This window comes from Micromonospora sp. NPDC005324, assembly GCF_040607155.1.
GTDB classification, from domain to species: Bacteria; Actinomycetota; Actinomycetes; order Mycobacteriales; family Micromonosporaceae; genus Micromonospora; species Micromonospora trifolii.
Genome location: NZ_JBEXGE010000011.1, coordinates 1 through 57,259 on the forward strand (window position 1 = coordinate 1; position 57,259 = coordinate 57,259).

Consider the following 57,259-nt stretch of genomic DNA (forward strand, 5'->3'; position numbering starts at 1 on the left):
ATGATGATCGGCTACACCGTACCGGAGATCCGAAGACTGCTCACCGCACTTACAGTGCGATCAACCCACCCACCCGAGCACGTCTGGGCCTGGTCCCGATGGCGCCGACGACGCCAACACCAAGCCCGAACCTGCCACTACCGACGACACGGCTACCCCTGACCAACTGCCGTTGCAGTACTAAGGGCGTAACCTTCTGCTGGTCGACCACAGCCAGATGGTCGTGAACTCATTTGTAGATGCGATGATCGTAGTTCACGTCAACAAGACCTGGCCGTTGGTCCAGGAAGGCCGCATGACCCAGGACGACGCCGTGCTGGGGTTCTGGCCGATCGCGGACGAGAAGCTGAAGTTCTGCGATGTTCTCGCGGCCGTCTTCGAGAACAAAGTGGTGGCGACGTACGACATCACCGGGCACAGCAGAGGTGCCGACAAGAAGGTCACCTTCGCCGGGTCGCCCTCGACCACCTGGGCGCACCTGATCGACCAGCCCACCCCTGCCGCCCCGTGGGGGCGGCAGGGGGACGCCTGGCCGGTGAAGTACGTCGAGACCGCCGTAGTCGCCGGCGGCGACGTGCCGGTCGAGAAGACCGACTCGGGCAGCCGCGCCGTGCTCGACGACGTGGTGATGATCCTGGGCGAGGACCAGCACATCACGGTGGTGGTCCCCGCCGGCCGATCGATCACGATCCAGACGGCCAAGGCTGCCTGAGCGGATTCGCTCTCACCCGAGGAGGGCTCTTCGAGGCCGGAGAGCCCTCCTGCGTATCGAGACATCTACACGGACGGGTTGTACCCGACGTTGCTCAGGGCTTGCTCCAGCGCAGGGTAGCTGTAGTAGTCACTGGTCCCTTCGATCGCTCGGACATTGGTCAGGAACTCGCCGAACACCGGGGCCCGCGTCGGGCCGAGGTGCGTGGTTCCTTGGAGCAGGTGGACCGCGAGAGTGGTCATCTCGGAGGCTCGACGGCACTGCTCGTTGCTGGACCAGGCGACCAGCACGGTGCGCAGCGTCTCGAGGGTCAGGAACGGGGCATGCTGGACGAGAACCCGGCCAGCCTGTTCGCCGAAGCGAAAGCTCGCCGCCTCCTGGACGAGCTGGATCACCGCAGGTAAGAAGTATGGGTCAGGTCGCGCTCCAGCCACGAACAGGCGCTGCGTCCACGAGAGCATCGCGAACTGGTTCTCCAACATCGGCAGCCGCTCGCGTGCGAACGGGCTGCGAACCAATGCGATAGCCGCAGTGATCTCGGCCGGGAGCGGTTCCCATTCCGAGAGAGTGACCGGCACGCGTATCAGGCCCTGCAAGCGGGTGACCAGGGCTTGGTCCACACTACTCCAGAAGAAGTCCTGGTCCCCGAGCCGTACGAGTGCCCGCAGCTGCGTGGCGCCGTCGAGCACCTGGAATCGTTCACTCTGGCCGGCGACCGCCGTACGGACCAGTTCCCGGTCGCGTTGCGCGAAGGCGAGCAACGCCACGGCCATCCGATCGGCGTGCTCGACGGCAGCCATCAGGCCAGCGGGATCGAGTTCGAGTAGCGCGTGCTTGGCGGCGAAGGTGACGATCGTGGAACGGGTCGCGGTGCGGACGCGGTCGAAAAAGGTGGCCTGAATGTGTGGAAGCGTCGACACGAACAACGGGTCGCAGATGTAGGTGGAGAACTCCTCGATTACCTTGCGGCCCTGGGTCGGAGGGTGGGTGAGTAGCGTGGTCAACGCGACGGCTAGGTGGCCGCGGGCGACTTCCGGGCGGGGCTCGTAGACGTCGCCGAGGGCACGCAGCGACGGGTGTACACACAGATTGCGGTCCTCGCGGATGCGCTCCAGTTCCCGCACGCCGATCGAGTCAATCAGCTCGAACTCACTGGCCTTATCCAGCAGCGTCGCCTCAAGCGCCTGCATGGCCCGCACGCCATCCTTGCTCAACCCCTTGCTCTGGGCCTCGGTCAAGGTCGTGCGGAAAGGCACCGCTTGGTTATCGCCGTCGTCGGCCATCCGCACGAGCTTGGTAATGATATCGGCGGTGACCGCCGTCCAAGTCGAGGCGATACATGCACGGATGGCGCCCGCGTTGTAGCAACGCCACGCCTCCTCGGCTAGCGGCCGGACGTCCGGGCTCCACACCTGCCTGATCAAGATCTCCACATCGGTCACGCACACCATCTTTGTCTGCCGGCCCACCCGGGCCGGCAGACCCCATCTGAAGTCCCACACGATCCAGACCCGCGACTCGACCGCCGCTCTGCCCACGCAACCCGACCTATACTCTCGCCATGACTGCTGCACATCGAAAGGCTCGTGCCGGGTAGACGGCCAGCGGCACTACGTGCCGCTCGACCCCCTCGGCGCCACACACGCGAGTCACATGCCCATCTTCACGGGATCTCGGGCAAAGTGGTCGCCGACATCGTCCGGCTGGAGCGCCGAGACAACCGACTACGGCCCGGCGACATCGGCGAGGCGCTACAACACTGGACCGGCATCGCACGCGGTCCGGCAGCCCGCCTTGTGGACGACTTCGGTGAATGCCCCTGCGGCTGCACGCTGGCCTATCGGGAAGTACTGGAGATCGCCCTGCAATCAATGCCTCGTCGGGCAGCCCGCGAACTGCGCCGCCTCGTGGATGCGACCGACCAGCTCTTCCTGAGTCGAACCCTGCCTGACCTTTGGGCCCATCCTCATGCCCCCTGGTGGGAACAGCGCATGTGAGTGAGGATCATCAGGCCGTGCAGAGCTTCATGGGCACCAGTATGGCCAGCGAAGATCAACGCCGCGCCTCAATTTCGTCCCAGTCCTGTCGATCCCCTTGGGCTCGCCAGAGGGGCAGACGATCGGCTCAAGGAGACGGGCGGAGCCGCGTCGTACCACCGATGGCCCGCTCGCCGGGTGCTCGGACGTCCCCAACCCAGGACGGACCCATCCCGCAACCCCGGACATCACCACGAGGCGGGCCGCACACCGCCGCGTCGTACACCGCAACCAGGCCCTGGACCAGCGCGGACACAACGGGACAGCACTGCCGTTACTCGGACGGCAAGCCAAGGTCACGACGACAGAAAGGCTTCATAGCTTTTTGTCACACCCTGGGCACTTTTAATCCATAGGTTCAGGGTTCGAGTCCCTGGCGGCCCACTCCTCCACAGGTCAACGGCCCCCTCAGGGATCGTTCGGGCCATGATCTTGGCTCGTATAGCAGCGCCCGTGCACCGCCACGTCGGTCAGGAGTGAGAAGGAGCCCCACCTAAGGTACAGTTTTCTGTACTGAACCTGGAGGTGGTTATGCGGACCGTGAACTTCACCCAACTACGGCAGAACCTGGCCGCTGAACTTGACAGCGTCATCAACGACGCGGAAGAGGTAGTGGTGACCCGGTCGGGACACGAGCCCGTGGTGATCGTGTCGCTCGCCGAGTACGAGTCGATGAAGGAAACCGAGTACCTTCTCCGCAGCCCGAGCAACGCCGCGGCTTTGCGCCAATCGATCGCCGAGCTTGAGCAGGGCAACACGGCCGAGCGGGATCTGGTCGACCCAGACAGCATCCGGGACGTCGCGTGAGGCTGGTCTTCACCGCGACGGCTTGGAATCAGTACCTTAGTCACACAGATCGAAAGCTGGTCAAGCGCATCAACGACCTCATCGCGGACGTGATGCGCAACGGATACGAGGGAATCGGCAAACCGGAACCCCTGCGGGGAGAGTTGTCCGGCTTTTGGTCCCGCCGGATCGATCGCGAACACCGGCTGGTGTATCGGATCAGCAAGGACGACGTCGAGATTGTCGCCTGCCGGTACCACTACGTCGACCGGTAGCGGACTGGAGTAACAAGGGGCGTCGGCCGTTCCGGGCCTACGCGGCGTAGAGCGGGTCGTCGTCGGTCGTGGTCGTAGCAGGCAAGGCACCGCCGTCGACCGGAACACCGGTCGTATCACCAGAGTGACGACCGGTACGCACACTGCCGGACAACCGTGGACGTTGGCGGACCTGCTCCACAGGTCACCACATGCGTCGAAACTGGTGCAGCCAGACCCAGCGTTCGTTTACACCGAAGCAGTCACTCGACGAACGTGCCATCCGGATTCATGATCTGGTCTCGCACCAGCGGCACGAGCGCCGACCAGGTCCCGTCATCCACGGCCACCGACATACGGATTCGACCGTCGCCGTCATCAAGCGCATAGCTGACCACACTGTACCGCTTGCCGTCCTCGCCGACGACCTGGCGTACATCCTTGTCGTCGAGCATCGCGCGCCACTCGCCATAGCCGAAGCGTTGCCATTCAACCAGGCGCGCATCGGCAAACCCTGCCGCTATCTCCTTGTCCAGCCCCACGCGCTCAGCCTCTCACCCGGGCGACGGCGGCCTCGATCAAGTGCCCGATCCGTGCCCGATGCAGGGGGCAACACCAGGCAACGCCGGCATCGCGCCGGCCACAGTCCGAACGCTTCGTGTTCCTCCGTCGGGCGACAACGCACCGACCCGTATCGATCAATCCGATTCTCACGCTGACAGTGCAGTGAAGGTTGCCATTGCCACTCGCGGCGTCCCTGCTTCCCGCATCGGCACGAAGACCAGGCGGCAACTACGCCCGTCGACGAGCAACAGTTCACCCGATCCGGACGGCGACGGAATAACTCCCAGGTCCAGCATGACCACCTGCGGCTTCATCCGCAGGATCTTATTCGCGATCTTCAAGGTGGGCCGACGCACGGCAGGCAGGGTGTGGTGACCAACCGGGTGACGACGCGTACGACTTGGTCGAACGCCAGCGGACGACGCCTGGACGACAGGAATTTCAAGACCAGCGCAGCCGCCACGGCCATTGACGGCAGCGTCCAGTCGTCCCGGAGCAGCCAACGTGTCGAGGGCCGCCCCCATCGACGACGAGTCCGGCACCTGGCGCCAAGGGCCGACGTAGATATCCTCTTCAGGTGCTGGCCCGTGTGGAGATCGTTGACACGGGTCCGGCGCTGCGAAGGGACTATCGACATGCCCCGTGTGGTACCGGCGGTCATCCGCGCACTCGACGTCCTCGAACTGTTCCTGGACTGCCCCCAACTGTCGGCTCGCCAGGTGATGGAGCGACTCGATCTGCCCCGCACGACTGTCCACGAACTGCTCGTGACGCTTGAGGCTCGCGCGTACCTGATCTCTATACCGGGTCAGCCGGTGCAGTATCGGCTCGGCATGCCGCTGTTCCAGTTGGGCGCGGCGTTTGCGGGCCGGCTTGATCTGGTACGCGAGGCGCAGGGCGTGGCGCGGGACGTGGCCGCTGCGTGCGACGAGGCAGTTCATGTGGCGGTGCTCGACGGCGCCGATGTCATCTACCTCGTCAAGTTCGACAGCACCCACCCCGTTCGGATGGTTTCCGGGGTCGGGCTGCGGCTGCCCGCGCACTGCACGGCCGTCGGCAAGGTGCTGCTGTCGGCTCTCGATGAGGCGGACCTGGATGCCGTCCTGCTGAAGGACCCCCTGCCGGGCATGACGCCGGACAGCATCACCGATCCGGATCTACTTCGTGAACATCTGGACCGGGTCCGGGTGGAGGGCGTCGCTGTCGACATCGGCGAGTCGGACACTGCGATGCGCTGCGTCGCCGCGGCGATCCGGGACCATACCGGCGCCATAATCGCTGGGATGAGCATGTCCGCGCCGATCATCCGTTGGGCGCCTCAGGTGCAGGTGGAGTGGACCGGGTTGGTACGCGAGGGGGCGGCCACGTTGTCGGCTCGCATGGGCTACCGGGCGCAGCCTCGGTAGGCAGCCTCCCACTTTCGGTTCGAAACAACATCGAAACATTGACGTTGCTCTTCGCGCTGTTCTAGCGTCGCGACCACTCGATGCGGTATATCGAACCTAGTTCGAAATCTCGAACGGCGGTGGTCCCGTGACCCGACCGAACTGGAACGTCCGGCGCTACTGCCTCGGCCCGGTCGCCGATCGCCTCGACCCGTCGCGCCATCCGACGAGCGGCACCCGACATGTCTCGGGTGGCTCCGACGAAGCGCGCGGACGTGGACGTCCCACGGTGACGGGCGGGCCCACTCGCCACCGTGGCGACCCACCGACGCACTGATCTCGACGGGGCGACCCTCGGTGGTCGCCGGCCGGAACCAACTCGAACACGACCGTCGCGGTGTCCGCCAGCTATGCCTTCGGCGTGCAGCCGTGCGCGGGGAGATGAAGGAGGCGAATGTCCATGGAGGACGACTCGGTGTGGTCCCGGCGCGGCTTTCTGGGAATGGGGGTGGGGGTGCTCGGCGCGGCCGGTCTGGCCGCGTGCGGGGACAGCTCCGAATCGCCCAGCAGGGTGCAGCCGGAGGTTCCGCAGGAGCTGATCGACGCCGCGGCGGCGATGAAGGGCTCCTCGATGGGCATGCTGTCGCAGAAGCTCTATTCGACGGCGGCGAACGAAGCCCTTGACAGCTCGATCAAGAAGTTCGCCGGCACCACCGGGACGAAGATCGAGAACAGTCTGGTCCAGGCCGACGCCGGCGACGTGGTGGCCAAGATCGACGCCGAGGTCAAGGGCGGGGTGGCCCGCGACCTGGCGTTCATGACCGACTCGCGGTTCGTCGCGCAGTTCCAGGCGCTGGGCGACCTGGAGGACGTGACCGACGTCGTCCAGGCGCTGACCGCCAAGTACGGCGAGCCCTGCGCCGAGGCCAAGAACTTCTGCGTCTTCGACGGCAGGTGGTTCGCCATCCCGTACCACTTCATCGGGATCGGGTCGTTCCTGCGCAAGGACTGGATGCAGGACAAGGGCATCTCCCCCAAGGACATCTACAGCTGGGAGGAGCTGCGGGACCTGTGCCTGGAGATCTCCGATCCGGCCAAGCGCCGGTTCGGCTGGGGCATGACTGTGAATCGGTCCGGTGACGGCAACGGAATGATCGAGGCGCTGATCAATGCCTACGGCGGGTCGATCGCCTCCAACGACGGCCGGAAGGTCACCTTCAACACCCCGGAGACGGTGCAGGCGGTGGCCTTCCTCGGCGACATCTACACCAACTCCAGGTACAAGCCGATGTTGCCGCCGGGGATCGCGAGTTGGACCGACACCAGCAACAACGAGAACTGGCTCGCCGGGATCCTCGGTTACACCCGCAACCAGTTCAGCGTCTACGCGGACTCCCGGACCAAGAAGAACCCGGTGCACGCGAACACCCACGTGTTCTCCGACTGCATCGGGCCGGCGACCGACAATCCCCTGCTGCTCGGCCAGTCGCAGGGCTTCGTCGTCTTCAAGGGTGCCAAGAACCCGGCGCTCGCCAAGCTCCTGGCGCAGTACCTGGTCAGCGCGCCCGCGCTGCTCGGCGTGGCGAAGGAGGCGCCCGGCCTGGTGATGCCCGCCTGGGAGAAGGTCTGGGACGCCGACCCGTTCTTCACCAGCGGCGACGCGGCTTTCCCCATGCTGCGCAGGATCACCGAACTGAAGCTGCCGCTGAACACGAAGAACGGCCTGGCCTTCCCGCAGAAGGCCAGCGCGGGCCAGCAGGCGGTGGGTTCGGCCTACGTCCTCACCGACATGATGCAGCAGGTCGTGCAGGGAGCGGCGCCGGCGCAGGCCGTGACGGCCGCCCACGCGAAGATGGTGCAGATCTTCAACCAGCAGGGGCTGCCGCAGTGAGGTCTGTCCGTCCTGCGCGGGTCCCGGCGGCGAGGAAATCCCCGCCGTCGGGGCCTGGCTCCCTCACGGCGGTCCAGCGGCGGCTGGGTCGTGACTGGCGGCTGGCGGCACTGTTCCTGGCACCGATGGCCGTGCTGGTCGGCGGGCTCGTTCTCGTGCCGATCGCCCGGTCGATCGTCACCAGCACCACGGAACGGCACGGGCAGGACAGCGTGTTCGTCGGCCTGGACAACTATCTCGCGCTCGTCGGCGACGATCAGTTCCACACGGGCGTGGTGAACTCGTTCGTCTTCACCGCGTACGCCGAGATCTTCAAGGTCGTGCTGGGGTTGGCCGCGGCCCTGCTGCTGCACCATCGACGCCGCGGGCGGGCCGTGCTCGCCGGGCTGCTCCTGGTGCCGTGGGTGGTGCCCACGGTGGTGACGGCGTTCAGCTGGCGCGCGCTGCTCGACCCGATCTTCGGCAGCGTCAACACGCTGCTCACCGCTACCGGGATCGGGCCGCTGCTGGCCAGCGCGCACCTGGTCGACAGCTGGCCGGCGGGCTGGCTGTCCGACACGTCGCTGGCCATGCCGTCGGTGATCCTCGTCAACGTCTGGAAGGGAGTGCCGTTCTTCACCGTCTGTTTCCTGGCGGGGTTGAAGGCCATACCGGCGGACCTCTACGAGGCGGCGACCATCGACGGCGCCTCGGCGTGGCAGCGGTTCAGAAACGTGACTCTGCCCGGACTGCGCCACGTGATCACCGTGACGGTGACCCTGTCGTCGATCTGGACGTTCAACAACTTCGACCTCGTCTGGTTGCTGACGCAGGGCGGCCCGGGCGACGTGACCGCGCCGTACGTGCTCATCGCCTACTCGAAGGCGATCCTGCAACTCCAGTACGGTGCGGGCGCTGCGGTCACGCTCGTCATGCTGCCGATCATCGGCGGGCTGGTGTTCGTCCTGGTCCGGTTGTTGCGCCAGGACACCGCCATCAAACTGCCCCGGCCACGCCGGAGAGCGCTGTGGATCGGGACACGACCGTGGGCCGGGACGGCCCGGAAGGCCCTGCCGTGGGTCGTCGCCGCGCTGGTCACCGGCCTGCTGGCCTGGGCGTCACCGCAGATCTTCTGGAAGGCGGCGGTGGTCCTCGGCGTGATCCTGCTGATCGCAGTGGGGGTCGGCCGGGTGGTCTCGACCCTTCAGTCCCGAGGCGGTCGCCGGTCGTCGTCGGTGGTGTCGGGCCTGGGTTCCTGGGCCGCGCTGGCCGGGTTGCTCTTCTTCGTGCTGGGCCCGCTGTACTGGATCGCCGTCACGGCCTTCAAGTCCGAGGGCCAGGTCGTCATGCGTACCGACGACCTGTGGCCGACGCCGTGGACGCTTGAGCAGTTCGGCGCCCTGTTCGACAACCAGCCGTTCGGCCGCTGGTACCTCAACACCCTGCTGGTGTCCGCGGCGTCGACCGCTGTGGCACTGGTCTGCGCCGCCCTGGCGGGCTACGCGCTGGCCCGACTGCGGTTCCGCGGGGCGCAGGGCTTCACCGTCACGGTGCTGCTCACCTACGTGATGCCGGGCGCGCTGCTGTTCATCCCGCTGTACCAGATGCTCATCGGCGCCCGGCTCACCGACTCGTTGTGGTCCCTGGTGGTGACGTACCCGACCTTCACGCTGCCGTTCGCCACCTGGCTGCTGGTGGGGTACTTCTCGTCGATCCCCATCGAGTTGGAGGAGGCCGCGCTGGTCGACGGTTGCAGCCGCATCCAGGCGTTCGGAAGGGTGGTGCTGCCGCTGGCCAAGCCAGGCCTACTGGCTGTCGCGCTCTTCACCCTGACCAACGCCTGGAACGAGTTCCTCTTCGCCTTCGTGTTCATCACGAAGGACGAGTACAAGACGCTCCCGGTGGGGATGCAATCGATGATCGCCGGGGACGTCGTGCCGCAAGGGCAACTCGCCGCGGCGTCGCTGCTCGTCAGCATCCCCGTGGTGATCATGTACGCCCTCGGGCAGCGCTTCCTGACCGAAGGGCTCACCGCGGGCGCGGTGAAGGGTTGACCGGGCCGACGAGAAGTCCTGGTGCCGGATAAAACAGCCGAAGAGCGCGCGAGGCAGCGCAAAACAGTCGATTGATCGCCACGTGCCTCCGACAAATTCCTGTTGTATCCCCTGGCTATTCTCAGCGCGTATCCAGTTAGGAATCCTGTCGAAACGGGGAGAGTAGATGAAGCCTTGGCGTCTCGGCGCGCTTGCCGCGACCGTGACAGCTGCCGCAATGGCCCTGTCAATTTCCACACCGGCCCTGGCGGCGCCGGCCGCCGGTCCGGTCCTCGAGATCGCGTCGATCGCCTTCGACCGTACCCAGGTCGACGTCACGCAGGACTCTGCCGTGGCCAACCTCAGTTGGACGATCACCAATCGGACCGCCAAGGCTGAGCGGATCAACGGTGTGGTGGAACTGCGCCAGTTTGTCGATGGCCAACAGGTCGGTCAGCCCCGCACTGTCACCTACGAGCTGGACTGGGGCCGGGCGCAGGTCAGAGGCTCCGGGACAGCACAGCAGTCCTCGTACTCCTACGACTTCCTGGTGCCGCGCTACTCGTCCGCCGCTGAGACGGTCTGGCGGGTGACCAAGGTGACCATCGCCGACGACGTCGCTCATGCCCGCACGGTGCGCGACCCGGGCCCGGCGGCGCTGGCGGTGACCCAGCTCGTCGACAGCCAGGGGCCGGTCGCCGAGCAGCTCTACTTCGACTTCGACCAGCCGCGCGGCTTCTTCGACGACGGATCCGGGGTGACGTTGCGCTACCAGGCGCAGATCGTGGACGAGTCTGCCTTCAAGCAGGGCAAGATCACGCTGGCCGGCCCGGGAGGGAGGCGGTTGAGCTCCACGTTCCAGCTCACCCAGAGCGGTTCGCAGTGGTCCTGCAACGGCGAGTCGGTCTACGACCCGGCCTGGCTGACCTGTCCGGTCTCGATCGCCGTGCCGGCCGGCTCGCCGTCCGGCACGTGGCGGGTTGCCCGGCTCGACCTGACTGACAGCTGGGGCAACACCCGGGCGGACACCTCGCCGGAGGGACCGGCTCCGGTCCAGGTGAGTCGCAACGACGTGGTCAGTGCTTCGGACTTCGCTCTCGCCCCGACGCAGGTGAACAACTGGCGCGGGCCGGCATCGTCGGCGCTCACCTTCATGCCGCACGGCGCGGTCGGCGGCCTGGCCTCCGTCGACGTCGACCTGTCCTGGTGCTCGCAGCCGTCGCACACGCCGGTAGTGGGTGACGATGGTTCGGTTTCGGTGGAAATCGTTATGCAGTCGTCCTGGACCAGCTCCTGCAAGATCGACGGGGTCAAGCTGACCGACGGTGCGGGCAACGTCGCGTTCTACGGCACTGTCTACGGCGCTCCCGATCTTGGGCTCACCATCTCCCGGGTGCCCGACGAGAAGGCACCGGTCGTGCTGTCGGCGAAGGTGTCCAAGGCGACGTGGACGCAGCAGGAGACCGAGGACGCATGGGGCCTCGGCTTCGACGTCACGGTCGAGGTCGACGAGTTCGCCGCGATCTCGGGGTTCAGCGCGACGATCTACGACAGTGACGGAGTTTCGCAGGGCGGTATGTACGGCGGTCAGCACGACGACGGCACCGGCGTCCTCCACCTGGCCGTGTCGACGGGCCGGATGAACCCGGGGCAGTACACGATCGGCTTCTCGCTGAGTGACGAGGCCGGTAACAACAGCTCGTGGGGTTACCCGAACGGCGGCAACCCGGTTCCTGGCGGTCCACTGGTCCTGACGGTGGTCGCCGACTGAGGTCCGGTCCGGTCCGGCCTGCCTGGCCGGACCGGACCACTTCGGAGGAGGCCAGGCACCATGAACGGACTCGGCTGGGCCCCTCCGAACAGGCGGTTCCTGCTGAGGACACCTGTCGATACCCTCGGACTACGCACCGGATCGATGGCGGTAGGAGCCGATGCCGGCGTGGTCCAGGACGACCACCACGAGCGCCACCGTGGTGGCGACCGCGCTGACCCCGACCCGGCGGCTACCAGGCCATGTTGATGGCGCGCTCGAAGTTGACGTAACCGGCGCGGGCGAAGGCGTTCGCCATCGGGACGTTGTCCAGGTCGGTGGCGGCACGGATGCGTGGCACGTTCTCGCCGGCCAGAACGCGGGTGCCCTCGGCGAGCAGACCGTCGACGTACCCGTGGCCGCGGTGCTCCGGCACGACGCCGAGGTACGCGATCACCGGGTGGTAGGCGTTACGGGCGGGGACGACGAAGCCGACGGGCTCGCCGTCCTCGCCCAGGGTGCCGATCCGCCACCACTCCCGCGGGCTGGAGTACGCGGCGAACTCCTGCTCGTAGTGCATGACGGCGGCCTCGTGGGGGGACATCCGCGCGAGGTCGGCGCGACTGTGCGCGTCCAGGGTGCCGTCCAGGGCCCGGGTCATCAGTGCGACCAGCTCGTCGGTGTCGCCGACCGGACGGAAGACCAGGCGCTTGTCGGGCGCGGGTACGCCGGCGGCCGGCTTCCACTCCAGGCGTAGCCGTTCGACAGTCAGGTGTGCGCCGGTGTTCTCCAGGACGCCCATCCTCAGTCGCACCGCCCGGTGCGCGTCCGGGTCCTCGCGCCAGTTAGCAGGGATGAAACGGCCGTACTCGGGAGGGACCGCGCCGGGTGCCAGAACCTGCTTCGCGGCGGTCTCGTACAACGCCTGCGCCACCTCGGTCAGGTCCTCGGTGGTGTCGTCGACGTCGAGGATGTCCAGCAGCAGCGGAGCGTCGTCGTCGCCACGGCCCCACCAGGCGACCCTGGCCAGCAGGCGGTCGCCGCGCACTGCCACCCACATCCACTCCGGTCGGCGACGGTGGCCGGCGAGGTCGTCGGAGAGTTCGTGGTTGATGGTGTACGGGAGACGGTTGAACAGGTCGATCTCGTCCGGCCCGGTGATGGGACGGATCGTGACGTCGTCGTGGGACGTGCTCATGCGGACTCGTTTCCGGTCTGTGTGCGCGTGTAGGTGAGGAAGAGAGCGCCACTGTCCAGGACGGTGTGGTCGGTCAGGCGCCAGGTGCGTGGTGCGAAGACGGCGTCGCGGCCGAAGAGCGGGATGCCGGCGCCGATTGTCAACGGGGCAAGCTTGATGATCAGTTGGTCGATCTCGGGGTAGAGGGCACCGGCCAGCGCGCCGCCACCGATCACCCAGACGTCCTTGCCGTCGTGGCGCTTCAGCTCTCGTACCGTCGCAATGGGGTCTTGGCCGATGACCTCGACGGCCGGGTCCGGGCTGCTGCCCAGCGTGCGGGAGAACACCAGGTGGCGCAGGTGCGGGTAGGCGTCGGTCACGCCGGCCTTCAGGCCCACCTCGTAGGAGTGGCGCCCCTCCAGCACTGTGTCGAACCGGCTGCCCTGGTCGGTGATGCCGAACGCCTGCCGGGCCGGACCGGGGAGGGTCTCCGGGTATTCGCTGACGAGGTGGTGCAGGTAGTCGTCCGGGACGGGCCAGAAGCCGTCGGGGCCGGTGGGGTCGGCGCCGTCGGGGCCGGCGATGAAGCCGTCCAGGGTGGCGGCGATGTAATACACGAGCTTGCGCACGACGATCTCCTCGTTACAGGGGTGTCATCAGCCTGCCGGGCGTGGCACCGGGCTACAAGATCACAATTGGTAACGTGCCATAACCCTTCGCTAATACGTGGATCGGGAACAGCACATGGAACTCCGCGACATCGAGATCTTTCTGACCCTGGCGGAGGAACTGCACTTCACCCGCACCGCCGAACGGCTGCACGTGACCCAGGCCCGGGTCAGCCAGGCGATCAAGAAGCAGGAACGTCGGATCGGCGCTGCGCTGTTCGAGCGGAACAACCGGCAGGTGGCACTCACACCGATCGGCCAACGGCTCTTCAACGACATTCAGCCCATGTACCGAGGTCTGCACGAGGGCATGGACCGGGCCAGGCTCGCCGCCCGCGGCAGGACCGGGGTGCTGCGGGTCGGGTCGATCGCCGTCAACCTCCATGATTTTCGCGAGTTGTTCGACGGGTTCGCGAAGGACCACCCCGAGTGCGAGGTGCAGCTCCGACATGTCGACTTCGGCGACCCCTTCGGTCAACTGCGCGCCGGCGACATCGACGTGCAGATCGTGTGGCTGCCCGTCAAGGAGCCGGACCTCACCGTCGGCCCGGTGATCTACACCGAACCCATCGTGCTGGCCGTCGGGGCAACCCACCGGCTGGCCGGCCGGGAATCGGTCTCCTACGAGGACCTTGCGGACGAGACGGTCATGGGCGGTGCCCGGCCGGACTACTGGCGGGAGATCCTGGTGCCCGTACGCACACCCAGCGGACGGTTGATCCCGATCGGCCCGTCGGTCTCCAACTTCCAGGAGATGATCCCGATCCTCGTCACGGGCGAAGCCGTCTCGCCGGTGCACGCCCAGGCCGCCCGCTACCACGCGCGGCCGGACATCGCCTACGTGCCCATCCACGACGCCCCGCCGGGCCGGTGGGGGCTCATCTGGCGTACCGGCAGCGAGACGGAACTCATCCGATCCTTCGCCAGCGCCGCGTCGCGCCTCACCGCCTGAACTGCTTCTCGAACCAGTGGTGGGCGTAGTGCTCGGTGTTGTACGCCTCGATCTCCCGGTAACCGGTCGCCCGGTACAGGGCGATCGCCTCGGTGAGGTTGCGGTTGGTGTCCAGCCGAACCGCTGTCGCGCCGCGCTCGGCGGCGTACCGTTCCAACTCGCCCAGCAGCCGCCGCCCGACGCCGAGCCCGCGTACGGTGTCGGCCACCCAGACGCGTTTGATCTCTGCGGACGCGTCGCTGTGGAGTTTGACAGCGCCGCAGCCGATCGGTTCGCTGTTGAGGGTGGCGAGCAGGAGCACCCCGTTGGGCGGGACGAGCGCTTCGTCGGGGAGCGGTTTGCTCAGGTCGGGGTCGAACCCGCCGTCGAATCGTCGTGCGATGTCGCGGACGTAGGCCCGCAGGCACGCACGGGCTCGCGGGTCGCTCGGCGGGCACGGCTCGATGACGACCATCGAGCCCATGAGCAGCCGTTCGACCTCCGCCATGGCGGCGACGAGTCGTTCACGACGGTCACCGGTCAGCGGTTCGAGGATCGAGGCGGCGAGATCGTCCGACCGCTGGTCGAGGTCTGCCCACTGGGCCCGGCCGGCGTCGGTGAGCGTGGCGACGCGTACCCGGCCGTCGGCGCCGGTCTGGTCGGCTGGTCCGACGGCGATGAGGCCGTCGTTCTCCAGGATGCGCAGGAGTCGGCTGAGGTGTCCGGAGTCCAGGCCGAGCCGGGCCCGTAGCGCGGCGACCTCGGCACCGGCGGGGCCGATCTCCCAGAGCAGCCGCGCCTGCCCCAGCGGGCGCCCCTGGGCCATGTACTCGTCGTCGAGCGCACCCACCCGTTGGGTGACCGTCCGGTTGAACCGCCGCACGGCGGCGATGAGATCCGAGTCCATATACCTGACTTTAGTCAGGCTTCTCGACTACGCGCCAGATCGGTGCCGGTAGGAGCCGATGCCGGCGTGGTCCAGGACGACCACCACGAGCACCACCCCGGTGGCGACCGCACTGACCGCCAACAGCGGCAGCCGCACGACGGCCGCCGCGCCGGCCAGCACGAACAGGGCTGCGACCCGGGGCCAGGAGAGTCGCCGGTGGATCGCCGCCGAGAAGAGGATCCGCCCGACGAGGAACAGCATCGGGCCGCTCAGGATGACCAGGACCGCTGTCGTGTCACCGGCCCGCAGGGGGTGGGCGATGCTCAGTTCGGCGCCGACGGCGGTGACCACCAGCCCGGCGATCATCACCAGGTGCAGGTATCCGGTGATGACCCCGAGTCGGGACGGGTCGGAGTGCTCGATGGCCGGGCCGAGGCGCTGGCCGGCAGGCGTGACGTAGAGCAGACCGATCAGCACCGCGGCGGCGAAGACCAGCAGGAACGCGGCGGTCTGCGCGAGGGCGAGGTCGCTTCCGGCGTACGAGAGGCCGGCCACCAGGACGAGCTCGCCGAGCGCAATGATCATGATTTGTTGGTAGCGCTCGGCGAAGTGCTCACCGGCCAGATGCAACTCCTGCGGCCCGGTCCGGCCCATCAGTGGAGTGGGCCAGCCGAGTCGTGGGCCGGTGAGATCGATGGCGAGGGCGAGCAACCAGAGCGGCACCCGCCACTGCGGCAGAAACCCACCGGCCACCCACGGTACGGCCGACACGCTGAACCAGCAGAGGATGCGCAGCGCCCGGCTCTGCCGCGGGTGGCCGCGTAGTGCCAGGACGGTGAACACACCCCGGGCGACATGCACCGAGACGTACGCGCTGGCGAAGAGCAGGCCCCGCCCGTCCAACGCCTGCGGGATCGCCACCCCGGCCAGCAGGCTGCCCAGCGCGGCACCGACCAGCAGCCAGCGCACCGCCGGGCTCTCCGGGTCGTACCAGTGGGCGAACCAGGTGGTGGTCACCCAGATCCACCAGACCCCGGCCAACAGCAGGGCGGTGTGCAGTGCGCCGCCCAGACTGAGGTCGTGCAGCAGGTGGGTGGCCAGCTGACTGAGGGCGAGCACGAACGCCAGGTCGAAGAACAGCTCCAGGAACGAGGCGCTCAGCGGCGAGTCGTCGCCCCGCAGCAGGCGTTCGGGTCTGCTCGCCATCGGCGCTCCTCCCGCCGGCGCACGCCCTGCGTCCGTCGTACCACCCGAGGCCGGCCGCCGGAGGCGAAAGCGGTCAGCTGCGGGACGACGACCCGCTGACCCCTCGTGTCGTTGATCCGGCTGCGCCCATGGTCACCGCTGACCACGGTGGGGGCACCGACTCAACGAGGAGGGACGCCGATGACCGCTCAGCGCGAGACCGTGCAGGTCGACCATGACCTGTTCCGCGCCGTGTACGACTCGCCCGCATCACTGCCCGGCCGACACCGCTGGACCACCCCCGAGTCGGACGTCCGGCGGCTGGAGAAACTGCTCGGCATGCCTGCGCGCAGCATCGGCGCCCCGCTCTGGGTCAGCGGCGACGAACCCGACTGCCCGAAGTGCCGCCGACGGGTCACCTGGTACGACATCGTCTCGTCGGCGCTCTCCGGCCTGCACGACAAGGCCATGATCGCCACGGTCATCCTGGGCGAGCGCAAGTACGTCAACACCGAGATCCCGGACGCCATCGCCGGGGTGCGCTGCTCCGACTGTCACACGGCGATCGACGGTCTACGCAGCTTCAAGTGCCACAACTGGGCGTACGCCTTCGAGGAGCTGGAGGCCGTCCGCGAGCGGATGGCCGGCGGTCTCGCGCCGACCTGAGGCGGCAGCGGGCTCAGTCGGCTGAGCGGCGGGTGGGGCGGCGGCCGGGCGGGGAGGGCGGCTCCGGGCCGGGGTCGGGCACCGGCGGCATCGGCCGGGTGACCGGTTCGGCGCCGGTGACCCGCAGCGACTCGCCGTGGTGCCACAGCTCGACCTCGGCATCTCCGGCGGCGTCGGGCAGCTCGTAGCGGGCCTCGGCCGGGGTCAACGTGACCCGCAACCGGTGGCCGCGCCAGCGCAGGCTGAACGCCAGCCGGTCGATCCGGCGCGGCAGCCGGGGGTCGAAGGAGAGCACCCCGCGGTCGTCGCGCAGCCCACCGAAGCCCTGCACCAGCGCCAGCCACGCGCCGGCCAGCGAGGCCAGGTGCAGCCCGTCGGCGGTCTTGTCGCCCAGGTCGGCCAGGTCCTGAAGGACCGACTCGGCGAACAGGTCGTACGCCAGATCCAGGTGCCCGACCTCGGCGGCCAGCACGGCCTGCGGGGCCGCCGACAGCGACGAGTCGCGGACCGTGCGGGCCTGGTAGTAGGCCAGGTTGCGGGCCTTCTCGTCGGCGCTGAACTCACCGGGGCAGAGCTGCATGGCCAGCACCAGATCGGCCTGCTTCACCACCTGCTTGCGGTACAGCTCCAGGTACGGGAAGTGCAGCAGCAGCGGGTAGTCGTCGTCGCCGGTGTTCGCGAAGTCCCACTCGGGCTGTTCGGTGAACCCGGCGGCCTGCTGGTGCACCCCACGCTCGCTGTCGTACGGGATGGCCATCGCGTCGGCGGCGGCTCGCCAGCCGGCCACCTCGTCGCGGTCCACGCCGAGCCGGCCGGCCAGTTCGGGATGCCCCTCGGCGGCGTCCGCCGCGCCGCGCAGATTGCGCTTCGCCATCAGGTTGGTGAAGACGTTGTCGTCGACCAGCGCCGCGTACTCGTCCGGGCCGGTCACCCCGTGCAGGTGGAAGTCGCCCTCGCCCGACCAGTGGCCGAAGCCGTGCCAGAGCCGGGCGGTCTCCACCAGCAGTTCCAGCCCCGCCTCGGCCAGGAACCCCTGGTCGTCGGTGGCCGCCAGGTAGCGCAGCACCGCGTCGGCGATGTCGGCGTTGACGTGCAGCGCGGCGGTGCCCGCCGGCCAGTAACCGGAGCTTTCCCGGCCGCCGATGGTGCGCCACGGAAAGGTCGCGCCGGTCAACCGCAGTTCGGCGGCCCGTTCCCGGGCCTCGGGCAGGTGGGCGTGCCGCCACCGCAACGCCGAGCGGGCCACCGCCGGGGCCAGGTAGGTGAGCACCGGCAGGACGTAACTCTCGGTGTCCCAGAGGACGTGCCCGTCGTAGCCGTTGCCGGTCAACCCCTTGGCCGAGATGGTCCGGTCGGAGTCCGGGCGACCGGCCTGGATCAGGTGGAACATCGCGAACCGGACGGCCTGCTGAAGCTCCGGATCGCCGTCGAGCTGCACGTCGGCGACCTGCCAGGCTGCGTCCAGGGCGGCGCGCTGGTCGGTGAGCAGGGCGTCGAACCCGTCCGCGCGCGCCGCGTCCGCCTCGGCGGCGACCAGGGCGGCCAACCCGTCGGCGGGCGTCGCGTCGACCGCCGACCACTCGTAGGCGGCGAACTTCGTCAGCCGCAACCGCTCCCCCGGGTGCAGGCGACCCGTCACGGTCAGCCGTACCCGGTCCGCTGTGCAGTCACCGGTGCTGCTCACCGTGCCCGGCCCCTCCACCAGGTGACTGACCGCGACCGCGACGCGCTGACCGCTGCGCTCGGTGCGGTGCACCAGCACGCCGTCGAGGCCGGTCGCCCGGTACGTCTCGGCGGTCAGCGGGTCGGTGGGCACCGAGGCGGCCCGAGGGTCGTCCGAACGCTCCGGCACCTTCTCGTTGGCCAGCAGATCCGAGCAGACCCGCAGCTCGACGGCGGCGTCCAACGGCTCGACCTCGTACCGGACGGCGGCCACCGGGCGACGCGGCAGGGACACCAACCGGGTGCTGCGGATGCGTACGCCCCGCCCGGCCGGTGAAATCCACTCGGTCTCCCGGCGCAACACGCCGGTACGCAGGTCGAGCACCCGTTCATGGCTGCGCAGCGTCCCGGTCCGGAGATCCAACGGCTCGTCGTCGACCCAGAGCCGGATCAGCGCGGCGTTCGGTGCGCTGATGACGGTGTCGCTGGTCGGCGGAAACGCGTACCCCTCCTCGGGATAGCTCAGCTCGCGCCGCTCGTGGAAGCCACTGACGTAACTGCCCGGCATCCCGCACGGGGCACCCTCGTCGAGCACCCCGCGCCAGCCGATCCACCCGTTGCTCAACGCGAAGATCGACTCGGTCTCGCCGAGTCGGTCGACGTCGGCCGCCGTGCGCCGGATCCGCCAGGTCTCGTCGTTCGCCGTGGCGGCGGTGGACTGCTGTTGATCGGTGGCCGAACCGGTCTGCACGAAGCCTCCTGTCGATGTCGACGTTGTGCAGCAGCCAACCAGAGCCGGCTGTGCGAATCCTGGACGAAGGTCGCGTGGGCCGCCCGACCTTCGACAGCAGAGATGCCCTCTGCCGCGTTCCTAAGGTGTCCCCAAGGTGAACGGGGTATGAACGTGAAGTGAGGTGATGCATGGCCGACAACGGCAGCATGGACGTTCCGGAGATCAGCGCCGAGTGGTACAGCGACGTCGTCGACGCCGCCGCCGGCAGCCCAGAGCCGGTGCAGTGGTTCGTCGGACACGCCACCGAGGGGGTGATCCTGCTACTCGGCGCGCTGCTGGTGATGGCCGCGCTGAGCCGCCGGTCCGGCGGCCCGCACGACCGGGCACTCGCCCTGATCGCGCCGGTGCCGGCCCTTGTGGCGTACGTGGGCAGCGAGTTCTTCAAGACCGTGGTGGACCAGGATCGCCCCTGCCGGACGATCGGTCGGGAGATCATCGCGGGCGCCTGCCCACCTCCGGGCGACTGGTCGTTCCCCAGCAACCACGCCACCATCGCCGGCGCGCTGGCGGTCACCACGTTGCTGCTCTCCCGCCGACTCGGCCTGGTCGCGCTGCCCCTGGCCGCGCTCGGCGCCTTCTCCCGGGTCTTCGTGGGCGTGCACTACCCGCACGACGTGATCGCGGGTGTGCTGTTCGGCGCCCTGGTCGCCGTGGTGGTCACCCCGTTGCTGGCCCGCCCGACCAGCGAGGTGCTCCGCCGCCGGGCCAACCGCCCCGACAGCCCGGTCCCCGAACTGGCCAGCCGCTCCCGCCCCTGACCACCGACGCCCGAGGGCGGCGGTTCAGGTCGTCAGCAGGAGAGCCGCCGTGGTGCCGAGCAGCAGGAACGGGCCGAACGGCAGGTGGGTGCTCCAGTTGGCGCGGCGGGTGACCAGTAGGCCCAGACTCACCACTGCGGAGAGCCCGAAGGTGAGCACCAGCCCGAACAGCAGCACCGGCCAGCCGTACCAGCCGAGCAGCGCGCCGACGCTGAGCGCCAGCTTGGCGTCGCCCAGCCCGAAGCCGCGGCGGCCGAGCAGCACCGCGGTGCTGGCGAAGAAGAGCGCCAGCCCGCTGCCGCCGAGGACGGCTCGCAGCCAGTGCCCCGGATCGGCGTCGAGCGCGGCCACGCCGAGCAGCAACCAGGTGCCGGCCGCCGCGGGCACTGTGAGCCGATCCGGCAACCGGTGCACGGCCAGGTCGACGAGGATCGCCGGGATGGTCCAGCCCAGCCACCAGATCAGCGCCGGCAGCGCCCCGCCCGGCGGACCGGCGAACGCCAGCAGCACCGCCGCAGCGAGCACCGCCAGCTCGACGGTGACCGGCGGTGGGCCGACCCGGGCGCGACACTGACCGCACCGGGCTGCCGGGCCCAGCGTCGGCCAGGGGCGGGTCAGGCCGATCGGCGCGCCGCAGGCGTCGCAGCCGGTCCGGCTGGGCAGACCCGGGGGTACGGCGTAGCGCAGCGCGGCCAACCGCATCAGCGGGCTGATCGCGAGGATCGCGAACACTGTCGAGAGCCGGGTGCGTGCCACCGCCGAGACGAGGCCCGCCGGTCGTTCGCGCGGCGGAGGGGGCGGTGCCTGGCTTGCGGGTCCGGTCGCATCACCGGACGGCGGGGGTGCCGGGCTCCGATCGGGTGGGTCTTCCCGACCGGGGATGGCGGCCGGGGGGCCGGTCAGCGCCATGTCGCCTCCATTGCGGCCAGACGCTCCCCCGCGATGCTGAACACGGATCGTGACTGAACACTCCCTGCGGTGTAGCGGATGGCGCAGAAAGCGACCTGCCGACCGGAGCCTGCGCGGGTGCTTTCGACCGCTTCCGGGTCAGCCGCGCCGATGGACGAGGCGGCCCGCCGACACTGTGCCGACGTTGGTCGAATGCCGGGATGGGACCGCGATGTCCCACTCCTGCGACCGGTGACGCGAGGTCGGTGAACCCATCCGGCCCGGCGACGCCGCATCAATAACGACAGTTCGCTCGCCCATTGCCCGGGGCGCAGTGCGGACACCCACCACCACCACCTGTCATCACGCTGAGTGTTCGCTTGAATTGCCTCTGTTGCATCGGCGAGCGTCAGCCTATGCTCGCCCCTTGGGTGTGACGCAAGCCTCACCTTCACCATCGGACGACACAGGACCCCGATTTTGTAGAAGATCCGTAACGGTGAATGCAGAAGCGCAATGAACGGCTCCGGATGTGCTGATCCGGGCGCGCTTCCGCATGCCCGGCGGCGGTGAACCGTCACCGCCGCGGGCGACCACGAGGAGGCTCGACGGTGCGCGGACGGCAGCTCAGGAGAGCGGCAATCTGCCTGCTGGTGGGCGTGGCGGCGATGCCGGTCACCGCCTGCGCCAGCGGACGGGAAACGGTCGAACGGCCGACGGAAGTCCGCGACAACGGGCCCCGGACCGATTCCGACGTAGACCGACGCGCTGCCGAAAAGGCGGCACTTGACGCGTACTCCGGGTATCTCGCGGCCTCGCGCGCGGCGGGCCTGCGCAGTGATCCGCGTTCGCCGGAACTGTCCCGTTTCCTCGGAGATCCACTTCTGACTCGGGTTCGGGTGTCCATTCGCGAGGCTAAGGAGCACGGCGCCATGCGTACCGGGACGTTCAAGTCCGACCCGACCGTGACCGCCGTCAGCCTGGACGCGAAGCCGGCCACCGTGGAGATCCAGGACTGCCTGGACACGACCGGCTACCGGCTGGTCTACGCCAAGGACAAGCGCTCGGTCCCGGGCAGCGGTGGCGGCAGACACCTCTCCACCGCCACCGCGACCCGCTATCCCGACGGCCGCTGGCTGATCAACTACGGCGCGACGCACCGGGACCAGCCGTGCTGAGCGGGGCCGCGACAACCCGACGGGCGCTCGCCGGGATCGGCCTTGCGCTCCTGCTGGCAGTCGGTGCGACCCCGCCGGCCGCCGCCGCCCTACGGGCCGACCCGGGAGCGGGCTGCCCACCCGACCAACCCGACTGCAGCGTCTGGGACGACGAGCCCGGCAATCCCGGTGATCCCGGGGGCGGCGGGGACAACGGCGGGGGCGGGGACGACGGCGGCGGTGGCGGTGGCGGCGTCTGCCAGTGGAACGGGCGGACCATCCCCTGCTACGACGAGGACCTGGGCTGGTTCAACAACGGCAACGGGTGCTACTACAAGTTGACCGAGGGGCCGGTCGAGGCGCCCGAGGGTGAGCAGTGGTATCTGGAGACCTGCAACGGCGGCGACCTGGGTGCCCAGGAGGTGGTGTCGCTGGCCGATGCGCCGGCCGGCTTCGGCGCGCCGCCGGACCCCGAGGAGCTGGCCCGTCGCGCCCTGGCGTCGATCAAGCTGCTGCCGGCGCGGCTGAAGGTCGCCCCCCGTAAGGACATCGGTCCGGGCCTGGTCGGCCTGCCGGTGTGGATGTGGGCAACAGCAGGGAAGAACTACTTCGGCCCGCTATACGCCGACGAGTCCGACCGGGGTCTGACCGTCTACATCGAGGCGAAGGTCGACCGGATCGTCTGGGAGATGGGCAACGGCAAGACTGTCACCTGCTACGGCGCCGGCACCGAGTACAAGGCCACTGGCGCGCGGGCGGGTGCCACCTCCCCGGACTGCGGCTACGACGAGGGCTACTCGAAACCTGCCACCTACAAGGTCACCGCCACCACGCACTGGACGGTGAGCTGGTGGACCAACAGCGACGCCTCGAGGCGGGTGATCCCGCAGACCCGGAGAAGCGGCATCGTGCAGATCAGGATCAACGAACTCCAGGTGGTCACCAGATGAGCCTCGCGACGCGCAACGGAACCCCGTCGGTGGACGCACCCGTCAACCCGCCCACAGTGGTCCGCCAGCGCCGGGTCCGGCCCGGGCTGCTCGGACTCGCCGTCCTCCTGATCGCCCTGGGCGGGCTGGGCGCGGCCTTCGCGGTCACCTCGGTACGGGCCACCGGCAGCTATCTGGCGGTGGCCCGCCCGGTTGAGGTGGGCCGGGAGATCAGCGCCGCGGACCTGGTCACCGTGCAGGTCGCTGGCGGCCAGGGGCTGCGCCCGGTGCCTGCCGCACGGCTCGACGAGGTGGTCGGCAAACGGGCCGCCGTCGCGCTGCTTCCGGGCACGCTGCTCACCCTGGGACAGGTCACCGACGACCCGCTGCTCGGCCCCGGCCAGCAGCAGATCGCGCTCGGCCTGAAGACCGCCCAGGTGCCTGCCCGCGAACTGCACCCCGGTGACAAGGTCCTGCTGGTCAGCACTCCGGACAACGATGCCGACGGAGACACTGCCGCCGCCGGCACCCGGTTCGCGGCCACCGTCATCGACATGGTCAGCCCGGCCAACGACGACAAGGTCCTGTACCTGGCGCTGCTCACCCGTGATGTGCCCGCGGTGGTGGCGCTCGCCGCACAGGAACGGCTCGCCGTCGTGCTGACCGAGGCGGCCTGAGCATGGCGATCATCGCGCTGGTGTCGGCGAAGGGTTCACCCGGCGTCACCACCTCGGCCCTGGCCTGCGCGCTGGCCTGGCACCGGCGGCTGGTGGTCGCCGAATGTGACCCGGCCGGCGGCTCGATCCTCGCCGGATACCTCGGCGGCCAACTGGACGGCCCGCGCGGCATCGGAGAGCTGGCCGTCGGGGAGCTGCGCGACGGCAACCTGGAGACCGCGTTCTGGTCCCAACTGGTCGACCTGGACGCACCCCGCCGGGAACGGCTGCTGCTGCCCGGCATCGTCGACCCGGCCCAGAGCGGCAGCGTCACACCGCTCTGGCAGCGCTTCGCCGACTACTTCGACGCCCTCGACCGCGGCACCCCCGGCTACGACGTCCTGGTCGACTGTGGCCGGCTGCACGTGACCGGGCCACCGTGGCCGGTGCTGCGGGCCGCCTCGGTGGTGCTGTTGGTGACCCGGGCGCACCTGCCGGACCTCTCCGGCACCCGCGCGGTGGTCACCGCTGTCGAACGGGACTTCGCCGAGCACCGGGTGCCCCCGGGCACCCTACGGCTGCTGCTGGTCGGCGACGGGCACGGGCGGGCCGAGATCAGCCGCGCCCTGAAACTGCCGGTCATCGCGCGGCTGCCGCACGATCCGCGTACCGCCGGGGTGCTCGCCCTGGGCGGGACCGTGCGGGCCGGTCGGCCGTTGATGCGCGCGGCGGCCGCGCTGGAGGTCCCGATCGGGGCGCTCCTGGAACGGCGACGGGCCCGGTTGGCGTGGCCCGTGCAGCAGGGGGTGCCGGATGCGATTTGAGCCGGTCTCCACCGATCCGCGCCAGCAGCCACCGGCGGTGACCTCCACCGCGCCGCCCCTGGCCGTGCCGAACGGCCGGCACCACCAGTCCGGGCCGCAGCCGCAGCCGGCGCCCGCGGCCACCCCGCCGCCGGAGGCGCCGCCCCGGGCCCGGATGGACTTCCAGGTGGTCCGGGAGCTGCGCCGGGAACTGACCGAACGGCTCACCCTCTGGCAGCGCGGCCGGGAGTTCACAGTCGACGAGGAGGACACCGAGCGGGCCCGACTCGCCGTCACTGTGGTCTCCGCGTACGCGGACTCGGTACGCCGGGCCGGCACGCCGATGGCCGCCGGCGACGAACGCCTGCTGCTCGACCAGGTGACCGCCGAGCTGGTCGGGCTCGGCCGGCTACAGACGCTGCTTGTCGACGACACCATCGAGGAGGTGCACATCCTCGGCTGCGACCAGGTACGCATCACCCGCCACGGCGGTGGGGTGGACTGGGCGGAGCCCATCGCCGACAGCGACGCCGAGCTGGTGGAGATCCTCCAGGCGGCGGCCCGTCGGGCGGGCGCGACCGAGCGCTCCCTCTCCACTGTGAAGCCCACCCTCGACCTGCAACTGCCCGACGGCAGCCGGCTGGCCGCTGTGTTCCTGGTCAGCCACCGCCCGTACGCGGTGATCCGAAAGCACAACACCCTGGACGTCAGCCTCGACGACCTCGCGGGAGCCCGAGGTGACCTGGACGAGATGATCGACCCGCTGCTGCGCGACTTCCTCCGCGCGGCGATGCGCGCCGGTCTGAACATCATGGTCGCCGGGTTGGCCGGTGCCGGAAAGACCACTGTCATCCGGGCGCTGATGAACGAGATCCCGCAGGACGAGCCGTACGTGCTGCTGGAGGAGAGTCGGGAGCTGCTCCCGGCCCGCCGCCGGGAGCGGCACCGGGCGGTGATGAGCTTCGAGGCCCGGGAGGGGCACGGCGAGCGCGGTTTCGACGGCCGCCCAGCCGGTGAGGTGACCATCGCCGACCTGATCCCGCTGTCGCTGCGGATGGGCGTCCTGCGGATCATCGTGGGTGAGGTGCGGTCCCGGGAGATCGTGCCGATGCTCCAGGCGATGACCACCAGCCGGGGGTCGATGTGCACCATCCACGCCCGTACCGCCTCCGGTGTTGGTGAACGGATCGTCGAGCTGGCCCTGGCCCACGGCCGCGAGATGACAGTCGACCAGGCCCGCCGGATGGCCGGCAACGCGCTCGACCTGATCGTCTACGTCACCATCGAGGACGAGACCGCGATCGGCGGGCGGAAGCACCGGTTCGTCTCGCATGTGGAGGAGGTGATCGGGGCCGGCGAAGCCGGTCGGATCACCACCACAACCGTCTTCGGGCCGGGCCCTGACGGTCGTGCGGTTCCCCGGCACCTGCCGGAGCGGGTCCGCGACCAGTTGCTGCGGGTGGGTTACGACGCGCGGCTGCTGACCCGGTGGGTCGAGGCCGGTGCCGGTGCCTGGCGGCGGCCTCGGCAGACCCGACTGGCCCGGCGGTGACCTGATGCTCGACAGCCTGGAGTTGATTGCGGTGGTCTCCGGCGCCGCCTGTGTGGCCGGGCTGCTGCTGGCCGTGGTCGCCCTGGTCGGCACCCGTCGACCCCCCGGGCCGCAGCCGGGCAGCGGGCCAGGGCTGAGCCGCCTCTGGCGCGGGCCGGGCAACACTCCGGCCGAGCAGCGGGCCTACCAGGCGCTGCTGGTCGCCGCGCTGGTCGCCGGCGCGTTGGCGTTCCTGCTGACCGGGCTGCCGGTGGTGGGCCTGCTGGTGGCGGTGGCGGTGCCCGGCACCCCGTGGCTGTTCGGGGTGGGCAAGGCCGAGCAGCGGGCGATCGCCCGGATCGAGGCGGTCGGCGAGTGGACCCGCCGACTCAAGGACGTCTCCGGCACCGGGCAGGGCCTCCAGCAGGCGATCATCGGCACGATCGGCAGCGTGCCACCCGGCATCGAGGACGAGGTTCGGCTGCTGGCCGCCCGCCTCCAGGCCGGCTGGATGGCCCGCTCCGCGCTGCTGGCGTTCGCCGACGAGATCGCCGACCCGGTCTGCGACCAGGTGGTCGCGGCGCTGATCCTGCACCTGTCGGACCGGGGTGAGCGGCTGGGTGACGTGCTCGGTTCGATCGCCGGTGCGGCGTCCGCGGAGGTGGCGACCCGTCGGGAGATCGAGGCCAAGCGCACCCAGCCTCGGTTCGCGGTCCGCTTCCTCACCGGGATGACGCTGGCGACCCTGGCGTACGGGCTGATCAACACCGAGTACATCAGGCCGTACGGCACGCCGATGGGTCAGCTGGTGATGGCCGCCCTCGGCGCCGCCTTCATCGGCCTGCTGGCCTGGGTGCGGTCGATGAGCCAGCCGCAACGGCCGGCCCGGTTCCTGCCGGCGCCCAACCCGGCCGAGGTGATCGCATGATCGTGAACTGGCAGTTCGTCCTCGCGGTCTGCGGCGGCGCCGGGATCGGCCTGGGTGTGTTCCTGATGATCCGGGAGCTGGTGCCGGCGACACCGGCGCTCGGGCCTGCGCTGCGCCGACTGCATCAGCCGCCGGGCACCGGCCGGGTGGCCACGCCCGCGTCCCGGCGGCTTGACTGGCTGACCGGGATGTCCCGCTGGTTGCGGCCGCCGCAGATGCAGCTGGCGCTGATCGGCCAGACCTCCGAGCAGTACGCGCTGTCGGTGCTGCTCTCCGCGCTGATCGGGTTGGCCACACCGACTGTGCTCGGGGTGGTGCTGTGGCTGCTCGGCATCCCGTTCCCGCTGGTGGTGCCGGTGCTGGGCAGCCTCGGTCTGGCGCTGCTGGCCGGCCTACTGGCGCACCGCGCCGTGCTGACCAAGGCCAACGCCGCCCGCGACGAGTTCCGCCAGGCGGTCTGCACCTACCTCGACCTGGTGGCGTTGCAACTCTCGGCCGCGCACGGGCCGGTGCAGTCGCTGGAGCGGGCGGCGGCGGTCTGCGACGGTTGGGTGTTCGACCGCCTCCAGGAGTCGCTGCGGATCGCCCAGATGCAGATGCACGCGCCCTGGGACGAGCTGCGCGACCTCGCCGACAAGATCGGCATTCCGGAGTTGGGTGATGTCGGCGCGATCATGCGCTCCTCCGGTAGCGAGGGCGCGCAGGTGCACGAGACGCTGCGCAGCCGGGCCGACTCGCTGCGCGACCAGATCCGCACCGACAACCTGGCTCGCGCCGAGGCAATCACCAGCAAGCTCGACATTCCGGGCGCGCTGCTCGTCTTCGTGCTGCTCGGGTTCGTCCTCTATCCGTTCATCGCCCGTGTCTGACCTCGTCCCCCTGAAGGAGAACACCATGTCCATCCTCAGCTATCTGCACGTCGTGGTGACGGCGCGCATGGCCGAGCTGCGCCGCGACGGTGAGCGCGGCGACAGCCCGGTGCCCACTGCGGTGATCATCGCCGGCCTGGTCGCCGTCGCCATGGCCGTCACCGCATTGGCCCTGACCAAGGCCAACAGCTGGATGACCGGCATCCCGAATTACACGAAGCCGTAGTAGCTGGCGTGCGTGCAGTTGCGTTCTCAAGGTGGCGCCGGGCGGTCATCGCCGCCCGGCGCCGCCTCGCGGCCGGCGACCGCGAGCGGGGTGCCAACCCGGTGGAGTTGGCCGTGATGATGCCGCTGATCCTGGTGCTGCTCTTCGCCTCGATCCAGGTCGCGGCCGTCTTCCTCGCCCGCTCCACGGCGTTGAACGCCGCGCAGAGTGGCGTCAACGCGCAGCGGACGTACCAGGCGCGCAACGGCGCCGGGGTGGACAGCGCCTCCCGCTTCCTGAACGCCGCCGGCGGTTGGCTGGTGGGTTGGGACAAGGCCGGCCCGACCTGCGTGACCACCACGACCGACGTGACCTGCACGGTGAGCGGCCGGTCCCTGTCCGTGGTGCCGGGCGTGGACTTCGCAATACGGCAGACCGCCCACGGAACGGTGGAGAGGGTGACCCCGCCATGACCCGTACCGCCGAGCGCGGCTCGGTCTCCATCGAGGTGGCGGTGCTCGCGCCCGCGTTCATCGCGTTGATGGTGCTGGCCGGTGTGGTCGGGCGCAGCGCGGTGGCGGCGGAGGCGCTCGAAGCGGCCGCGCACGACGCCGCACGGGCGGCCTCGATCTCCCGGGATTCCACCACCGCCAGGAAGAAGGCGCTGGAGGCCGCCCAGGCCCAACTGGACTGGCACGGCCTGGCCTGCACCAACAACCTGAAACCGGAATTCACCGGCAAGTCGCCCGGCAATGCGTCCAGCTTCGACGATGCCTTCAGGAGTTCGGTCGGTAGCAACGCCACGGTGACGGTGACGATCCGCTGCATGGTGTCGTTCAGGGACATCACACTCGACGTCCTGCCCGGAATGGATTTCGAGAAGGAGATTTCGGCGCAGTTCACCTCCCCGCTCGACCGTTACCGGAGTCGGCAATGACGGCCACGACGTCGGCCGTCGGGCCCTCACGGGCAGGTGAGCACGGCCGGGTGAGCATCTTCCTCGCGGTGACGATGGTCGGTGTACTGGCCATCATCGGCCTCTCCTTCGACGGCGCCGGGCAGCTCCGCACCCTGCAACGCGCCCAGAACCTGGCCGCCGAGGCGGCCCGGGCCGGCGGTCAGGCCATCGACCGGGCCACCGCCATCGAGGGCGGGCCGACGCGGATCAACGAGCCGGAGGCGCGCGATGCGGTCGCCAGCTACCTGGCGACCGTGAACACCTCTGGCCACACAGTGAACTTCCCCGAGGTCGACGGGGAAACCCTGATCCGGGTGACCGTCTCCATCACCTACCACCGCTCGATGGTCGGACCCTTCATCCAGCAGAAGACGGTCACCGTCACCAGCGAGGCGACCGCGCGTGCCATCACCGCAACACCCTAGAAAGGAAGGCAGCCATGCCCGTATCGGGTGGGTCCGTCGTACGGCGGACCGGACGGATCCTCACCGGCATCGGCGCGCTGGCCGTGCTCCTGGTGCTGCTGGTCGGCGCGCCGATCGCGCTGCTCGCCTTCGCCGGTAACCCGCTGCCCGATCACCTTCCCACGATCAGCGAGGTGGGCACCGCGCTGACCAGCCGGGACGACGGCCAGCTCTTCCTGCGGGCGCTCGCCGTGGCCGGCTGGTTCGGTTGGGCCACGTTCGCCTTCTCCGTCCTCGTCGAGCTGGGCGCACAGACCCTGCGTCGCCCGGCGCCGAAGCTGCCCGGGATGGGCCGCCAGCAGAAGGCCGCCGCCGCGCTGGTCGGCTCGGTCGCGCTGATCCTGGTCGCCAGCCCGGCCGCCGCCAGCGCCGCGGCAATCTACGGAACTCCGGTGTACGCCAGTCCGAGCGCGCCGGCCGTCACCGCACTGGCCGCGCCGACCCGCGCCGCGACGACACCGGACACGGCCGCGCCGGTGGCCCGAGGCGGGCTGCTCGGCATGGCCGGGACGGGGCTGGCCGCACCCGGTGCCTCGGCGGCGAACGACGAGGCCGCGCCGGTGTACCGGGTGGCGCGGGGCGACTACCTCGGGGAGGTGGCCGAGCGGTACCTGGACGAGTTCGGCGACTACCGACAGCTCGCCAAGCTGAACAAGCTCGACGACCCGGACCGGATCCGCCCCGGCCAACTGCTCCGACTGCCCACGGAGGCCACCGACCAGGGGGCCCGGCAGCACGCCACCGGCCGGGTCGTCGACCGCCCCGCGGCGCCGAAGCCGCCCGCGCCCCGGCCTGCGCCCGAGCGGGCCGCACCGGCGCGGGTGGCCCCGGCACCACCCAGCGGTACGGAGTCGGCGGGCCAACCACCAGCGATGACGGTCGGTGCGGCCCGAGCCGGTGCCGCCGATCGGGTGAACCGCCCGCTGGCGGTCTCCGCCGTACTGGCGGTGGCGAGCATCGTCGGCGCCCAGATCGGCGCAGCCCTGGGGCTGCGTCGCCGTCCAGCCACCGCCGGGGCAGCTCCCCGACTGGCCGCGTCCTCCCGTACAACCCGAAGCGGCGCAGGCCGGCGAAGCGGTGGCGCGGGCCAGAGCAGCGGCGGCGCGGGCCGGCGGGGCGGTGGTGGGGCGGCCGGAAGCGGTGCCGCGTGGGCTGCCAGCCGGGCAGCGGCGGCCATCGAAGCCCCGGCGACACCGCACGGCGGCGCGGCGCCGAGCGGGAACGACTTCGCGCCTCGCGGTGGCGGAATGACGCCTACCGGCAATGGGGTCACACCTGCCGGCAGTTGGGTGACGCCCGCCGGCAACGACGTGGCACCCGCCGGAAGCGGAATGGCCTTCCCCGGCAGCACGGCGTTCCCGGGCAGCGGGATGGCTCTCTCCGGAGGCACTGCACCTCACGGCGGCGGAATGACGGCCGCCGGCCCTGGGGGCTGGAGTGGTGACGACGGCTGGGCCGGTGCTGATGGCGAGGGCGGGTTGTTCAACGGCGGGCACGGCCTCGACTCCGTACCCGACGGTCCGCCGGTCGGCCGGCACCGACGCACCTGAGCGGCCCGCAGGACCTGGTGTCTCCGCCGTCCAGCGGAAGGTCGCGAAGGTCGCGCCGATCGCGCCTGCGACAGTCGAGGCGTCGCCGCCTAGCGGGAGCGGGCAGGGGGCAATGTCTCGGAGAGCGATATGCCTGTGAGTCATCAAGATGACTCACAGACATATGCGTCGAAGGGGTTGCTGCCTCGAGGCGAGGAGCATCGGCGCGGGGGCGACACACCCAACGCCGGAGATGCCCGGGTCAGGACGGGCGGGCCGGCGCCGGCGGCCAACACGGGCGGGTAGCGCGGGCCGGTCAGGGCAGGCGGGTCTGGAGCACGCCGTCCTGGATCCGGGTGGGCAGGATCTGCTGGTCGTTGCCGGACGGCCCCTGCACGACCTCACCGCCGTTGAGCCGGAAGGCGCTGCCGTGCCACGGGCAGACCACGCAGGCGTGGCCGTCGATCTCCTGCACTTCGCCCTCGCCGAGGGGCCCGCTCTGGTGCGGGCAGCGCTCCAACATCACGGTCACCTCGTCACCGTGCCGGTAGAGGATGACCGAGATGTCGTCGTCCACCTCTCGGGTGATCAGGGTGCGTTGCGGCAGCGTCGCCATGTCGGCCAGCGAGTGCCAGCCATCGGTCATCCGGTGCAGCTCGGAGACGCTCTGGTTGACCTGAGCCCCCTGCTTGTACGCCAGGTGACCCCCGATGTACGCGCCGAGGCTCACGGTGGAGAGCCCGAGGAAGCCGAGGGCGCGACCCATGCCGTGGCGGCCGGACAGTCGGGCGGCCAACGAGCCGGCGTAGAGCGTGATGCCGACGGTGTTGGCGGCGGCGTGCACCAGGCCGACCCGGCGCTGGTCCCGGGCGAGTGCCGCCCAGTCGTTCAGACCGGCGACCGCCGCTGGCAGCGCGCTGACGGTGCCCAGACCGACCAGCACGGTGGCGGGCCGGCGCTGCCCAGGCATGAGGTCGAGCACCGCGGCGCTGATCCACGCGCCGACCGGCACCTGCACCATCGCCGGGTGCAGCGGGTGCCCGAGGGTCACCCCGTGCAGCAGGTCGCGCAGCCGGCGTGGACGCAGCGTCCCCAGGACGACCTTCTGCAACCGGTCACCCGCGCGGTCCAGCCGGGAGTCCTGCTCAACTTTCGTCAAAAGTGCTCGCACGAGTACCGACTTCCCGGCGATCGCCGTCGCAAACCGGTCGACGACGACAAACTTGCCGCGCCGCCGACGCCGCCGATCTTGCACTTTCTGCTCCGATAAACCGGGGCACAAGCCACGAACCGGCAACCAGAACTGCAAGATCGACGGGGATTGTGGGGGTGGGGTGGGGCGGGCATGCTGGCGGGATGGGTGTGCGGGTGGAGCGGGTCGGTGCGGTCAGCACCGTTGTGCTGGATCGACCGGCTGCCCGGAACGCCGTGGACGGTCCTACGGCTCGGGCGCTGGCCGACGCGTTTCGGGCCTTCGACGCCGACCCCGACGCGGCGGTGGCCGTGCTCTGGGGCGCCGGTGGCACGTTCTGCGCCGGCGCCGACCTCAAGGCGATCGGCACACCGAGCGGCAACCGGGTCGAGCCGGAGGGGGACGGCCCGATGGGTCCGACCCGGATGACGCTCAGCAAGCCGGTGATCGCGGCGATCTCCGGGTACGCGGTCGCGGGCGGGCTCGAGCTGGCGCTCTGGTGTGACCTGCGGGTCGCCGAGTCCGACGCGACACTCGGGGTGTTCTGCCGCCGCTGGGGAGTGCCGCTGATCGACGGTGGCACTGTCCGGCTGCCCCGGCTGATCGGCGAGAGTCGGGCCATGGACCTGATCCTCACCGGCCGCCCGGTGCCGGCCGACGAGGCGTACACGATGGGTTTGGTCAATCGGTTGGTGTCACCCGGCCAGGCGCGGGCCGCGGCCGAGGAGTTGGCGGCGGCGATCGCCCGGCATCCGCAGACCTGCCTGCGCAACGACCGGGCGGCGCTGCTGGCCGGCGCGGGGCGGCCAGAGCCGGAGGCGCTGGCGACCGAGTTGGCGTACGGGATGGACTCGCTGGCCACTGACGCGGCGGCCGGCGCTGCCCGGTTCGCCGCTGGCGAGGGCCGACACGGCGCGACGCCGCCGGGAGGGGTACACCCCCCGGCGGCGTCGGCTACCGGCTAGCTCAGTTGCGGTTGATGGTGAAGGTTGTCGTGGGGTTCTGGATGTCCACAGCGTTGTTGCTCAAGCGGAGGTTGTTGAAGGTGACCGACCCGACGGCCGGCCCCTGCCCGGCCTCCGGCATCGGGTTCGCCCAGATGGCGAAGCCGGACTTCGCGTCGTAGGCGTCCCCGCTCTTCCGGGCACCACTGATGGAGATGTTCGTGAAGACCGTGTCGGTGATCGGGTTCTGCGGCTGCCCACCGACGTAGTTGGTCTGGAACATGATGCCGCTGTAGGTCGGATCGATGATGTCGACATCGCTGACCCGGATGCCCTGGAACACCTTCGAGGCGGAGAAGACCCAGATCGCCGGGAAGGTCTGCCCACCCCAGAAGTGCCCACCGGCCCGCACGATCGAGATGTTCTCGAAGCGGGTCGGCGGGCTGGCGCCGAAGCCGTTCATCGGGTAGCCGAAGTCGAGCGAGCTGATGGTGATGCCCGAGTAGACCAGCGTGTCCGCGATGTAGATGTTGCGGAACGTGTTGCCGTAGCCGCCGTACACGGCGACACCGGCGGCCCGCCAGGTCAGGGTCGAGGTCAGGTTCTCGTAGATGTTGTCCCTCATGTCGGCGCCGCCCGCGTCGATCGCCGAGAACAGCGCGAAGCTGTCGTCGCCGGTGGCCCGGGCGTCGTTGTTGCTGACCAGGTTGTTGGTGCTGCCGTTGGTCATGTTGATGCCGTCGGCGAACATGTTCCGGATCCGGGAGTTCTTGATCGTCATGTAGTCGGTGTTCGCGCCCCAGTAGAGGCACACCATGTGCTCGTTCCAGATGTTGTCGATCACGATGTTCGACACGTTGGAGAAGTCGAACACCTTGCCCGGACCGTCGATCCGCGAGGTGTAGTTGCCGAAGTACGCGAAGTTCTTGAACGACGAGTTGGCCGCCGAGTTCTCGGCCCGGAAGCCGATGTCGGTGTTGTCCTGGCCCGACGGCGCGTTGAACCGCGTGTACCAGGGGCCGGCGCCGGTCACCTGGACCGCCTTGCCGTACACCTGGAACTTCGACGAGGTGGAGTAGTTACCGGCCGGCAGGTACACCCCGACCAGGTTGCCGGTGGTGTCCATCCGCACCCGGTCCAGGGCGTTCTGCACGTCCTGGTGGGTGAAGCCGGTCGGCGTGGTGTAGCGGGTCGGGTCCGGGTTGGCGATCGGCGCCACCTGCTCGGTGTTGATGAAGTCGATCGCGTACGTGGTGGTGTTGGCCGGGTCCTTCTGAAGGCGGATCTTGCTGCCGGCCGCGACTGTGGAGTTGAGCATGACGTTGGCTTCGTCGTAGATGTGCCGCGGTCCGCCCGCGCTCGGCGAGTTGCCCGGGCTGGTCTCGTTGCCGTACAGCCAGGCGTACCGGGACGTCAGGTCGATGGCCTTGTGGAACGTGCCGTTGACGTAGACGTTCAACGTCGAGTTGATCCCGCCGCCGCCCGCTGCGTCCGGGATGGAGAAGCGGGTGACCAGCGTGTTGGTGCTGGCCCGGGTGGTGAACTCGACGTAGCTGCCGTTCGAGTTGAGGGTCACCGCCCGCCGACCGGACGCCTCGCCGGCCAGGTCGCCGACCTCCCGGTTCGGTCCGACGACGGCGGCGCCGCCGCCGATCACGCCGTCCTCGGCCTCGTACATGTCGTACGGCATGTTGGCGCCGCGACCGACGAAGAGCGGACGGTCACTGGTGTTGTTGGCCTGCTTCACCGGCAGTTCGTTGCCGTCGACTGCGAGCACCACCCGGACGGTGTACTTGCCGTTCGCGGCGGTCCAGGTGCCCAGGCTGATCGGGCCGACCGTCGCGCCGGCGTTGATCACGCCGGAGTACGAGCCGGTCAGGGTACGGACCACGGTGCCGGACTCGTTGAGCACGGTCAGGGTGATGCCGTGCGCACCGGACGCGGACGCCTGGTTGCCGGCATTGCGGATGGACACGGAGAAGGTCACCGTGTTGCCCGCCGACGGGTTGCCCGGCGACCAGGCGACCGCCGAGGCGACCAGGTCGGAGCTGGCGACCGCGGCGACGACCAACGGGCTGGGGTTGGTGTAGCTGTTGTTGGTGTCGTCCTGCTCGACGACGGTGTTCGACTCGTCGACCTTGGCGCTGAGCGGGTAGCTGCCCGAGTCCCGGGTGCCGATGCTGGCGCTGACGGTGGTCGAGGCGCCGACCGCGAGACCGCCGACCGATGCCGTGCCCACCCGGGTGGAGCCCAGGTAGAAGTTGACGTTGGTCGCGCCGGAGGCCGCCGAGCCCGCGTTACGCACCGTCGCGGAGAGCGTGATGGTGCTGGTCTCCACCGGTGCGGACGGGCTGAACGACATGCCGGTCACGGTCAGGTCCGGGTTCGGCGCCGGAGTGCCGAAGACCTGGAACTCGGCCACCTGACCGGCCGGAGCGCCGGTGTTCGAGGCGATCGAGAGCCGTACGTCGGCCGCCGCGCCGGAGACCGGGATGGTCACCGTGTTGCCGCTGCCCGGGTTGAAGCTGTAGTTCGCCGCGCCGACCAGTGTGGTGAAGCTCGACGAGCCCTGGTCCCGGCCGAGCACCGTGATGTTCTGGGTACGCGCACCCCACGCCGAGTCCGGGTTGAGCTTCACGACGACCTGGCTGAGGCTGGCGTTGGCGCCGAGCTGCACGGTCAGCGTGCTCGGGTTGCCGTTGCCCTCCCAGTAGGTGGCCACGTTGTTGTCGTTGGCGTTGGTGGCCACGAACGTGTGCACGAACCCGGAGGCGGTGATCGGCTTGCCGATCGCCAGGTTGGAGCCGGTCGGCGGGTTGCCGGTGCCGGTCCGGGTCACCGTGTTGCTGTTCGCCGACTGGTTGCCGGCCGCGTCCTTGGCCCGCACGTAGTACGACACGGTGGCGCTGTCCGCCTGGCTGTCGGTGTACGTGAGCGTCGAGCCGCTGACGCTGCCACGCAGCGCGCCGTTGGCGTAGACGTCGTAGCCGGTGACGCCGACGTTGTCGGTCGACGCCGACCAGGCGAGCCGGATCTGCCCGCTGGCCGGCTGGGTGTAGGCCAGGTTGCCCGGGACGCTGGGCGCCTGGGTGTCGTTGCTGCCGGTGGCGCCGTAGACCTCGACCTCGGACAACTGGGCGGCCGGCCAACCGGTGTTGCCGGTCACCTGCACGCGTACGTAGCGGGTGCTGGCGGCGGTGAAGCTGACCGTCGCGGTGTTGCCGCTGCTCGGGTTGAACGTGTAGCCGGCGGACGCCTTCAGGGTGGTGAAGGACGAGCCGTTGGTCGAGCCGAGCACTGACAGCGTCTGGGTGCGGGTCTGCCAGTCCGACGCGGGCGGCAGCTTGAGCACCACCCGGTCCACGCTGACAGTGGCGCCCAGGTCCGCCTGGATCCACTGCGGGAACGCGTTGTTGGCGCTCTCCCAGTAGGTCGACGCGTTGCCGTCGTTGGCGTTGCCCGCCACGTAGTTCTGGTTGTAGCTGCTGGCGGTCATGGTCGCGGAGAGCCCGGCGAGCATGGCCACCCGGGCGGCGGCCGCGGACGGGTCGGCCGCCGGTGCCGCGCTCGCCATGGGGGTGACGACCGGGGCGGTGGCGAGGAGCATCCCGGCGAGCGCGCCGGCGAGAATCCGACGGCGGCCCGAGCGGGCGGTGCGGGGGACGGTGGTGGGCGCGCCGGATGGCGGCGTGCCTCGTCTGGTGCCAGTCCTGGACATGGGGTCGCTACACCTCTTTCGGGGGTGGGTGTGGGTGCGTTGCCCGGCGACGGGTGCAGGGGTACGCCCGTCGTTCCGCGACAGGTGGGGGACGGTGCGGGTTGGGGACGGGTGGGACGCCCGACGCCGCGTTGCGCCGAACCTTCCGGACCGGGTGCCCCCGCCCGGTCGGGGCGGGGGCACCGGACCTAGCTGGAGTAGACCTCGAATTCGCTGAGCTGGCCGGCTGGCCAGCCGCTGTTACCGGTGACTGTCAACCGCAGGTACCGCTGGGTGGTCGCCGTGAAGGTCACGGTGACCGTGTTGCCGCTGGCCGGGTTGAAGCTGTAGCCGGCGGCCCCCTTCAGCGAGCTGAACGTCGAGCCGTTGGTGGAGCCGAGCACCGCCAGCGTCTGCGTACGCGTCTGCCAGGCCGATGACGGTGGGAGCTTCAGCACGACCCGGGACACCGTCCGACTGGTGCCAAGGTCCACCGTCAACGACTGCGGGAACGCGTTGTTGGCGCTCTCCCAGTAGGTGTTCGCGTTGCCGTCCACCGCGTTGGGGGCGGCGTATACGTCGGAGTGGCTGGTCTCGGTGATCGACCGCCCGGCCGCCAGGTTGCCGGTGGGTGGCGGCGTGGTCGGGGGCGGGGTGGTCGGCGGCGGCGTGGTCGGCGGCGGGGTGGTCTGGGTGCCGCCGTACACCTCGACCTCGGAGAGTTGCGCGGCCGGCCAGCCGGTGTTGCCGGTGACGGTGACCCGGATGTAGCGGCGGTCACCGGAGGGCAGCCCGATCGACACGGTGTTGCCCGCGCCCGGGGCGAAGACCCGACCGGCGGACGACGCCAGCGTGGTGTACGACGAGCCGTCGGTGGAGCCGAGCACCGACAGGGTCTGGGTGCGTTGCTCCCAACCGCTGGGCAGCTTGAGCGCCACCCGGTCGACCGACCGGGACGCGCCCAGGTCGATGGTGACCGACTGGGGGAAGGCGTTGTTGGCGCTCTCCCAGTAGCTGGCCGCGTTGCCGTCCACGACGTTCGCCCCGGTGTAGCTCTGGTTGGTGCTGGTCGTGGTCGTCGACCGGCCCAGCGCCAGGTTTCCGCTGGTCGGCGGCGGGGTGGTCGGGGGCGGCGTGGTCGGCGGGGTGGTGGTCGGCGGCGGGGTCGTGGTCGGCGGCGGCGAGGTGGGCCCGCCGCCCCACTGGGGGTTCGGCCACGGGCCGCAGTACGGGGTCGGGGTGTACCAGCCGGAGTTGCCGGAGCCCTGGGTGATCTGGAAGCCGGCGCCCACGCAGTTGTGGATCGGGTTGCTCTGCGCGATGTTGGTGGCCCGCACGTTGGTGAAGGACACCTGGCTGTTCGCCTGCACCTGGAGCGCGTACGTGCCGGCGCCGTCGATCCGTACGTTGTTGAGGTTGATTCCGTTGGTCTGGCCCTCGATCCAGTGCAGCGCCGCGTACGAGCTGTCCAGGATGTCGGTGTCGGTGATGTTGATGGTGGGGTTCTGGAACGCCTCGTTGAGCGCGGAGAACCAGATCGCGCCGACACCGAAGTTCCAGTTGTAGTCCGAGTTGCCGTTACGGATCAGCGTGTTCCGGGCGATCGTCCAGGTGCCCTGGACTCCGGTGGCGCCCTGCACGCCGGGGTAGCGGTTCGCGACATGGATGCCGCCGCCGTTGGTCAGCGAGTCGGCCGTCACGTTGTCGGTGATCTTGATGTCCCGACCGCCGTAGCTGACCAGGTGGTTGGCCAGCAGGGTCACCCCGATGGTGTTGTGGGTGAAGGAGTTGTTGACGTTCGGCACGCTCTGCGCCCACATCGCCAACGCGTCGTCGCCGGTGTTGCGGACGAACGTGTTCGTCACCGTCGAGTTGGTCACGCCGGTGTGGAAGTTCACCCCGTCCGCGGTCTGGTCCAGGATCCGGCTGTTGCGGATGGTGAAGTTGTCCATCGGGCCGTCCATCCACGCCCCGACCTTGGTGTTCTCCAGCCAGAGGTTGTCGACCACCGAGTTGGTCATCGCCCCGCCCAGGGCGTTGACCTGGTCGTCGTCGACCCGCTCGCGGATGTCGCCGATGATGGCGAAGTCCCGCAGCGTGACGTTGCGGCTGGGCCCGTTCGCCTCGTGTGCGCGGACCGGGCCGGTGTAGCCGCCACCGGGGACGTACTTGCCGTAGATGCCGACGGACCTGTTCCGCTCGGTGGGGTGCCGGCCGCCGAGCACCGAGTACCAGGGGCCGGCGCCGCGCAGTGTCACCCCGTCGACCACCACGTGGTCCCAGAGGGTGAAGGTGCCGGTCGGGATCCAGACCGCCCGGCCCTGGGCCTTGCCGGCGTCGACCGCCGCCTGGAACTTCGCCGTCGAGTCGGTCGCGCCGCTCGGGTCGGCACCGAAGTCGGTGACCACGTCGAGCACACCGGAGGGCTTCGTGATCGCCGGGGCGACCAGCTCGAAGTCGGCCAGGTCGATGGTGAACGTGGGCGACTGCGCGGTCGAGGAGACCTGGAGCCGGATCTTCGTGCCGGCCGGCTGGGTGCTGCCGAACAGCGCCCGGGTCTCGTCGTAGAAGTGGTGCGGGTTGGTGTCGCCCGGGTTGTTGTTGAACGGGTATCCGCCGTAGTACCAGCCGTACTTCGACGTGACGGGGACCGACTTCAGCAGAGACCCGTTGGCCCGCAGGTCGATGGCGGCGTCACGGCCGGTGCCGGCCGGGCTGTCCGGCAGGCTGTAGCGGAAGGTGACCGCGTTGGCCGGGGCGCTGAGGGTGAACTCGACGTACTCGCCGACGGCGTCGAGGGTGACCGCCTCCCGCCCGGACGCCTCGGACGGCAGCGTGCCGTACCGCCGGTCCGGGCCGATCTTCGTGCCGTTGTGGGCGGTCTCCTCCGCCTCCTGCTCGACGAACGGAACCGTGGCGCCCCGGTTGGGGATGTCGAAGGGGGACAACCCCGCCGCCGAGGCCGGGGTCGCGGTGCCGGTGACCGCGAGGGCGGTGACCGTTGTGGCGGCGAAAACTGTGGCGGCGATGGCGGCCAACAGTGCCTTGGTCGGGTGTCGAAGGTGGTGCGGGGTGCCGGTGGTGTGGTTGGCCATGAGCTGCGCTCTCCCTTTCGTCAGGCAGGCCAGATCCCCCCGTGTCGGTGCGGTGTCGCGCGTCCCCCCTCGGTTCTCCCTTCTTGGTGGCGTGGTGCCGGCGGCCGGGACGGGCCGCCGGCACCACGGCGAGCAGAGTCAGGTCAGGCCGGGCCGTCCGCCCCGCGCGGCCCGTCGGTGGATTCGGTGGTACGCAGCCAGACCGCTGTGTCGGACGGCAGCAACCCGTCGTCGAGCGGCCCGCTGGCCAGCAGCAACTCCCCCTGAGCTGGCATCGGCACCGGCGCGGCGGAGAGATTGACCAGGCAGGTGAAGCCACCGCCGCGGTGGAACGCCAGCACCCCGTCCGGGGCGGGCAACCAGGTCAACTCGCCGTCACCGAGCGCCGGGTCGGCCTTTCGGGCCTGGATCGCCGCCCGGTACAGCTCCAGCATCGAGGCCGGGTCGCCGGTCTGCGCGCTGGCCGTCCGGCCCTTCCAGTCGGCCGGCTGCGGCAGCCAGGGCGCCGCGGCACCCGCGGGGCTGAACTCGAACGGCGGCTCGTCCCCGGCCCACGGCAGCGGTACGCGGCAGCCGTCCCGACCGGGGTCGACCCGGCCGGACCGCTCCCACATCGGGTCCTGCCGCATCGCGTACGGAATGTCCTCGACCTCGTAGAGGCCCAGCTCCTCGCCCTGGTAGACGTAGGCGGCACCGGGCAGCGACAGCGAGAGCAGCGCGGCGGCGCGGGCCCGGCGGGTGCCCAGTTCCAGGTCGGTGGGGGTGCCCTCGCGTTTGGCGGCGAAGCTGAACCGGGTGTCCGCGCGACCGTAGCGGGTGACGTGCCGGGTGACGTCGTGGTTCGAGAGCACCCAGGTGGCCGGCGCGTTGACCGGCGCGTGCGCGCTCAGTGTCCCGTCGATGCTCTCCCGCAGCGCCGCCGCCTCCCAGGCGCAGCCGAGGAAGTCGAAGTTGAACGCGGCGTGCAGCTCGTCCGGGCGCAGGTAGTTGGCGAACCGCTGCCGGTCCGGCAGCCACACCTCACCGATCAGCGCCCGGTCGGCGTACTCGTCGGCGACGCGACGCCAGCCCCGGTAGATGTCGTGCACGCCGTCGAGGTCGTGGAACGGGTGCGGCTGGTCCTCGCGGACCTCGGGCAGCGTCCCGTCCTTGACCAGGAGCCCGGCCGAGTCGATCCGGATGCCGTCCACGCCCCGGTCGAACCAGAACCGCAGGACGTCCTCGAACTCCTCCCGCACCCGGGGGTGGTCCCAGTTGAAGTCCGGCTGCTGGGGGGCGAACAGGTGCAGGTACCAGTCGCCGGGGGTGCCGTCCGGGTTGGTGGTGCGGGTCCAGGTCTCGCCGCCGAACTCGCCGATCCAGTCGGTGGGTCGTTCGTCGCCGTTGGGACCCCGGCCGGGTCGGAACCAGAACAGGTCCCGTTCGGGCGCGCCGGGTCCGCCGGCGAGCGCGGCCTGGAACCAGGGGTGCGCGTCGGAGCAGTGGTTGGGTACCACGTCGACGATGGTCCGGATGCCCAGCTCGTGCGCCTCGGCGATCAGCGCCTCGACCTCGGTCAGGGTGCCGAAGACCGGGTCGATGTCGCGGTAGTCGGAGACGTCGTAGCCGGCGTCGGCCATCGGGGACGGGTACCAGGGGCTGAACCAGATCGCGTCGACGCCGAGCGCGGACAGGTGGTTCAGCCGGGACCGGATGCCGGCGATGTCACCGATGCCGTCGCCGTTACCGTCGGCGAAGCTCCGGGGATACACCTGGTAGATCACGGCTCCACGCCACCACGGACTTCTGTCAGCTGTGGACACGAGCACCTGCTTTCTGCGTCAGTACGTCGGCGGGTTCGCCGGAGGAAGATATGTATCGGGCGAACGGTCGTTGTTCGCCGCGCGGGAGGACCGGTGGTCGCTATCCCTTGATGCTGCCCGTGGTCAGACCGGACATGATGTTCCGCTGGAAGATCAGGAAGATGATGACAGTCGGGATCGCGGCGATGACCGAGGCGGCGATCACCACGTTCATCGGTGTGCCGCCCGCGAAGGTGTAGATGCCGACGCTGACCGTCCGGGTCTCGGGCGACGGCATGACCAGCTTCGGCCAGAGGAAGTCCTTCCAGACCGCCGTCACGGCGAAGATCGAGACGACGCCGAGGATGGGGCGCGACAGCGGCAGGATGATCGACCAGAGCGTGCGCAGCGAGGACGCCCCGTCCATGAGGGCGGCCGCCATCAGCTCCTCGGGGATCGAGTCGAAGAACCGCTTCAACAGGAAGATGTTGAACGCGTTCGCGACCATCGGCAGCCAGATCGCGAACGGTGAGTCCAGCAGGTTGATGTGCAGGATCGGCAGGTCGAGCACCGTCACGTACTGCGGAACGATGAGGACCATCGCCGGGATCATCAGCGTCCCCAGCATCAGGGCGAGGATCGTGTTGCCGAAGATCGGTCGAAGCTTGGACAGCGAGTACGCGGCGGCGCTGTCGAAGACGAGTTGGAACAACACCGCGCCGATCGCGTAGTAGAAGGTGTTGAACAGCAGCTTGGCGAGGGCCAGGTTGTTCCACGCGTCGACGTAGTTCTGCGGCTGCGGGTCCTTGGGGAACAGCGACGGCGGGGTCTGCGCGATCTCCTGGCCGGACTTGAGCGCGCCGGTGACCATCCAGTAGAGCGGCCCGAGGAAGACGAGCGTGAACCCCGCCACGACCACCACCAGCAGCGTCCAGTAGATGACCCGGCCGCGCCCCCGGCTGAGCTGGGATTGGGAGATGAGGGTCCGGGTTCCGGAATCCTGTGCCATTCCTCGCCGTCCTAGTCCTGTTTCGCAGTCAGCCGCACGTACACGGCGGAGAAGCCGGCCAGCACCACGAGCATGATCACGCCCAGGGCGGCGGCGCCGTTGAGGTCGTTCTGGAAGAACCCGTGCTGGTAGATGAGGTACGCCACCGAGGTCGCCGAGTCCTCCGCGCCCGCGCCGTTGGCGAGGATCAGGGGCTCGATGAAGAGCTGCATGGTGGCGACGATCTGCAACATCGCCAGGAGCGCCAGGATCAACCGGGTCTGCGGGATCGTCACGTGGCGGATCCGTCGCCAGATCCCGGCGCCGTCGAGCTCGGCCGCCTCGTAGAGCTCGCCGGGGATGTTCTGCAACGACGCCAGGTAGATCAGCACCGCGCCGCCCATGTTCATCCAGGTCGACGCCACCACCATCGCCGGCATCGTCATCTCCGGCGACTGCATCCACTGCGAGGTGGGCAGGTGCAGGGCCTTGAGGATCGCGTTGAAGAGCCCGGCCTCGCTCGGGTCGTACGCGTAGAACTTGAAGAGGAACAGCGCCGAGGCCGGCGGCAGCATCACCGGCAGGTAGACCAGGATCCGCAGGTACCCCTTGGCGTGGCGGAACTCGTTGAGCAGGATCGCCACGAAGAACGGCACCACGTACCCGAGGACCAGCGCCAGGACGGTGAAGTAGAACGTGTTCTGCCAGGCCGTCCAGAAGCTGGGGTCGGCGATGATGCGGGAGTAGTTGTCCCAGCCCACCCAGGTGGTCTCGCCGCGCCGGGTCCGCTGGAAGCTCATGATGATGCCGCGGACCATCGGGTACCAGGAGAAGACGACGAAGCAGAGCACCGCCCCGATCAGGAACGCGTGACCGGTGAGGTTGTCCCGTACCTTGCGGCCGAGGCTGGTGCGCTGTGGCCTCGCCGAGTACGGCGACGGCGGGCGGCCCGGTTTCCTGGGGGTCTCCGGGACGGTGGTGATCGCCAAGGCAACTCCTGGGTGAGTCAGTGACGTCGAGATGCGGTGCGAGCGGCGTGGGGGTCGGGTCGGCGTCCCGACCCCCACACGATCGATCAGCTCTCGGCGGCGAGGAGCTGGTTGACCTTCTCCTCGGCGGTCTTGAGCAGTGCGTCGACGTTCGAGTTCGGGTTGGTCAGCACACCCGACATCGCGGCGTCGAGCACCGCGTAGACGGCCTGGGCGTTGCGCGGCTCACCCTTGATCGGCACCGGGGTCGCCTCGAAGAGCGCGAAGTTCGCAGTGTCGACGTTCGCGTTCGCCTTACGCAGCTCCAGCTCCTGCTTCTGCGCGTCACTGCCGTTGGCGAAGAGCAGCGGCTGGGGCAGACCCACCGGGTAGTTCTGCGGCTTGGCCCGGACGTAGTCGAACTGGCCCTTGCCCGGGGTGAGCTTCTGGTACGCGATCCACTTCAGACCGGCCTTGACCTGCTCGGGAGTGAGGTCCTTCTTGAAGAAGTAACCCTCGCCACCACCGAGCGTCCCCTTGGCCGCGCCGTCCTGGCCGGGCAGCGGAGCCATCGCCCAGTCCTGGAACTTGCCCTGGAACTGGCTGACGATCGCCTGGGTGGCGTCCGGCGCGCCGATGAACATGCCGACCTTGCCCGCGCCGGCGTTCGTCAGCAGGTCGCCCCACTGGAGCAGCTGACGGGCGCCCATGCTGTTGTCGCCGTACCGCATGTCCTTGATGTTCTGCAGGACCTGCTTGCCCATGGCGTTGTTGAAGTCGGCCTTCTTGCCGTCCTCGGTCAGCACTTGGCCGCCCTGCGAGTAGAGCAGGGAGGTGAAGTGCCAGCCGCCGGTGTTGCCGGCGCTGTACTCCGAGTAGCCGGCGATGCCGTTGCCGAGCGCGGAGATCTTCTTGGCGGCGGCCCGGACGTCGGCCCAGGTCTTGGGCGGGTTGTTGACGTCCAGCCCGGCCTGCTGGAACAGGGCCTTGTTGTAGACCAGGCCCATCGAGTAGTTCTTCACCGGAACGGCGTAGAGCTTGCCGCCGTCGGTGAAGACCCCCTTGAGCGCCGGGTCGACGCTGTCCCAGGTCGCGATCGTGTCCTTGTTGACCTGCTGACTGATGTCCATCGCCTGACCGGAGTCGAGCACCTGCTGGAGATCGGTCATGTACCCGTAGAAGACGTCGGTCACGGTGCCGCCGGCGAGGCGGGCGGTGAAGTCCGGCGGGTTGTTGCACTGCTCGCCGACGCTGACGCTCTTGATGGTGATGTCCGGGTTCTGCTTCTGGAACTCGGCGACGTCGTCGTTCCAGTTCTTCAACAGCTCTTTCTGGGCGCCGACCGGCTGGCAGTCGACAGTGATGGTGACCTTGCCGCTGGCGGTCGAGCCCTTGTCGTCGCTCTTCGTGGAGCATGCCGTGAGGCTGAGCCCCAGGCCGGCCACGAGCGCAACCGCCGCAGCCTTTCGGTATTGCGGTACGGACATCTGTCCATCCCTTCGGGAACGGGTGTATCCAATGACCTTCGCTGATCTGCGGTGATACGACCTGACGCCCAGTAGCTGCGTCGGAGCCAGGTGTGAGTGGAGTCACTGTAGCGAGGCCGACTCATTTCGGCAAGGTATCGACCCTGTTCCGAAAGGACACGACGCGATCACGACAGATGTTGGCAAGCCTCTGAAAGCAGCCTGTTTTGCCGGCTATTGATCCCTTATGGCCGATCATTCGGCCTGATCGATGGCGACCATCGTGAGCAACGACAGAAACGGCCGCCGACCGCGAGAGGCGGTCGACGGCCGAAGCGTCGTTCGGTGTGGTGCCTAGCGGCCGGGGGCGGGCGCGGTGGAACCCCGCACCACCAACTCCGGCTCGAACAGCAGCTCGTCCTGGAGGACGCCGGCACCCTCGATCTGGGTGACCAGCAGATCCACGGCAGCCTGCCCCATCGTCTCGATCGGCTGGCGCACAGTGGTCAACGGCGGGTCGGTGCACGTCATGAACGCGGAGTCGTCGAACCCCACCACCGACACGTCGGCCGGCACCGAACGACCCAGCCGCCGGGCCGCCCGGATCGTGCCCAGCGCGAGCACGTCGCTGGCGCAGATGATGCCGGTCACGCCCCGCTCGACCAACTTCGTGGCGGCGACCCGCGCGCCCTCCATCGAGAAGCTGGAGCGCTCGACGCACTCGACGTCACCCTCGTCCCAGCCGGCGACCTGGATCATCGCGTCGAGCTTGCGCCGGGACGGCACATGCCCCTCCGGGCCGAGCACCATGCCGATCCGTTCGTGCCCGAGCGAGCGCAGGTGCCCGTACGCCTGCTCCACCGCCACCGCGTCGTCGGTGGAGACCCGGGGGAAACCCAGCTCGTCCACACCCGCGTTGACCAGCACGACCGGAAGCCCTCGGTCGGTCAGCCGACGGTAGTGGTCGTGCCGGGCGTCGGCGAGCGCGTACGAGCCACCAGCGAAGATCACCCCGGAGACCTGGTGGTCGAGGAGCATCTCCACGTAGTCCATTTCGGAGACACCGCCGATGGTCCGGGCACAGAGCGCCGGGGTGTAGCCGCGCTGGGCGAGAGTGCCGGTGACGACCTCGGCCAGCGCCGGGAAGATCGGGTTCTGCAACTCGGGCAGCACCAGCCCGACCAGCCGGGCGCGTTCGCCGCGCAGCTTGGTCGGCCGTTCGTAACCGAGCACGTCCAGCGCCGTCAGCACGGCCGTGCGGGTCGCCTCGGAGACCCCGTCGCGGCCGTTGAGCACCCGGCTGACGGTGGCCTCGCTGACGCCCGCCTTCTTGGCAACTTCAGTCAACCGCTTGGTCACGGTCGCAATCGTACGTCACCTGAATGAAAGAAATGAACAGCGACTTGACCAGTGTTTGCTGGCCGGCTGCTTGATCGACGCGCGGGGCTGGGGTCAGGACAGGTCGCGCAGGGCGGTTTCGATGGCCCGGTGGAAGGTCGGGTACGCGTAGATCATGTGCCGCAGCTGACTCAGCGGCACCGCCGCGTGCACCGCCACCACCAGCCCGGACAGCACCTCGCCGCCGGCCGGGCCGGCCGAGGTCGCGCCGATCAGCACGCCCTGGTCGGCGTCCGCCACGAGCTTGATGAAACCGTCGTCGCCGACCCGGTGGATCCAGCCTCGGGTCGAACTGCCGAGTTTGGTGAAACCCACCTGCACGTTGATGCCGCGCTCGCGGGCCTGCTGCTCGGTGAGCCCGACCGCGCCGATCTCGGGATCGGTGAAGGTCACCCGGGGCAGCGCACGGTAGTCGGCACGCGGGACGGTGCCGGCCGACCCGCTCGATCCGCTGGCGGCCAGCGAACTGGACGCGCCCATCGCTCCGCCGACCACGCTGGAGGTGCCGCTGGCGTCCGCCCCCGCCTTCGCCTGCCGGGCCCGGGCCAGGATGTCGGCGATCACGATCCCCGCCTGGTACATGGCGATGTGGGTGAAAGCGCCCTCGCCGGTGACGTCGCCGACCGCCCAGACGTGGTCGGTGACGTGCAGACGGTCGTCGACCGGAAGGTAACGCTGGCTGGCGTCCAGGCCGATGGAGTCCAGGCCCAGCTCGGCGAGGTGGGCCTTGCGCCCGGTCACCACCAGCAGCCGGTCGGCGGTGAACTCCGCGCCGCCGCCACCGCGCAGTGTGAACCTGGTCCCGTCGTGCTCGACCCGTTCGGCGCGTACCCCGGTGTGGATCTCCACGCCGTCGGCGCGCAACGCCGCGGCGGCGACCTCGGACGCCTCGGGCTCCTCGATGGCCAGCACCCGGTCGAGCGCCTCGACCACCGTGACCTGGACCCCGAAGCGGGCGAAGACCTGCGCCAACTCCAGGCCGATCGCTCCGCCGCCGAGCACGAGCAGCGACTCCGGCAACTCCTCGACCTCGATCGCCTGGTGGTTGGTCCAGTACGGCGTGTCGGCCAGACCGTCGATCGGCGGCACCGACGGACGGGTACCGGTGCCCAGCACCACCCCGTGCCGGGCCTCGAACACCTGGTCACCGACGCGAACCCGGCGCGGACCGTCGAGCCGGCCGCTGCCCCGCACGAGCCGGCCGCCCTTGCCGACGAACCGTTCCGCCGCGACCGTGTCGTCCCAGGTGTCGGTGGCTTCCTCGCGGATCCGCTTCGCCACCGGCGCCCAGTCCGGCTGGACCTGCGCCGTCCCGGCGAGCCCGTCGACCCGGCGAGCCTCGGCGAGCACGTTGGCAGCTCTGATCATCATCTTGCTCGGGATGCAGCCCCAGTAAGGGCACTCCCCGCCGACGAGATCCCGTTCGACGCCGACGACGTTCAGGCCGGCCTCGGCAAGTCGCTCGGCCACCTCCTCGCCGCCGACCCCGAGCCCGACCACGACCACATCCACCAGCTCCGGCTCCGCCACACCGAACAGCATCCCCCAGCGACACCACGCCAACCACCGGGGTCGGCGGAAAAGTTGGCACGCTCTCCGGCCCGGACGCCTACCGTGGCCGGATGCACGCACGCTTCGCTCCGGTCCGGGACTGCTTCCACGACCTGTTCGCCTCCGGCCGGGAGACCGGCGCGGCCCTGACCATCTGGTACGACGGGCAGCCGGTAGTGGATCTGGCCGGCGGCTCCCGCGGCGGCCACGGGCCGGGCGGCAAGCCGTGGCTGCCGGACACCCTGGTGAACGTCTACTCGGTCGGCAAGCCGGTGGCCGCGCTCTGCCTGTTGCTGCTCGTCGACCGGGGAAGCGTCGATCTCGACGCACCCGTGGACCGGTACTGGCCGGAGTTCCGCACACCCGCCACCGTGCGTCAGGTGTTGTCGCACACCGCCGGGTTGCCGGCCTTCCCGGTGCCCCGACCGGCCGCCGCGGTTGCCGACTGGGCGCTGCTCGCCGGCGATCTCGCCGCCGCCGACCCCGAGTGGTCGCCGGGCTCGGTCGCCGGAGAACACGCGTGGACGTACGGGCATCTGGTGGGCGAGTTGGTCCGCCGCGTCGACGGACGGTCGGTGGGCCGATTCCTGGCCGAGGAGATCGCCGACCGGTGGCAGCTCGACCTCGGCTTCGGGCTGAGCGAGGCGGACCAGCTGCGCTGCGCGGACCTGCGGTACGGCGACCCGGGGTGGCCGACCCGGGCGCTCGGTGAGGCGGGCTCGATGCGGGCGCGTGCGCTGGGCAACCCGGCCGGCGGGCTGGACCTGGCCGTGGTGAACAGCCCGCTCTGGCGGGGCGCCGAGGTGCCCTCTGTGAACCTGCACGCCACCGCGGCCGGCCTGGCCCGGCTCTACGCCGGTCTGCTGGCCGGTGGTGTCCTGGACGGGGTTCGGCTGTTCAGCCCGGAGCTGGTGGCGGAGGCGACGCGGGTCCAGTACGACGGGCCGGACCTGGTGCTGGACCGCGACGCCCACTGGACGCTGGGCATGCAGCGGGAGCCGGATGGCAGTTGGGGCATGGGTGGCATCGGCGGCAGCAGCGCGTGGGCCGACCCCGAGCGCGGCTACACCTTCGCGTACGCCACCGCGCACCTCGCCGAGCACGACCGGGTGGACGAGCTGGTCGAGGCGTTGCACTCGGTGCTGTGATCAGCGCAGCCAGACGGGGTCGGTGCCGGGTACCGAGAGCGGCGGTGGATAGTCGAGCGGCTGACGGAGGGCGTCGGGCAGCTTCCACGGTTGGTGGATGGCCTTGCCCTGCACCCCGGCAAGCTCCGGCACCCACCGGCGCACGTAGTCGCCGTCCGGGTCGTACCGCTCGGCCTGCCGGACCGGGTTGAACCCCCGGTAGGGCTTCGTGTCGTTGCCGGTGCCGGCGACCCACTGCCAGTTGCCGGAGTTGTTCGCCACGTCCCCGTCGAGCAGCCAGCGGAAGAACACCGCCACCCCGGACCGCCAGTCCTGCCCGAGGTGCTTGGTCAGGTAGCCGGCGGTGATCAGCCGGGCCCGGTTGTGCATCCAGCCCTGGGCCAGCATCTGCCGCATTCCGGCGTCGACGATCGGCATCCCGGTGCGTCCCTCGGCCCAGGCCGCCAACGCGTCGTCGTCGTAGCGCCACTGCTCGGTGGCACCCCGCCGGTACGCCGCTGTCGAGATGTCCGGGAAGGCGGCGGTGACCTGGTAGTAGAAGTCCCGCCAGCAGATCTGCCGGACGAACGGGCCGGATCGGTCCCCGGCGCGGTTCGCCACCGCCAGTGGCGACACGCAGCCGAAACGCAGGTACGGGCTGAGTCGGGAGGTGTCGTCGCCGGCCATGTCGTCGTGCTGATCGCCGTACCGGGGCAGGTCGGGCAGCCAGTCGGTGAGCCGCTGCCGGGCGATCCGCTCACCACCGATGGCCGCGTCGGGCGAGTCTCCGGCCGGCAGCGCCGGCAGCCGGCCCACGCGCAGCCGGTCGGGCAGCGCGATCCGGCGCGGCGCGGCCAACTCCTCGCGCCACCGGTTGGCCGCCCAGGCCCGGTGGTACGGGCTGAACACCCGGTAGTGGTCACCGCCGCCACCGGGCCGCAACGCGCCCGGCTCGACCACCGTCAGCCCGGGAAACAAGCGCAGGTGCAGCCGGTGCCGCTCGCACTCGGCGCGTAGTCGCCGCTCCCGGCGGACGGCGTAGTGACTGACGTCGGCCGAGAGCGCGACGGCGGTCGCCCCGACCTCGTCGGCCAGCCGGATCGTCTCGGCCACCGGGTCGCCGTGCCGGACCACCAGGTCGCCACCACGCTCACGGAGTTGGTCGCGCAGGTCGGCGAGGGCCTGGTGCAGGAAGCGGGTGCGGTTGGCGGAGAGGTCGGCCAGCGCCGGGTCGAGCACGTACAGCGGCACCACCCGGTCGAAGGCCGCACAGGTGGTGGCCAGCGCCGGGTGGTCCTGCACCCGCAGGTCGCGGGTGAGGAGCACGATCGCCGTGCTCGCTGTCACCGGCTCGCCGGATGGATCGTCGGCCCGGGAATGACGACCGGCGTACCGGTCGAGCTGAGCAGGGCCCGTGCCGCTACCGCCATCCGTCGCCGCTGCGGCACCAGGGCCCGCCGGACGAAGACGTCGTAGTCCTGCGCGGCCACCTCATCGAGGATGCCGCCGTAGAGCGCGTACGCGGTGCGCATGCAGGCCTGCGAGGCGGGCGCCAGCATGGTGATCCCCGGTGCGGCAGCGGCGTAGTGCGCCTGGGCGCGGGTCACCTCGTACTCGATCAGCTCGCGGATCCGGGCTGTGACGCGGCCCCGGGCGCGGGCCTCGGCCAACTCCTCGCGGGTGACCCCGAACTTCGCCATGTCCTCGTCCGGCAGGTAGGTGCGGCCCCGGTCGAGGTCCTCGGCGACGTCCCGGATGAAGTTGGTGAGTTGGAAGGCGAAGCCGAGCTGACGGGCCGGCTCCCGGGCCGCCACCGGGTCGGAGCTGCCCAGGATCGGCAGCATCATGGTGCCGATCACCGCCGCCGAGCCCTCCATGTAGTCGAGCAGGTGGTCGTAGGTCGGGTACGCGGTGACGGTCAGGTCCATCGCCATGCTCTTCAGAAACGACGCAAAATCGTCCCGGTCGAGATCGAAGACGGCGATCGTGTGCAGCACGGCCGGCAACAGTGGGTCGTCGACCTGCGCACCGTGCAGACCTGCCACGAACTGGCTGGCCCAGTGGTCCAGCAGGGCGGCCCGCTCGGCCGGCGGCAGGTCCTCGGTGCGATCGACGATCTCGTCCGCGTACCGCGTGAACCCGTACAGGGCGTGCACATGTCGTCGTTTCCAAGCGGGGAGCAGCCGGGTGGCGAGATAGTAGGTGCGGCCGTGGCGTTTGTGCAGCTCACGGCATCGGTCATAGGCAGCGGTGAGATCAGTTTCCACCGGCCCTCCTCCATTATCGACGCACCAATCGACGCAACTCGTAGCCTAGGGTACGCTGAGCCGCATGGCCAACGACGCAGTTGCGGGCAACGTGACCCGCGTGGCGCCGACAGGGCCGGGGGACGGGGACGATCCGGTCCGCGCCGTCCTGGCCGCTTATACCCACGATCTGGTCACGGCGGTCGACGAGACACTGGACGCCTTCCTCACCGCCGAGGTCGACACCCTCAACGACATCGACGCGTCGATGGGCAGCTTCGCCGCCACCGCGCGGGAGGCCGTCCTGACCGGCGGCAAGCGGATCCGGTCCACGTTCGCCTACTGGGGGTGGCGCGGGGCCGTCGGTGGCACCGCGGCGCTGCCACCCGTGCTGCCCGCGCTGGCCGCGCTGGAGCTGCTGCACACCTTCGCGCTGGTGCACGACGACGTGATGGACGCGTCCACCACCCGCCGCGGCCGGCCCAGCGCGCACGTCGCGCTCGCCGAACAGCACGTCACCGCCGGTCACCGAGGTGATCCCGGCCGGTTCGGTGAGGCCGTCGCCGTGCTCATCGGCGACCTCTGCATGGTCTGGGCCGACCAGTTGCTGGCCCACGCCTCGGTGCCGTCGACGCGACTCTTCGAGGTGCGCCGCTGCTACGACCAGATGCGGGTCGAGACGGTCGCCGGGCAGTATCTGGACGTGCTCGGCGAGAACGACCCGGGCAACTGGTCGGTCGACCGGGCGCTACGGGTGGCCCGCTACAAGACCGCCAGCTACACGGTTCAGCGACCACTGCTCTTCGGCGCCTGCCTGGCCGGGGTGCCCGCCGACGACGCGCTGGTCTCCGCGTACACCCGCTATGGCCTGGCCGTCGGCGAAGCGTTCCAGCTCCGCGACGACCTGCTCGGCGTCTACGGCGACCCGGCGGCCACCGGCAAGCCGGCCGGGGACGACCTCCGCACCGGCAAGCCGACCACGCTGCTCATGCTGGCCCGTGAGCTGGCCACGCCGGCCCAGCTCACGGCGTTGGAGCGAGCCGCCGACGGATCGGTCGACACACTCGCCGCGCTGGTCACCGAGACCGGCGCGGTGACCCGGGTGGAGCAGATGATCGCCGAGCGGGTCAGCGACGCGCTGGCCGCGCTCGACGCCGCACCCGTGGACCAGACGGCGCGGACCGCGCTGACCGGGCTGGCCACCGCCGCTGCCAACCGGCGGGCCTGATGAGCGACTTGAGCGAGGAGGTGGTCACGTGCGGACGGTGACAGGACGGACGGACCGGGTGGTGGTCGTCGGGGCCGGGCTGGGCGGGCTCGCCTGCGCGCTGCACCTGGCCGGCAGCGGTCGACAGGTGACAGTGCTGGAGCGCGAGCCGGTGCCCGGCGGGCGGGCCGGACGCCTCGGCGTGGACGGCTACGAGTTCGACACCGGCCCGACAGTGCTCACCATGCCCGACCTGATCGCCGAGGCGCTCGGCGCGGTCGGCGAGGAGCTGCACGACTGGCTGGACCTGACCCCGCTCGACCCCGCCTACCGGGCGTACTACCCGGACGGCTCGACCCTCGACGTGCTCACCGACACCACCCGGATGGCGGCCGAGATCTCCCGGGTCTGCGGGCCCCGGGAGGCCGACGGCTACCTGCGGTTCGTCGAGTACGCGCGGGAGCTGTGGCGGCTGGAGCGCACCGACTTCATCGAGCGCAACCTGGACGCGCCGACCGACCTGGTCACCGGCAACCTGCTCAAGCTGCTCAGCGGCGGGGCCTTCCGGCGCCTCCAGACGAAGATCAACCAGTTCTTCCGGGACCCGCGTACCCAGCGGATCTTCTCCTTCCAGGCGATGTACGCCGGCCTCGCGCCACACGACGCGCTGGCCATCTACGCGGTCATCGCGTACCTCGACTCGGTGGCCGGGGTCTACTTCCCGCGCGGTGGCATCCACGCGGTCTCCAGGGCGATGGCCGGCGCTGCCGAGAAGCACGGCGTGCAGATCCGGTACGACACCACTGTGACCCGGGTGGAGACCGTGAACGGCCGCGCCACCGGCGTGCTCACCGCTGACGGCGACCTGGTGCCGGCGGACGTGGTGGTGCTCAACCCCGACCTGCCGGTCGCCTACCGGGACCTGCTCCCCGCCGCGCCGCAGCGCCGGCTCACCTACTCGCCGTCCTGCGTCGTTCTGCACGTCGGCTCGCGACAGGCCTATGCGAAGATCGCCCATCACAACATCCATTTCGGACGCGCGTGGAAGGGCACCTTCGATGAGGTCATCCGACGGGGTGAGCTGATGACCGATCCGTCGCTCCTGGTGACCAACCCGAGCCGGACCGACCCCGCGGTGGCCCCGCCGGACCGACACACCTACTACGTGCTCGCCCCGGTGCCCAACCTGCACCGGGCGCCGTTCGAGTGGCGCGGCGACCTGACCCAGCGCTACACCGACCAACTGATCGGCACCCTGGAGGAGCGCGGCTACGTCGGCTTCGGCGCCGGGGTCGAGGTGCTCCGGGCGATCACCCCCGCCGAGTGGGAGGAGCAGGGGATGGCCGCCGGCACCCCGTTCGCCGCCGCGCACACGCTCTTCCAGACCGGCCCGTTCCGCCCGTCCAACCTGCACCGCAACCTGTCGAACGTGGTCTTCGTCGGCTCCGGGACCCAACCCGGCGTCGGCGTGCCGATGGTGCTCATCTCCGGCAAGCTCGCCGCCGGCCGGATCACCGGAGAAGGTCGATGACCAGCCGTGAGAAGCACCTCGTCGAACTCGTCGACGAGACCGGCACGGCCCACGGCGAGACGACAGTGGCGGCCGCGCACCAACCTCCGGGGCAGCTGCACCGGGCCTTCTCCGTGTTGCTGGTGAACCCGGACGGCCAGGTGCTGCTCCAGCGCCGAGCCGCCGTCAAGACCCGGTTCCCGCTGCGTTGGGCCAACGCCTGCTGCGGCCACCCCCAGCCCGGGGAGTCGCTCGCCGAGGCGGCCAACCGACGGTTGAGCGAGGAGTTGGGCGCGGGCCCGGTCGAGTTGACCGAGGTCGGCATCTACGTCTACTACGCCGAGGACCCGGCGACCGGTCGCGTCGAGTTCGAGTACGACCACGTACTGCGAGGCGAGTTCCTGCCCAGCGCTCCGCTCCTGCCCGACCCGGACGAGGTGGCCGAGCTGCGGTGGGCCGACCCCACCGCGCTGGAGGCCGAGTTGAAGGTCGACCCCCGGTCGTACGCGCCCTGGCTGGGCGGGGTGGTGAACCGGCTGCTACGCCCCTCGGAATCCCGGTCGGGCGCAACAGGCCCGGCCATGACGCCGCTTGGATCTCCGGCGGATGACACGGCGGAGCGGTCGGGTGGTCGATGAGGCGCTGAGCGCGGGCGCTGTCGCACGTCGGTTGGGGGTCGCGGTGACCACCCTCCGCACCTGGCACCAGCGCTACGGGCTCGGGCCCAGCGAACACATCCCCGGTCACCACCGCCGGTACACACCCACCGACCTGGCCCGCCTCGAGATCATGCGACGACTCACCGCCGAGGGGGTGAGCCCCGCCGAGGCGGCTCGCTGGGCCCGCCAGGCACCGGACCCGACGCCCAACGGCACCGTCGCCCCCGCCCGGATCCACCCGACCGGCCGTGACGGCGGCGGCTCCATCCCGGTCGGCCGCGCCGGCCCGGCGGCCCGCGGGCTGGCCCGGGCCGCCATGCGACTGGACGCGGCGGCGATCAGCGAGACGATCGCGCACGCCCTGGCCGCCAGCGGGGTCGTCGCCACCTGGGAGGGCCTGCTCCGTCCGGTGCTCGCCGGCATCGGCGAACGCCACGCCACCACCGCCGGCCTGATCGAGGTGGAACACCTGATGTCCCGCTGCGTCTCGGAGGCGCTCGCGGCGGCCAGTCGGGCCAACGTCCCCACCGGACCGGCGCGGATCCTGCTCTCCTGCGCCGACGAGGAACAGCACACCCTGCCGCTGGAGGCGTTGGCGGCAGCTCTGGCGGAGGCCGGTGTCAGCTACCGGATGCTCGGCGCCCGGGTGCCGGTGGCCGCTCTCGTCGAGGCGGTCAACCGGACCGGACCGGCCGCCGTGGTGCTCTGGTCGCACACCCGGGCCACCGCCGACCCGACCCAACTCGGCGCGCTGCTCGCCGCCCCCCGACGCCCGTTGCTGGTGCTCGCCGCCGGTCCCGGCTGGCGAGCCGACACGCTGCCCGCCGGGGTGGTGCGGCCGGTCGACCTGGCCGAGGCGGTCTCGCTCTCCGCCGCCGTCCGCGACTCCCTGGACCAGTCAAGGCGTGATTGATCGCACTGTCGCCGGATCGCGGCGTGAACTACCGTCGGGCGGGTCCGCCTACCCCGACCCTCCGGGAGCGAGCAGATGCAAGCCCGCGCCATCCTGGCGTCCGTCCTCGCCGTGGCGCTGGTCCTCTCCGGCTGTGCCCAGCCGGAGCGCACCATCGCACCCGCCGGTGCCCCACGGCCGGTGGGATCGACCATGCCGCCCACCCCGACACCGCACCCCAGCGTCACCAAGCCGGCCAAGCCGCCACTGCGGCCGCTGCCGGCCAAGCTCCCCGCCGGTCTGGGGCGCAACACCGGCGTACGACCGGTGGCCCTGACGTTCGACGACGGGCCCAGCCCGGCCTGGACACCCAAGGTGCTCGACCAGCTGAAGGCCGCCAAGGTGACAGCGACGTTCTGCGTCGTCGGTCGTGAGGTGCAGCGTCACCCGGAGTTGGTCCGTCGGATCGTCCGGGAGGGACACCAGCTCTGCAACCACAGCTGGCGTCACGACCTCGATCTTGCCCGTCGACCTGTCGGCGAGATCCGGGCCGACCTGGACCGCACCAACAAGGCCATCCGGAAGGCCGCTCCCGGCGCGAAGGTGTCGTTCTACCGGCAGCCGGGCGGCCGGTGGACGTCGGAGGTGCTCGGGGTGGCCAAGGACCTCGGCATGCGCCCGCTGCACTGGTCGGTCGACCCGCAGGACTGGGACAAGCCAACCGCGGCCACGATCGGCAAGCGCGTCCACGCCGCCACCCGGCCCGGTGCGATCGTTCTCCTGCACGACGGGGGCGGTGATCGGGCCGCGACACTCGCCGCATGCCCGAAGTTGATCGCCGACCTGAAGCAGCGCTTCGGCATCACCCGACTCCGCTAGAACCGCCCTGACCTGTGGTTATGGCCCGTCCGAAGCCCTTGCCCATACCGATTTTGTCGACCGGCGGAGCATCACGTATGCTTTCCAAGCCTCCGGCGGGCCCGGATGGGAGCAAGTCCGCTTGAAGTTGCGAATGTGCAATGATGGCGGGGCCGCCCTCATCGTCTAGCGGCCCAGGACGCCGCCCTTTCAAGGCGGTAGCACGGGTTCGAATCCCGTTGGGGGCACGACCGGCGCAAGCCGGAGCAACACAAGCTAGGTCCTGTGGAGCAGTTGGAGTGCTCGCCGCCCTGTCAAGGCGGAGGTCGCGGGTTCAAGTCCCGTCAGGACCGCAGCGCTGACGCCGCGCCCCGCGCGGCGTTCTGCGTATCGGAGCAGGTCGCCTTGCCGCCGGTTCGTCCGGTTGCCGGGTAACATGAGCCGAGCGACAGGGCCAGGTAGCTCAGTTGGTACGAGCGTCCGACTGAAAATCGGAAGGTCGGCGGTTCGACCCCGCCCCTGGCCACATAGCCTTTCGCCGGGCTACAGAGGTCCCCACCAGCGGAAACGCAGGTGGGGATCTTGCTTTTCCGGCGCTTGGGGCCGACGAGCAGCATCACGGAACGCATGATCGACTCGACTTC

General features: G+C 70.0%; 49 protein-coding genes, 3 tRNA genes and 1 pseudogene. 33 read left to right on the forward strand and 20 right to left on the reverse strand.

Annotated elements, in window-relative coordinates; all coding sequences use genetic code 11:
• The first annotated feature begins 295 nt into the window (after positions 1-295).
• The gene (locus ABZS40_RS13890) at positions 296-712 is read left to right on the forward strand and encodes a hypothetical protein (protein WP_354943643.1); all 417 of its coding nucleotides are present in this window, start codon (positions 296-298) and stop codon (positions 710-712) included.
• Positions 713-777: 65 nt separating this feature from the next.
• Here ABZS40_RS13890 and ABZS40_RS13895 read toward each other — a convergent pair whose 3' ends face one another.
• Positions 778-2,154 carry a hypothetical protein gene (locus ABZS40_RS13895; RefSeq protein WP_354943644.1) on the reverse strand — a complete coding sequence of 459 codons (1,377 nt, stop codon included), beginning with the start codon at positions 2,152-2,154 and terminating at the stop codon, positions 778-780.
• Positions 2,155-2,394: 240 nt separating this feature from the next.
• Between ABZS40_RS13895 and ABZS40_RS13900 the strand changes: the two genes are divergently transcribed.
• The 3 genes from ABZS40_RS13900 to ABZS40_RS13910 all read left to right on the forward strand — a co-directional run bounded on the left by ABZS40_RS13900 (position 2,395) and on the right by ABZS40_RS13910 (position 3,809).
• Positions 2,395-2,709 carry a hypothetical protein gene (locus tag ABZS40_RS13900; protein ID WP_354943645.1) on the forward strand — a complete coding sequence of 105 codons (315 nt, stop codon included), beginning with the start codon at positions 2,395-2,397 and terminating at the stop codon, positions 2,707-2,709.
• A gap of 570 nt (positions 2,710-3,279) precedes the next feature.
• Entirely contained in the window at positions 3,280-3,555 is a 276-nt protein-coding gene (locus ABZS40_RS13905; protein WP_354943646.1) for a type II toxin-antitoxin system prevent-host-death family antitoxin, read from the forward strand.
• Positions 3,552-3,809, forward strand: a complete 258-nt coding sequence (locus ABZS40_RS13910; RefSeq protein ID WP_354943647.1) for a Txe/YoeB family addiction module toxin — start codon at positions 3,552-3,554, stop codon at positions 3,807-3,809. Before ABZS40_RS13905 ends, ABZS40_RS13910 begins: the two co-directional genes overlap by 4 nt.
• Before the next feature lie 242 nt (positions 3,810-4,051).
• Here ABZS40_RS13910 and ABZS40_RS13915 read toward each other — a convergent pair whose 3' ends face one another.
• Both ABZS40_RS13915 and ABZS40_RS13920 read right to left on the reverse strand, forming a co-directional pair.
• Complete coding sequence (locus tag ABZS40_RS13915; RefSeq protein WP_354943648.1) at positions 4,052-4,330, reverse strand: hypothetical protein; 279 nt, start codon at positions 4,328-4,330, stop codon at positions 4,052-4,054.
• Positions 4,331-4,498: 168 nt separating this feature from the next.
• On the reverse strand, positions 4,499-4,708 hold the full coding sequence (locus ABZS40_RS13920) for a hypothetical protein (RefSeq protein WP_354943649.1): 210 nt from the start codon (positions 4,706-4,708) through the stop codon (positions 4,499-4,501).
• A 279-nt stretch (positions 4,709-4,987) separates the two neighbouring features.
• Between ABZS40_RS13920 and ABZS40_RS13925 the strand changes: the two genes are divergently transcribed.
• From ABZS40_RS13925 to ABZS40_RS13940, 4 genes are all read left to right on the forward strand, one after another.
• The gene (locus ABZS40_RS13925; protein ID WP_354943650.1) at positions 4,988-5,758 is read left to right on the forward strand and encodes an IclR family transcriptional regulator; all 771 of its coding nucleotides are present in this window, start codon (positions 4,988-4,990) and stop codon (positions 5,756-5,758) included.
• A 433-nt stretch (positions 5,759-6,191) separates the two neighbouring features.
• A complete protein-coding gene (locus ABZS40_RS13930; protein ID WP_354943651.1) occupies positions 6,192-7,628 on the forward strand; it encodes an extracellular solute-binding protein in 1,437 nt (478 codons plus the stop codon).
• Positions 7,629-7,753: 125 nt separating this feature from the next.
• Positions 7,754-9,661 carry an ABC transporter permease subunit gene (locus ABZS40_RS13935; RefSeq protein ID WP_354943652.1) on the forward strand — a complete coding sequence of 636 codons (1,908 nt, stop codon included), beginning with the start codon at positions 7,754-7,756 and terminating at the stop codon, positions 9,659-9,661.
• Positions 9,662-9,827: 166 nt separating this feature from the next.
• A complete protein-coding gene (locus ABZS40_RS13940) occupies positions 9,828-11,411 on the forward strand; it encodes a hypothetical protein (protein ID WP_354943653.1) in 1,584 nt (527 codons plus the stop codon).
• A 232-nt stretch (positions 11,412-11,643) separates the two neighbouring features.
• Here ABZS40_RS13940 and ABZS40_RS13945 read toward each other — a convergent pair whose 3' ends face one another.
• Both ABZS40_RS13945 and ABZS40_RS13950 read right to left on the reverse strand, forming a co-directional pair.
• Complete coding sequence (locus ABZS40_RS13945) at positions 11,644-12,588, reverse strand: GNAT family N-acetyltransferase (protein ID WP_354943654.1); 945 nt, start codon at positions 12,586-12,588, stop codon at positions 11,644-11,646.
• A complete protein-coding gene (locus ABZS40_RS13950; protein WP_354943655.1) occupies positions 12,585-13,196 on the reverse strand; it encodes a dihydrofolate reductase family protein in 612 nt (203 codons plus the stop codon). The genes ABZS40_RS13945 and ABZS40_RS13950 overlap by 4 nt, the downstream gene beginning before the upstream one ends.
• Before the next feature lie 115 nt (positions 13,197-13,311).
• Here ABZS40_RS13950 and ABZS40_RS13955 point away from each other — a divergent pair, with 115 nt between their 5' ends.
• A complete protein-coding gene (locus ABZS40_RS13955; protein WP_354943656.1) occupies positions 13,312-14,187 on the forward strand; it encodes a LysR family transcriptional regulator in 876 nt (291 codons plus the stop codon).
• Here ABZS40_RS13955 and ABZS40_RS13960 read toward each other — a convergent pair.
• Both ABZS40_RS13960 and ABZS40_RS13965 read right to left on the reverse strand, forming a co-directional pair.
• Positions 14,177-15,073 carry a helix-turn-helix domain-containing GNAT family N-acetyltransferase gene (locus ABZS40_RS13960; RefSeq protein WP_354943657.1) on the reverse strand — a complete coding sequence of 299 codons (897 nt, stop codon included), beginning with the start codon at positions 15,071-15,073 and terminating at the stop codon, positions 14,177-14,179. The two genes, ABZS40_RS13955 and ABZS40_RS13960, sit on opposite strands and share 11 nt — an antisense overlap.
• Positions 15,074-15,100: 27 nt before the next feature.
• Positions 15,101-16,261: a low temperature requirement protein A gene (locus tag ABZS40_RS13965; RefSeq protein WP_354943658.1), complete on the reverse strand. Its 1,161-nt coding sequence runs from the start codon at positions 16,259-16,261 to the stop codon at positions 15,101-15,103.
• Between the two features lie 180 nt (positions 16,262-16,441).
• Between ABZS40_RS13965 and ABZS40_RS13970 the strand changes: the two genes are divergently transcribed.
• Positions 16,442-16,906, forward strand: a complete 465-nt coding sequence (locus ABZS40_RS13970; RefSeq protein WP_354943659.1) for a hypothetical protein — start codon at positions 16,442-16,444, stop codon at positions 16,904-16,906.
• 13 nt (positions 16,907-16,919) lie between these two features.
• On the opposite strand, the gene ABZS40_RS13975 is transcribed toward ABZS40_RS13970, so the two are convergent.
• The gene (locus ABZS40_RS13975) at positions 16,920-19,319 is read right to left on the reverse strand and encodes a glycosyl hydrolase family 65 protein (protein ID WP_354943660.1); all 2,400 of its coding nucleotides are present in this window, start codon (positions 19,317-19,319) and stop codon (positions 16,920-16,922) included.
• A 170-nt stretch (positions 19,320-19,489) separates the two neighbouring features.
• Between ABZS40_RS13975 and ABZS40_RS13980 the strand changes: the two genes are divergently transcribed.
• A complete protein-coding gene (locus ABZS40_RS13980; RefSeq protein WP_354943661.1) occupies positions 19,490-20,119 on the forward strand; it encodes a phosphatase PAP2 family protein in 630 nt (209 codons plus the stop codon).
• 24 nt (positions 20,120-20,143) lie between these two features.
• Here ABZS40_RS13980 and ABZS40_RS13985 read toward each other — a convergent pair whose 3' ends face one another.
• Positions 20,144-20,821 carry an A24 family peptidase gene (locus ABZS40_RS13985; RefSeq protein WP_354943801.1) on the reverse strand — a complete coding sequence of 226 codons (678 nt, stop codon included), beginning with the start codon at positions 20,819-20,821 and terminating at the stop codon, positions 20,144-20,146.
• Positions 20,822-21,618: 797 nt separating this feature from the next.
• Between ABZS40_RS13985 and ABZS40_RS13990 the strand changes: the two genes are divergently transcribed.
• From ABZS40_RS13990 to ABZS40_RS14045, 12 genes and pseudogenes are all read left to right on the forward strand, one after another.
• Entirely contained in the window at positions 21,619-22,185 is a 567-nt protein-coding gene (locus ABZS40_RS13990; protein ID WP_354943662.1) for a hypothetical protein, read from the forward strand.
• Positions 22,179-23,114, forward strand: a complete 936-nt coding sequence (locus ABZS40_RS13995; RefSeq protein ID WP_354943663.1) for a hypothetical protein — start codon at positions 22,179-22,181, stop codon at positions 23,112-23,114. Before ABZS40_RS13990 ends, ABZS40_RS13995 begins: the two co-directional genes overlap by 7 nt.
• Positions 23,111-23,770: an SAF domain-containing protein gene (locus tag ABZS40_RS14000; protein WP_354943664.1), complete on the forward strand. Its 660-nt coding sequence runs from the start codon at positions 23,111-23,113 to the stop codon at positions 23,768-23,770. The genes ABZS40_RS13995 and ABZS40_RS14000 overlap by 4 nt, the downstream gene beginning before the upstream one ends.
• 2 nt (positions 23,771-23,772) lie before the next feature.
• Entirely contained in the window at positions 23,773-24,573 is an 801-nt protein-coding gene (locus tag ABZS40_RS14005) for a ParA family protein (RefSeq protein WP_354943665.1), read from the forward strand.
• Positions 24,563-26,104, forward strand: coding sequence for an ATPase, T2SS/T4P/T4SS family (locus ABZS40_RS14010; RefSeq protein WP_354943666.1), 1,542 nt, complete (start codon positions 24,563-24,565; stop codon positions 26,102-26,104). The genes ABZS40_RS14005 and ABZS40_RS14010 overlap by 11 nt, the downstream gene beginning before the upstream one ends.
• Positions 26,105-26,108: 4 nt before the next feature.
• On the forward strand, positions 26,109-27,011 hold the full coding sequence (locus tag ABZS40_RS14015) for a type II secretion system F family protein (RefSeq protein WP_354943667.1): 903 nt from the start codon (positions 26,109-26,111) through the stop codon (positions 27,009-27,011).
• Positions 27,008-27,880 (forward strand): type II secretion system F family protein, encoded by an 873-nt coding sequence (locus ABZS40_RS14020; RefSeq protein ID WP_354943668.1) that lies wholly within the window; start codon positions 27,008-27,010, stop codon positions 27,878-27,880. The genes ABZS40_RS14015 and ABZS40_RS14020 overlap by 4 nt, the downstream gene beginning before the upstream one ends.
• 25 nt (positions 27,881-27,905) lie before the next feature.
• On the forward strand, positions 27,906-28,106 hold the full coding sequence (locus tag ABZS40_RS14025; RefSeq protein ID WP_354943669.1) for a hypothetical protein: 201 nt from the start codon (positions 27,906-27,908) through the stop codon (positions 28,104-28,106).
• Between the two features lie 8 nt (positions 28,107-28,114).
• Positions 28,115-28,558, forward strand: a complete 444-nt coding sequence (locus ABZS40_RS14030) for a TadE family protein (protein WP_354943670.1) — start codon at positions 28,115-28,117, stop codon at positions 28,556-28,558.
• The gene (locus tag ABZS40_RS14035; RefSeq protein ID WP_354943671.1) at positions 28,555-29,022 is read left to right on the forward strand and encodes a TadE/TadG family type IV pilus assembly protein; all 468 of its coding nucleotides are present in this window, start codon (positions 28,555-28,557) and stop codon (positions 29,020-29,022) included. Before ABZS40_RS14030 ends, ABZS40_RS14035 begins: the two co-directional genes overlap by 4 nt.
• On the forward strand, positions 29,019-29,468 hold the full coding sequence (locus ABZS40_RS14040; protein ID WP_354943672.1) for a pilus assembly protein TadG-related protein: 450 nt from the start codon (positions 29,019-29,021) through the stop codon (positions 29,466-29,468). Before ABZS40_RS14035 ends, ABZS40_RS14040 begins: the two co-directional genes overlap by 4 nt.
• Positions 29,469-29,482: 14 nt before the next feature.
• Positions 29,483-30,517 (forward strand): annotated as a pseudogene (locus tag ABZS40_RS14045) (LysM domain-containing protein); the annotation flags it as partial.
• 835 nt (positions 30,518-31,352) lie between these two features.
• Here the strand turns inward: ABZS40_RS14045 and ABZS40_RS14050 are convergent.
• Complete coding sequence (locus ABZS40_RS14050; protein ID WP_354943673.1) at positions 31,353-32,207, reverse strand: Rieske 2Fe-2S domain-containing protein; 855 nt, start codon at positions 32,205-32,207, stop codon at positions 31,353-31,355.
• Positions 32,208-32,392: 185 nt separating this feature from the next.
• Here ABZS40_RS14050 and ABZS40_RS14055 point away from each other — a divergent pair, with 185 nt between their 5' ends.
• On the forward strand, positions 32,393-33,193 hold the full coding sequence (locus ABZS40_RS14055; RefSeq protein WP_354943674.1) for a crotonase/enoyl-CoA hydratase family protein: 801 nt from the start codon (positions 32,393-32,395) through the stop codon (positions 33,191-33,193).
• 1 nt (position 33,194) lies between these two features.
• Here the strand turns inward: ABZS40_RS14055 and ABZS40_RS14060 are convergent, their stop codons facing one another.
• From ABZS40_RS14060 to ABZS40_RS14095, 8 genes are all read right to left on the reverse strand, one after another.
• A complete protein-coding gene (locus tag ABZS40_RS14060) occupies positions 33,195-36,890 on the reverse strand; it encodes a discoidin domain-containing protein (RefSeq protein ID WP_354943675.1) in 3,696 nt (1,231 codons plus the stop codon).
• 188 nt (positions 36,891-37,078) lie between these two features.
• A complete protein-coding gene (locus ABZS40_RS14065; RefSeq protein ID WP_354943676.1) occupies positions 37,079-39,964 on the reverse strand; it encodes a discoidin domain-containing protein in 2,886 nt (961 codons plus the stop codon).
• A 143-nt stretch (positions 39,965-40,107) separates the two neighbouring features.
• Positions 40,108-41,727: a glycoside hydrolase family 13 protein gene (locus ABZS40_RS14070; protein WP_354943677.1), complete on the reverse strand. Its 1,620-nt coding sequence runs from the start codon at positions 41,725-41,727 to the stop codon at positions 40,108-40,110.
• A 139-nt stretch (positions 41,728-41,866) separates the two neighbouring features.
• Entirely contained in the window at positions 41,867-42,754 is an 888-nt protein-coding gene (locus ABZS40_RS14075) for a carbohydrate ABC transporter permease (RefSeq protein ID WP_354943678.1), read from the reverse strand.
• An 11-nt stretch (positions 42,755-42,765) separates the two neighbouring features.
• Complete coding sequence (locus tag ABZS40_RS14080) at positions 42,766-43,722, reverse strand: sugar ABC transporter permease (RefSeq protein WP_354943679.1); 957 nt, start codon at positions 43,720-43,722, stop codon at positions 42,766-42,768.
• Between the two features lie 86 nt (positions 43,723-43,808).
• Entirely contained in the window at positions 43,809-45,188 is a 1,380-nt protein-coding gene (locus ABZS40_RS14085; protein WP_354943680.1) for an extracellular solute-binding protein, read from the reverse strand.
• A gap of 333 nt (positions 45,189-45,521) precedes the next feature.
• Positions 45,522-46,526: a LacI family DNA-binding transcriptional regulator gene (locus tag ABZS40_RS14090; protein WP_354943681.1), complete on the reverse strand. Its 1,005-nt coding sequence runs from the start codon at positions 46,524-46,526 to the stop codon at positions 45,522-45,524.
• Positions 46,527-46,619: 93 nt separating this feature from the next.
• Complete coding sequence (locus tag ABZS40_RS14095; RefSeq protein ID WP_354943682.1) at positions 46,620-48,107, reverse strand: NAD(P)/FAD-dependent oxidoreductase; 1,488 nt, start codon at positions 48,105-48,107, stop codon at positions 46,620-46,622.
• 80 nt (positions 48,108-48,187) lie between these two features.
• Between ABZS40_RS14095 and ABZS40_RS14100 the strand changes: the two genes are divergently transcribed.
• Positions 48,188-49,264 (forward strand): serine hydrolase domain-containing protein, encoded by a 1,077-nt coding sequence (locus ABZS40_RS14100; protein ID WP_354943683.1) that lies wholly within the window; start codon positions 48,188-48,190, stop codon positions 49,262-49,264.
• On the opposite strand, the gene ABZS40_RS14105 is transcribed toward ABZS40_RS14100, so the two are convergent.
• Both ABZS40_RS14105 and ABZS40_RS14110 read right to left on the reverse strand, forming a co-directional pair.
• On the reverse strand, positions 49,265-50,590 hold the full coding sequence (locus ABZS40_RS14105; protein ID WP_354943684.1) for a deoxyribodipyrimidine photo-lyase: 1,326 nt from the start codon (positions 50,588-50,590) through the stop codon (positions 49,265-49,267).
• Positions 50,587-51,510 carry a phytoene/squalene synthase family protein gene (locus tag ABZS40_RS14110; protein WP_354943685.1) on the reverse strand — a complete coding sequence of 308 codons (924 nt, stop codon included), beginning with the start codon at positions 51,508-51,510 and terminating at the stop codon, positions 50,587-50,589. Before ABZS40_RS14110 ends, ABZS40_RS14105 begins: the two co-directional genes overlap by 4 nt.
• A gap of 64 nt (positions 51,511-51,574) precedes the next feature.
• Between ABZS40_RS14110 and ABZS40_RS14115 the strand changes: the two genes are divergently transcribed.
• The 8 genes from ABZS40_RS14115 (at position 51,575) to ABZS40_RS14150 (ending at position 57,141) form a co-directional block, all read left to right on the forward strand.
• The gene (locus ABZS40_RS14115; RefSeq protein WP_354943686.1) at positions 51,575-52,717 is read left to right on the forward strand and encodes a polyprenyl synthetase family protein; all 1,143 of its coding nucleotides are present in this window, start codon (positions 51,575-51,577) and stop codon (positions 52,715-52,717) included.
• Between the two features lie 28 nt (positions 52,718-52,745).
• Entirely contained in the window at positions 52,746-54,227 is a 1,482-nt protein-coding gene (gene crtI / locus ABZS40_RS14120) for a phytoene desaturase family protein (RefSeq protein ID WP_354943687.1), read from the forward strand.
• Complete coding sequence (gene idi / locus ABZS40_RS14125) at positions 54,224-54,844, forward strand: isopentenyl-diphosphate Delta-isomerase (protein WP_354943688.1); 621 nt, start codon at positions 54,224-54,226, stop codon at positions 54,842-54,844. The genes crtI and idi overlap by 4 nt, the downstream gene beginning before the upstream one ends.
• The gene (locus tag ABZS40_RS14130) at positions 54,834-55,778 is read left to right on the forward strand and encodes a MerR family transcriptional regulator (protein ID WP_354943802.1); all 945 of its coding nucleotides are present in this window, start codon (positions 54,834-54,836) and stop codon (positions 55,776-55,778) included. The genes idi and ABZS40_RS14130 overlap by 11 nt, the downstream gene beginning before the upstream one ends.
• Before the next feature lie 75 nt (positions 55,779-55,853).
• Complete coding sequence (locus ABZS40_RS14135; RefSeq protein ID WP_354943689.1) at positions 55,854-56,636, forward strand: polysaccharide deacetylase family protein; 783 nt, start codon at positions 55,854-55,856, stop codon at positions 56,634-56,636.
• Between the two features lie 154 nt (positions 56,637-56,790).
• Positions 56,791-56,863 (forward strand) — tRNA-Glu (locus ABZS40_RS14140).
• Positions 56,864-56,894: 31 nt separating this feature from the next.
• A tRNA-Asp gene (locus tag ABZS40_RS14145) sits at positions 56,895-56,968 on the forward strand.
• Positions 56,969-57,067: 99 nt separating this feature from the next.
• Positions 57,068-57,141, forward strand: a tRNA-Phe gene (locus ABZS40_RS14150).
• Positions 57,142-57,259 lie beyond the last annotated feature (118 nt).

Coding starts and splice junctions, on each gene's coding strand:
- ABZS40_RS13890 (WP_354943643.1), top strand. CDS start 296: ATGACCCAGGACGACGCCGTGCTGGGGTTCTGGCCGATCGCGGACGAG.
- ABZS40_RS13905 (WP_354943646.1), top strand. CDS start 3,280: ATGCGGACCGTGAACTTCACCCAACTACGGCAGAACCTGGCCGCTGAA.
- ABZS40_RS13925 (WP_354943650.1), top strand. CDS start 4,988: ATGCCCCGTGTGGTACCGGCGGTCATCCGCGCACTCGACGTCCTCGAA.
- ABZS40_RS13930 (WP_354943651.1), top strand. CDS start 6,192: ATGTCCATGGAGGACGACTCGGTGTGGTCCCGGCGCGGCTTTCTGGGA.
- ABZS40_RS13935 (WP_354943652.1), top strand. CDS start 7,754: ATGGCCGTGCTGGTCGGCGGGCTCGTTCTCGTGCCGATCGCCCGGTCG.
- ABZS40_RS13940 (WP_354943653.1), top strand. CDS start 9,828: ATGAAGCCTTGGCGTCTCGGCGCGCTTGCCGCGACCGTGACAGCTGCC.
- ABZS40_RS13945 (WP_354943654.1), bottom strand. CDS start 12,588: ATGAGCACGTCCCACGACGACGTCACGATCCGTCCCATCACCGGGCCG.
- ABZS40_RS13955 (WP_354943656.1), top strand. CDS start 13,312: ATGGAACTCCGCGACATCGAGATCTTTCTGACCCTGGCGGAGGAACTG.
- ABZS40_RS13960 (WP_354943657.1), bottom strand. CDS start 15,073: ATGGACTCGGATCTCATCGCCGCCGTGCGGCGGTTCAACCGGACGGTC.
- ABZS40_RS13965 (WP_354943658.1), bottom strand. CDS start 16,261: ATGGCGAGCAGACCCGAACGCCTGCTGCGGGGCGACGACTCGCCGCTG.
- ABZS40_RS13970 (WP_354943659.1), top strand. CDS start 16,442: ATGACCGCTCAGCGCGAGACCGTGCAGGTCGACCATGACCTGTTCCGC.
- ABZS40_RS13980 (WP_354943661.1), top strand. CDS start 19,490: ATGGCCGACAACGGCAGCATGGACGTTCCGGAGATCAGCGCCGAGTGG.
- ABZS40_RS13985 (WP_354943801.1), bottom strand. CDS start 20,821: ATGCGGTTGGCCGCGCTGCGCTACGCCGTACCCCCGGGTCTGCCCAGC.
- ABZS40_RS14000 (WP_354943664.1), top strand. CDS start 23,111: ATGAGCCTCGCGACGCGCAACGGAACCCCGTCGGTGGACGCACCCGTC.
- ABZS40_RS14005 (WP_354943665.1), top strand. CDS start 23,773: ATGGCGATCATCGCGCTGGTGTCGGCGAAGGGTTCACCCGGCGTCACC.
- ABZS40_RS14010 (WP_354943666.1), top strand. CDS start 24,563: ATGCGATTTGAGCCGGTCTCCACCGATCCGCGCCAGCAGCCACCGGCG.
- ABZS40_RS14015 (WP_354943667.1), top strand. CDS start 26,109: ATGCTCGACAGCCTGGAGTTGATTGCGGTGGTCTCCGGCGCCGCCTGT.
- ABZS40_RS14020 (WP_354943668.1), top strand. CDS start 27,008: ATGATCGTGAACTGGCAGTTCGTCCTCGCGGTCTGCGGCGGCGCCGGG.
- ABZS40_RS14025 (WP_354943669.1), top strand. CDS start 27,906: ATGTCCATCCTCAGCTATCTGCACGTCGTGGTGACGGCGCGCATGGCC.
- ABZS40_RS14035 (WP_354943671.1), top strand. CDS start 28,555: ATGACCCGTACCGCCGAGCGCGGCTCGGTCTCCATCGAGGTGGCGGTG.
- ABZS40_RS14040 (WP_354943672.1), top strand. CDS start 29,019: ATGACGGCCACGACGTCGGCCGTCGGGCCCTCACGGGCAGGTGAGCAC.
- ABZS40_RS14055 (WP_354943674.1), top strand. CDS start 32,393: ATGGGTGTGCGGGTGGAGCGGGTCGGTGCGGTCAGCACCGTTGTGCTG.
- ABZS40_RS14060 (WP_354943675.1), bottom strand. CDS start 36,890: ATGTCCAGGACTGGCACCAGACGAGGCACGCCGCCATCCGGCGCGCCC.
- ABZS40_RS14065 (WP_354943676.1), bottom strand. CDS start 39,964: ATGGCCAACCACACCACCGGCACCCCGCACCACCTTCGACACCCGACC.
- ABZS40_RS14075 (WP_354943678.1), bottom strand. CDS start 42,754: ATGGCACAGGATTCCGGAACCCGGACCCTCATCTCCCAATCCCAGCTC.
- ABZS40_RS14085 (WP_354943680.1), bottom strand. CDS start 45,188: ATGTCCGTACCGCAATACCGAAAGGCTGCGGCGGTTGCGCTCGTGGCC.
- ABZS40_RS14095 (WP_354943682.1), bottom strand. CDS start 48,107: ATGCTGTTCGGTGTGGCGGAGCCGGAGCTGGTGGATGTGGTCGTGGTC.
- ABZS40_RS14100 (WP_354943683.1), top strand. CDS start 48,188: ATGCACGCACGCTTCGCTCCGGTCCGGGACTGCTTCCACGACCTGTTC.
- ABZS40_RS14115 (WP_354943686.1), top strand. CDS start 51,575: ATGGCCAACGACGCAGTTGCGGGCAACGTGACCCGCGTGGCGCCGACA.
- idi (WP_354943688.1), top strand. CDS start 54,224: ATGACCAGCCGTGAGAAGCACCTCGTCGAACTCGTCGACGAGACCGGC.
- ABZS40_RS14135 (WP_354943689.1), top strand. CDS start 55,854: ATGCAAGCCCGCGCCATCCTGGCGTCCGTCCTCGCCGTGGCGCTGGTC.